52 protein-coding genes and 4 tRNA genes are annotated in these 53,505 nt (G+C 74.1%); 41 read left to right on the top strand and 15 right to left on the bottom strand.

All coding sequences use genetic code 11. The annotated features are described in order from the left end of the window. Positions 1 to 412: 412 nt before the first annotated feature. The 5 genes from ACI783_RS14440 to ACI783_RS14420 form a co-directional block, all read right to left on the bottom strand. Positions 413 to 1,315, bottom strand: coding sequence for an ABC transporter ATP-binding protein (locus tag ACI783_RS14440; RefSeq protein ID WP_457141083.1), 903 nt, complete (start codon positions 1,313 to 1,315; stop codon positions 413 to 415). Continuing rightward, positions 1,312 to 2,355 (bottom strand): ABC transporter ATP-binding protein, encoded by a 1,044-nt coding sequence (locus ACI783_RS14435; RefSeq protein ID WP_457141082.1) that lies wholly within the window; start codon positions 2,353 to 2,355, stop codon positions 1,312 to 1,314. Before ACI783_RS14435 ends, ACI783_RS14440 begins: the two co-directional genes overlap by 4 nt. Beyond that, positions 2,345 to 3,343: a branched-chain amino acid ABC transporter permease gene (locus ACI783_RS14430; RefSeq protein ID WP_457141081.1), complete on the bottom strand. Its 999-nt coding sequence runs from the start codon at positions 3,341 to 3,343 to the stop codon at positions 2,345 to 2,347. Before ACI783_RS14430 ends, ACI783_RS14435 begins: the two co-directional genes overlap by 11 nt. A gap of 3 nt (positions 3,344 to 3,346) precedes the next feature. Continuing rightward, the gene (locus ACI783_RS14425; RefSeq protein WP_457141080.1) at positions 3,347 to 4,579 is read right to left on the bottom strand and encodes a branched-chain amino acid ABC transporter permease; all 1,233 of its coding nucleotides are present in this window, start codon (positions 4,577 to 4,579) and stop codon (positions 3,347 to 3,349) included. Between the two features lie 276 nt (positions 4,580 to 4,855). Continuing rightward, a complete protein-coding gene (locus ACI783_RS14420; RefSeq protein ID WP_457141079.1) occupies positions 4,856 to 5,278 on the bottom strand; it encodes a PaaI family thioesterase in 423 nt (140 codons plus the stop codon). Between the two features lie 67 nt (positions 5,279 to 5,345). On the opposite strand from ACI783_RS14420, the gene polA reads away from it, so the two are divergent. Beyond that, positions 5,346 to 8,102 (top strand): DNA polymerase I, encoded by a 2,757-nt coding sequence (gene polA / locus ACI783_RS14415; RefSeq protein WP_457141078.1) that lies wholly within the window; start codon positions 5,346 to 5,348, stop codon positions 8,100 to 8,102. Between the two features lie 64 nt (positions 8,103 to 8,166). On the opposite strand, the gene ACI783_RS14410 is transcribed toward polA, so the two are convergent. Both ACI783_RS14410 and ACI783_RS14405 read right to left on the bottom strand, forming a co-directional pair. Further along, positions 8,167 to 8,802, bottom strand: a complete 636-nt coding sequence (locus tag ACI783_RS14410; protein ID WP_457141077.1) for a 2'-5' RNA ligase family protein — start codon at positions 8,800 to 8,802, stop codon at positions 8,167 to 8,169. Continuing rightward, positions 8,790 to 9,674, bottom strand: a complete 885-nt coding sequence (locus tag ACI783_RS14405; protein WP_457141076.1) for a class I SAM-dependent methyltransferase — start codon at positions 9,672 to 9,674, stop codon at positions 8,790 to 8,792. Before ACI783_RS14405 ends, ACI783_RS14410 begins: the two co-directional genes overlap by 13 nt. A gap of 221 nt (positions 9,675 to 9,895) precedes the next feature. Between ACI783_RS14405 and rpsA the strand changes: the two genes are divergently transcribed. After that, complete coding sequence (gene rpsA, locus ACI783_RS14400; protein WP_457141075.1) at positions 9,896 to 11,371, top strand: 30S ribosomal protein S1; 1,476 nt, start codon at positions 9,896 to 9,898, stop codon at positions 11,369 to 11,371. A gap of 396 nt (positions 11,372 to 11,767) precedes the next feature. Here rpsA and ACI783_RS14395 read toward each other — a convergent pair whose 3' ends face one another. Further along, on the bottom strand, positions 11,768 to 12,022 hold the full coding sequence (locus tag ACI783_RS14395) for a hypothetical protein (RefSeq protein WP_457141074.1): 255 nt from the start codon (positions 12,020 to 12,022) through the stop codon (positions 11,768 to 11,770). A gap of 152 nt (positions 12,023 to 12,174) precedes the next feature. Between ACI783_RS14395 and coaE the strand changes: the two genes are divergently transcribed. Both coaE and ACI783_RS14385 read left to right on the top strand, forming a co-directional pair. After that, positions 12,175 to 12,771, top strand: coding sequence for a dephospho-CoA kinase (gene coaE / locus ACI783_RS14390; protein WP_457141073.1), 597 nt, complete (start codon positions 12,175 to 12,177; stop codon positions 12,769 to 12,771). Between the two features lie 98 nt (positions 12,772 to 12,869). Further along, positions 12,870 to 13,358 (top strand): VOC family protein, encoded by a 489-nt coding sequence (locus ACI783_RS14385; protein ID WP_457141072.1) that lies wholly within the window; start codon positions 12,870 to 12,872, stop codon positions 13,356 to 13,358. 127 nt (positions 13,359 to 13,485) lie between these two features. Here ACI783_RS14385 and ACI783_RS14380 read toward each other — a convergent pair. From ACI783_RS14380 to ACI783_RS14365, 4 genes are all read right to left on the bottom strand, one after another. Beyond that, positions 13,486 to 13,560, bottom strand: a tRNA-Val gene (locus ACI783_RS14380). Positions 13,561 to 13,617: 57 nt separating this feature from the next. Then, positions 13,618 to 13,688, bottom strand: a tRNA-Cys gene (locus ACI783_RS14375). Positions 13,689 to 13,730: 42 nt separating this feature from the next. Further along, a tRNA-Gly gene (locus ACI783_RS14370) sits at positions 13,731 to 13,802 on the bottom strand. Between the two features lie 136 nt (positions 13,803 to 13,938). Next, positions 13,939 to 14,469 (bottom strand): SsgA family sporulation/cell division regulator, encoded by a 531-nt coding sequence (locus ACI783_RS14365; protein WP_457141084.1) that lies wholly within the window; start codon positions 14,467 to 14,469, stop codon positions 13,939 to 13,941. A gap of 171 nt (positions 14,470 to 14,640) precedes the next feature. Between ACI783_RS14365 and ACI783_RS14360 the strand changes: the two genes are divergently transcribed. From ACI783_RS14360 to ACI783_RS14230, 27 genes are all read left to right on the top strand, one after another. After that, positions 14,641 to 15,246 (top strand): sigma-70 family RNA polymerase sigma factor, encoded by a 606-nt coding sequence (locus tag ACI783_RS14360; protein ID WP_457141071.1) that lies wholly within the window; start codon positions 14,641 to 14,643, stop codon positions 15,244 to 15,246. Then, the gene (locus ACI783_RS14355) at positions 15,243 to 16,151 is read left to right on the top strand and encodes an anti-sigma factor domain-containing protein (protein ID WP_457141070.1); all 909 of its coding nucleotides are present in this window, start codon (positions 15,243 to 15,245) and stop codon (positions 16,149 to 16,151) included. Before ACI783_RS14360 ends, ACI783_RS14355 begins: the two co-directional genes overlap by 4 nt. A gap of 74 nt (positions 16,152 to 16,225) precedes the next feature. Continuing rightward, a complete protein-coding gene (locus ACI783_RS14350) occupies positions 16,226 to 16,687 on the top strand; it encodes a TIGR02611 family protein (RefSeq protein ID WP_457141069.1) in 462 nt (153 codons plus the stop codon). Positions 16,688 to 16,712: 25 nt separating this feature from the next. Then, positions 16,713 to 16,784 (top strand) — tRNA-Val (locus ACI783_RS14345). A gap of 72 nt (positions 16,785 to 16,856) precedes the next feature. Further along, positions 16,857 to 17,339: a hypothetical protein gene (locus ACI783_RS14340; protein WP_457141068.1), complete on the top strand. Its 483-nt coding sequence runs from the start codon at positions 16,857 to 16,859 to the stop codon at positions 17,337 to 17,339. 27 nt (positions 17,340 to 17,366) lie between these two features. Beyond that, on the top strand, positions 17,367 to 17,753 hold the full coding sequence (locus tag ACI783_RS14335) for an HNH endonuclease (protein WP_457141067.1): 387 nt from the start codon (positions 17,367 to 17,369) through the stop codon (positions 17,751 to 17,753). A 10-nt stretch (positions 17,754 to 17,763) separates the two neighbouring features. Beyond that, complete coding sequence (locus ACI783_RS14330) at positions 17,764 to 18,318, top strand: MOSC N-terminal beta barrel domain-containing protein (RefSeq protein ID WP_457141066.1); 555 nt, start codon at positions 17,764 to 17,766, stop codon at positions 18,316 to 18,318. An 80-nt stretch (positions 18,319 to 18,398) separates the two neighbouring features. Beyond that, complete coding sequence (locus tag ACI783_RS14325; RefSeq protein ID WP_457141065.1) at positions 18,399 to 19,496, top strand: CapA family protein; 1,098 nt, start codon at positions 18,399 to 18,401, stop codon at positions 19,494 to 19,496. Between the two features lie 77 nt (positions 19,497 to 19,573). Further along, complete coding sequence (gene thrS, locus ACI783_RS14320; RefSeq protein WP_457141064.1) at positions 19,574 to 21,616, top strand: threonine--tRNA ligase; 2,043 nt, start codon at positions 19,574 to 19,576, stop codon at positions 21,614 to 21,616. Further along, positions 21,613 to 22,197, top strand: coding sequence for an HIT family protein (locus ACI783_RS14315; protein ID WP_457141063.1), 585 nt, complete (start codon positions 21,613 to 21,615; stop codon positions 22,195 to 22,197). Before thrS ends, ACI783_RS14315 begins: the two co-directional genes overlap by 4 nt. After that, positions 22,198 to 22,863, top strand: a complete 666-nt coding sequence (gene pgsA, locus ACI783_RS14310; protein WP_457141062.1) for a phosphatidylinositol phosphate synthase — start codon at positions 22,198 to 22,200, stop codon at positions 22,861 to 22,863. Positions 22,864 to 22,901: 38 nt separating this feature from the next. After that, positions 22,902 to 23,819 carry a phosphatidylinositol mannoside acyltransferase gene (locus ACI783_RS14305; RefSeq protein ID WP_457141061.1) on the top strand — a complete coding sequence of 306 codons (918 nt, stop codon included), beginning with the start codon at positions 22,902 to 22,904 and terminating at the stop codon, positions 23,817 to 23,819. Next, complete coding sequence (locus tag ACI783_RS14300) at positions 23,819 to 25,048, top strand: glycosyltransferase family 4 protein (protein ID WP_457141060.1); 1,230 nt, start codon at positions 23,819 to 23,821, stop codon at positions 25,046 to 25,048. The genes ACI783_RS14305 and ACI783_RS14300 overlap by 1 nt, the downstream gene beginning before the upstream one ends. Positions 25,049 to 25,059: 11 nt before the next feature. After that, positions 25,060 to 25,608: a hypothetical protein gene (locus ACI783_RS14295; protein WP_457141059.1), complete on the top strand. Its 549-nt coding sequence runs from the start codon at positions 25,060 to 25,062 to the stop codon at positions 25,606 to 25,608. Between the two features lie 49 nt (positions 25,609 to 25,657). Beyond that, positions 25,658 to 26,566, top strand: a complete 909-nt coding sequence (pdxS, locus tag ACI783_RS14290; RefSeq protein ID WP_457141058.1) for a pyridoxal 5'-phosphate synthase lyase subunit PdxS — start codon at positions 25,658 to 25,660, stop codon at positions 26,564 to 26,566. Further along, positions 26,563 to 27,228 carry a pyridoxal 5'-phosphate synthase glutaminase subunit PdxT gene (pdxT, locus tag ACI783_RS14285; RefSeq protein ID WP_457141057.1) on the top strand — a complete coding sequence of 222 codons (666 nt, stop codon included), beginning with the start codon at positions 26,563 to 26,565 and terminating at the stop codon, positions 27,226 to 27,228. The genes pdxS and pdxT overlap by 4 nt, the downstream gene beginning before the upstream one ends. Continuing rightward, positions 27,225 to 27,983, top strand: coding sequence for a YebC/PmpR family DNA-binding transcriptional regulator (locus ACI783_RS14280; protein ID WP_457141056.1), 759 nt, complete (start codon positions 27,225 to 27,227; stop codon positions 27,981 to 27,983). Before pdxT ends, ACI783_RS14280 begins: the two co-directional genes overlap by 4 nt. A gap of 205 nt (positions 27,984 to 28,188) precedes the next feature. Further along, positions 28,189 to 28,761 carry a crossover junction endodeoxyribonuclease RuvC gene (gene ruvC / locus ACI783_RS14275; RefSeq protein ID WP_457141055.1) on the top strand — a complete coding sequence of 191 codons (573 nt, stop codon included), beginning with the start codon at positions 28,189 to 28,191 and terminating at the stop codon, positions 28,759 to 28,761. Then, a complete protein-coding gene (gene ruvA, locus ACI783_RS14270; protein ID WP_457141054.1) occupies positions 28,758 to 29,396 on the top strand; it encodes a Holliday junction branch migration protein RuvA in 639 nt (212 codons plus the stop codon). The genes ruvC and ruvA overlap by 4 nt, the downstream gene beginning before the upstream one ends. Beyond that, the gene (gene ruvB, locus ACI783_RS14265; RefSeq protein WP_457141053.1) at positions 29,393 to 30,535 is read left to right on the top strand and encodes a Holliday junction branch migration DNA helicase RuvB; all 1,143 of its coding nucleotides are present in this window, start codon (positions 29,393 to 29,395) and stop codon (positions 30,533 to 30,535) included. The genes ruvA and ruvB overlap by 4 nt, the downstream gene beginning before the upstream one ends. A 159-nt stretch (positions 30,536 to 30,694) precedes the next feature. Beyond that, on the top strand, positions 30,695 to 31,033 hold the full coding sequence (gene yajC / locus ACI783_RS14260; protein ID WP_457141052.1) for a preprotein translocase subunit YajC: 339 nt from the start codon (positions 30,695 to 30,697) through the stop codon (positions 31,031 to 31,033). Between the two features lie 9 nt (positions 31,034 to 31,042). Further along, on the top strand, positions 31,043 to 32,578 hold the full coding sequence (secD, locus tag ACI783_RS14255; protein ID WP_457141051.1) for a protein translocase subunit SecD: 1,536 nt from the start codon (positions 31,043 to 31,045) through the stop codon (positions 32,576 to 32,578). Further along, positions 32,575 to 33,990, top strand: a complete 1,416-nt coding sequence (gene secF / locus ACI783_RS14250; RefSeq protein WP_457141050.1) for a protein translocase subunit SecF — start codon at positions 32,575 to 32,577, stop codon at positions 33,988 to 33,990. Before secD ends, secF begins: the two co-directional genes overlap by 4 nt. Next, positions 33,987 to 34,601, top strand: coding sequence for an adenine phosphoribosyltransferase (locus ACI783_RS14245; protein WP_457141049.1), 615 nt, complete (start codon positions 33,987 to 33,989; stop codon positions 34,599 to 34,601). The genes secF and ACI783_RS14245 overlap by 4 nt, the downstream gene beginning before the upstream one ends. Positions 34,602 to 34,631: 30 nt before the next feature. Continuing rightward, positions 34,632 to 36,701 carry an NAD(+) synthase gene (locus tag ACI783_RS14240; RefSeq protein WP_457141048.1) on the top strand — a complete coding sequence of 690 codons (2,070 nt, stop codon included), beginning with the start codon at positions 34,632 to 34,634 and terminating at the stop codon, positions 36,699 to 36,701. A gap of 91 nt (positions 36,702 to 36,792) precedes the next feature. Beyond that, entirely contained in the window at positions 36,793 to 39,198 is a 2,406-nt protein-coding gene (locus ACI783_RS14235; RefSeq protein ID WP_457084403.1) for a RelA/SpoT family protein, read from the top strand. 228 nt (positions 39,199 to 39,426) lie between these two features. After that, positions 39,427 to 39,696, top strand: a complete 270-nt coding sequence (locus ACI783_RS14230; protein ID WP_457141047.1) for a hypothetical protein — start codon at positions 39,427 to 39,429, stop codon at positions 39,694 to 39,696. A gap of 21 nt (positions 39,697 to 39,717) precedes the next feature. On the opposite strand, the gene ACI783_RS14225 is transcribed toward ACI783_RS14230, so the two are convergent. Beyond that, positions 39,718 to 39,891: a hypothetical protein gene (locus ACI783_RS14225; RefSeq protein ID WP_457141046.1), complete on the bottom strand. Its 174-nt coding sequence runs from the start codon at positions 39,889 to 39,891 to the stop codon at positions 39,718 to 39,720. Between the two features lie 83 nt (positions 39,892 to 39,974). Further along, a complete protein-coding gene (locus ACI783_RS14220; protein ID WP_457141045.1) occupies positions 39,975 to 40,778 on the bottom strand; it encodes a peptidylprolyl isomerase in 804 nt (267 codons plus the stop codon). A 151-nt stretch (positions 40,779 to 40,929) separates the two neighbouring features. Here ACI783_RS14220 and ACI783_RS14215 point away from each other — a divergent pair, with 151 nt between their 5' ends. The 6 genes from ACI783_RS14215 to ACI783_RS14190 all read left to right on the top strand — a co-directional run bounded on the left by ACI783_RS14215 (position 40,930) and on the right by ACI783_RS14190 (position 47,126). Continuing rightward, on the top strand, positions 40,930 to 41,628 hold the full coding sequence (locus tag ACI783_RS14215) for an MBL fold metallo-hydrolase (protein WP_457141044.1): 699 nt from the start codon (positions 40,930 to 40,932) through the stop codon (positions 41,626 to 41,628). Beyond that, a complete protein-coding gene (gene hisS, locus ACI783_RS14210; protein WP_457141043.1) occupies positions 41,625 to 42,890 on the top strand; it encodes a histidine--tRNA ligase in 1,266 nt (421 codons plus the stop codon). Before ACI783_RS14215 ends, hisS begins: the two co-directional genes overlap by 4 nt. A 2-nt stretch (positions 42,891 to 42,892) precedes the next feature. Further along, a complete protein-coding gene (locus ACI783_RS14205; RefSeq protein ID WP_457141042.1) occupies positions 42,893 to 43,894 on the top strand; it encodes an aldo/keto reductase in 1,002 nt (333 codons plus the stop codon). A 32-nt stretch (positions 43,895 to 43,926) separates the two neighbouring features. Beyond that, positions 43,927 to 45,708, top strand: coding sequence for an aspartate--tRNA ligase (gene aspS / locus ACI783_RS14200; RefSeq protein ID WP_457141041.1), 1,782 nt, complete (start codon positions 43,927 to 43,929; stop codon positions 45,706 to 45,708). 120 nt (positions 45,709 to 45,828) lie between these two features. Further along, a complete protein-coding gene (locus ACI783_RS14195; RefSeq protein WP_457141040.1) occupies positions 45,829 to 46,242 on the top strand; it encodes a hypothetical protein in 414 nt (137 codons plus the stop codon). Beyond that, on the top strand, positions 46,209 to 47,126 hold the full coding sequence (locus ACI783_RS14190; RefSeq protein WP_457141039.1) for a glycosyltransferase: 918 nt from the start codon (positions 46,209 to 46,211) through the stop codon (positions 47,124 to 47,126). Before ACI783_RS14195 ends, ACI783_RS14190 begins: the two co-directional genes overlap by 34 nt. Positions 47,127 to 47,378: 252 nt before the next feature. Here the strand turns inward: ACI783_RS14190 and ACI783_RS14185 are convergent, their stop codons facing one another. Further along, positions 47,379 to 48,239 (bottom strand): aldo/keto reductase, encoded by an 861-nt coding sequence (locus ACI783_RS14185; protein WP_457141038.1) that lies wholly within the window; start codon positions 48,237 to 48,239, stop codon positions 47,379 to 47,381. A 35-nt stretch (positions 48,240 to 48,274) separates the two neighbouring features. Here ACI783_RS14185 and ACI783_RS14180 point away from each other — a divergent pair, with 35 nt between their 5' ends. From ACI783_RS14180 to alaS, 4 genes are all read left to right on the top strand, one after another. Then, positions 48,275 to 49,663 carry a replication-associated recombination protein A gene (locus ACI783_RS14180; protein ID WP_457141037.1) on the top strand — a complete coding sequence of 463 codons (1,389 nt, stop codon included), beginning with the start codon at positions 48,275 to 48,277 and terminating at the stop codon, positions 49,661 to 49,663. A gap of 110 nt (positions 49,664 to 49,773) precedes the next feature. After that, complete coding sequence (locus ACI783_RS14175; protein WP_457084378.1) at positions 49,774 to 50,199, top strand: DUF948 domain-containing protein; 426 nt, start codon at positions 49,774 to 49,776, stop codon at positions 50,197 to 50,199. Next, positions 50,199 to 50,486, top strand: a complete 288-nt coding sequence (locus ACI783_RS14170) for a hypothetical protein (protein ID WP_457084376.1) — start codon at positions 50,199 to 50,201, stop codon at positions 50,484 to 50,486. Before ACI783_RS14175 ends, ACI783_RS14170 begins: the two co-directional genes overlap by 1 nt. A gap of 63 nt (positions 50,487 to 50,549) precedes the next feature. Next, complete coding sequence (alaS, locus tag ACI783_RS14165; RefSeq protein WP_457141036.1) at positions 50,550 to 53,237, top strand: alanine--tRNA ligase; 2,688 nt, start codon at positions 50,550 to 50,552, stop codon at positions 53,235 to 53,237. The last annotated feature ends 268 nt before the right edge of the window (positions 53,238 to 53,505 follow it).

Genomic DNA, 53,505 nt, shown 5'->3' with positions numbered 1-53,505 from the left:
CCCCCCCCCCCCCCCCCCCCCCCCCCCCCCCCCCCCCCCCCCCCCCCCCCCCCCCCCCCCCCCCCCCCCCCCCCCCCCCCCCCCCCCCCCCCCCCCCCAGTGCCGTGCGGGGCCGGCCCAGCGCGACCGACCCGGCCCCCAGCACGTCCGCCGGTGGCCGGGTCGGCCGTGCTGGGCCGCCCGGGCGGTGCCCAGCACGGACCAGCCGGTCGTGCACGGCGGGCGGGAGTCCCGGTCCGGGCGGCGGTGCTGCGGCACCGCACCGCGGTCGGTCGGCAGCAGGACCGCGACCAGTGCGCCGGCCGTCACCGGCACCGGGGCCACCGGCGTCCTCGCCGGCGGAGCAGGGCTCCCGGACGCACGACGGCGCCGTTCCCGCACGGGGGAACGGCGCCGTCGTGCTGCGTGCGGGCTACTGGGCCTTGGCGAGGGTTCCCAGGTAGAGCTCGATCACCTTCGGGTCGTGCATTAGTGACGTGCCGGTGTCGGTGTAGGCGTTGCGCCCCTGGTCGAGCACGTAGCCACGGTGGCAGATCTGCAGGCAGCGGCGGGCGTTCTGCTCGACCATGATGATCGAGACGCCGGTGGCGTTGATCCGCCGGCAGCGGATGAAGACCTCGTCCTGCAGTGCCGGGGACAGCCCGGCGGACGGCTCGTCCAGCAGCAGCACCGAGGGGTCCATCATCAGTGCGCGGCCCATCGCCACCATCTGCCGCTCGCCGCCGGAGAGCGCCCCGGCCTTGCCCTTGCGCCGTTCGCCGAGCAGCGGGAACAGGTCGACGACATAGTCGAAGCGCTCCTTGAACGTCTTCGGCCGCAAGTAGACGCCCATCTGCATGTTCTCCTCGATGGTGAGCGAGGGGAACACGTTGTTGTTCTGCGGCACGTAGCCGACGCCCATGGACACCAGCCGGTGCGCCGGCGCCGAGGTGATCTCCTCACCGCGCAGCGTGACCGAGCCCGAGCGGACCGGGATCAGCCCGAACAGCGTCTTGAGCAGGGTCGACTTGCCGGCGCCGTTGGGGCCGATGATCCCGACCAGTTCGCCGTCCTGCAGGTAGAAGTCGCACCCGTTGAGGATGTTGACCCCGGGGACGTAGCCGGCGACGAGTTCGTCGGCGCGCACCAGCGCGCTTTCGGCCAGGCGCTGGTGCTCCTCCCGGGTGGCTGCCTTCTCCGCCGGGGAGAGCTCCGCCGCGGTGCCTGCGCCGGGCTCCTCGGCGACGGACTTCTCGGCGAGGGGACGGTCCTGCTCGGACTCCGGAACCGTGAACCTGCGGTCCTCCGGCGGGCCTGGTACGTCCGCGGTGCTCATCGTCCCGCCCTTCCCTTGCGGCCCCGGTCGGAGCTGGAGATGTCCTCGTGCTGCGCGCCGGCGAGGGCCTCGTCCTCGGCGAGGAAGCGGTCCTCCTCCTCGGCGGTCAGGGGGGCGTCGTGGTGCGCGCCGAGGTAGGCGTCGACGACGGCCTTGTTCTGGCTGATGGACTCCGGCGCGCCCTCGGCGATGACCTTGCCGGCGGCCATGACCACCACCCAGTCGCTGATGTCCCGCACGACGTCCATGTCGTGCTCCACGAAGATGACCGTCATCCCCTCCTCGCGGAGGTCCTTGACGTGGCCCAGCAGGCTCTGGGTCAGGGCGGGGTTCACCCCGGCCATCGGCTCGTCGAGCATCACCACCTGCGGTTCGCTCATCAGGGCGCGGGCCATCTCCAGCAGCTTGCGCTGGCCCCCGGACAGGCTGCCGGCGAAGTCGTCCTTCTTGGCGTCGAGCTTGAACCGCCGGAGCAGGTCCATGGCCCGCTCGGTGTTCGCCTTCTCCTGCGCCCGCCAGGTGCCGGGCACCAGGGCACGCAGGAAGCTCTCCCCGCGCTGGGCCTGGGCGCCGAGCAGCATGTTCTGCAGGACGGTGAGCCGGGAGAGCGCCTTCGTCAGCTGGAAGGTCCGGACCACCCCGAGCCGGGCGACCTGGTGCGGGCTGAGCCTGCCCAGGTCGCGGCCGTTGAACGACCAGGTGCCGGTGTTGGGCTGGTCGAACCCGGTGAGCAGGTTGAACAGCGTGGTCTTGCCGGCACCGTTGGGCCCGATGAGCCCGGTGATGCCGCCCCGCTGGACCTCCAGGTGGTCGACCGACACCGCGGTCAGGCCGCCGAACGTGCGGGTCACGTGGTCGACCACGATCGCCGGGTCGGGCTTGGCGACCCCGACCTCCCAGGGGACGTCGCGCAGCGCGGCCTGGGCCAGCCGCTGGGGTGCTGCCCGGTGCGCGCCGCCGCCCGGCGGGGCGAGCTCCTCGGGCCGGGCAGCGTGGGCGCCGTGGGGCTGGCCCTCGTGGGGCAGGGGGTCAGCGGGCATCGAGCATCACCTCTCGTCGGTCACCGAAGATGCCCTGGGGCCGGAAGACCAGCAACAACATGAGCCCGATCCCGACCAGCACGTAGCGCAGCTGCGCGACGTCGGTGGAGGAGAGCAGCTCCGTGGGGATGACCCCGTTGGAGATCAGCGAACGGAGCCCGGTGTCGGCGAACTGCAGGATGAACAGCAGCAGCATCGAGCCGATGACCGGCCCGAGCACCCGGGCGGCGCCGCCCAGGATGAGCGCCGCGTAGGCCAGGAAGGTGTTGGCGTTCTGGTACTGGTCGGGGATGGCCGAGCCGGTGCCGACGGCGTAGACCATGCCGCCGAAGGCGCCGAACACCCCGCCGAGCACCAGCGCCTGCATCTTGTAGGCGTAGACGTTCTTGCCCAGCGAGCGGACGGCGTCCTCGTCCTCCCGGATGGCCTTCACCACCCGCCCCCACGGGGCGCGCATCAGCGCCCACACCAGGAGCGAGCACAGCGCCACGAGGGTCCAGCCGACCGCGCAGACCCACAGCTCGCCGCCGCTCCAGGTCGTGCCCAGGAGGTTGTACCGGCGGCCGGTGTCCCACGGGGCGAGCGCGATGAAGTCCCGGTTGAACGCCGACAGGCCTCGGGTGCCGCCGGTGACCGGGGTGGCGGAGACCGACCGGAAGACCAGCCGTAGGCCCTCGGCCGTGGCGATGGTGACGATGGCGAGGTAGTCGGCCCGCAGCCGCAGCGTGGGCAGGCCCAGCAGGAGGGCCAGGACCACCGCGGCGAGCACCCCGACGAGGACCCCGACCCAGAAGGGCAGCCCCCACTGGCTGACCGAGATGGCGATGCCGAACCCGCCGAGCATGGCGAAGGCGATCTGACCGAAGTTGAGCAGGCCCGTGTACCCGAAGTGCACGTTGATGCCGATGGCCAGCAGGGCGAAGAAGATCGCCTGGAACCCGAAGAACGCCTTGCCCGCGATGGCGAACGCGTTGATGAGGTCGGCCATCGGTCAGCCGATCCTGGCGCGGCTGCCCAGGATGCCCTGGGGACGGACGACGAGGATGACGATCAAGAGGAGCAGCCCTCCGACGTACTTCATGTCATTCGGGATGACGAGGGTGGACATCTGCACGAAGACGCCGACGATGAGGCTGCCGAGCAGGGCGCCGTAGGCGGTGCCCAGACCGCCGAGGGTGACCCCGGCGAACATCAGCAGCAGCAGCCGGAAGCCCATGTCCCACTGGACCTGGTCGGAGAGGCCGAGGAGCACCCCGCCGAGGGCGGCGAGCGCTCCACCGAGCACCCACACGAACAGGACGACCCGGTTGACGTCGATGCCGGAGGACGCGGCCAGGTCCCGGTTGTCCGACACCGCCCGCATCGCCTTGCCGATCTTCGTGCGCTGCAGCATCAGCGCGACCAGCACCAGCACCACGACGGCGATGACGATCGAGGCGACGTCCCGGTCCTGGAGGGTGAAGGGGCCGTAGCTCTTGGCCCGCTGGCCCTGGTAGTCGGCGTAGGGGTTGGAGAACCCGCCGTAGAAGATCTGGTAGCTGTACCGCAGCGCCAGGGACAGGCCGATGGAGACGACCAGCGCGGCGATGAGCCCGGTGCCGCGGCGCCGCAGCGGCCGCCAGATGGCCAGCTCGTTGAGGGCGCCGACGACCCCGCCGACCACCATGGCAAGCAGGGCCGCGGGGATGAGCGGCACTCCGCCCTGCACGTTGATGTACCAGGCGGCGATGGCGCCGATGGTGACCAGCTCGCCGTGTGCGAAGTTGGTCAGCCCGGTGGTGCCGTAGATCAGGGACAGGCCCACGGCGGCCATGGCGATCAGCAGCCCGAACCGGAGGCCGTCGACGAAGAGCTGGACGGCCCGGATGGTGCCACCGCCGTCGTTGCGGCTGCCGTCGTTGAGGCCGATGTTGACCGGTTGCTGCCGTCCGGGGTCGACGGTGACGGTGCGGCTGGGCTCGCCGTTGACCTCGACCCCGTCGGGCAGGTCGTCGGGGTCGATGCTGACGACGTACTGGCCGGCGGCCGGCAGGTCGACCGCCCACCGGCCGTCCTCGCCGGTCTGCACGGTGTCCACGGGGTCGCCGTCCGGCGTGGTGACCTCGATCGTGGCGCCCTCGATCGGGCCGCTCACGCTGGTCTGCAGGGTGCCGCGCACCTGCTCGCCCTCGGCGGAGGCGACCCCCGGGACGAGGGTGGCCAGGGCCATGGCGAAGGCGGCCACCAGCAGGGCGAGGGTCAGGGGACGGCGCCCGCTGCGCCACCGCGGGGACCGGGGGCCGCTCGCCGGTGGTGCACCTGAGCCGTACCGGGCGCTGCTGCGTTCCCCGCGCCGTGCGGCACGGTGGGGAGCGTGCGTCACTCGACCTCCCAGCCGTTGGATGTGAGGCGGGACAGTAACCCACGGCTGTTACGGGGAACGACCTGCTGGGACGCTTCGTGACCCATCTGCGACACGCCGCTGTGCTACCGGTCGGTCGCCCACCACCGGTCCGGGCGCTCAGCTGCCCGGTGCGGAGCGCGCACTCCGGATCATGCAGGTCAGCCGCGCACTGGCCGTCGGCCGCCCGGCGTCGTCGGAGATCGAGATGAGGAAGGTGGCCAGGGTGCGCCCGCGCCGTACCGGAGTGCACACCGCGGTGACGAGGCCGGAGCGGGCGGCGCTGAGGTAGCTCGCGTTGAGCTCGATGCCGACCACCGAACCCCCGGGACCGGCGTGCAGCACCGCCGCGTACGAGCCGATGCTCTCGGCCAGCGCGCAGGTCGCACCGCCGTGCAGCAGGCCGAAGGGCTGCTCGTTGCCGGCCACCGGCATGGTGGCGACCAGGCGGTCGGGGTCCCACTCGGTGATCCGGATGCCCAGCTTGTCGTCGAGCGGGCCCTGCGTGTCGGCCGGCAGCCAGTCGGGTCGGGTGTGCGTCACGCTGCTGCACGCTAGCCACCGCGCGCGGGGAGCCGGGTTGTCGGTGTGCGGACTTAGGATCGCGGCGATGTCCGCTCCGGTCTCCGCCCCCGCGCCCGCCACCCCCTCGACCACCGGGGGCGCCCGCCCGCGGCTGCTGCTGCTCGATGGCCACTCCCTGGCCTACCGGGCCTTCTTCGCGCTCCCGGTGGAGAACTTCTCCACGACCACGGGGCAGCCGACCAACGCGGTCTACGGCTTCACCTCGATGCTGATCAACGTGCTGCGCGACGAGCAGCCCTCGCACCTGGCGGTCGCCTTCGACGTCAGCCGGAAGACCTTCCGCAGCGAGATCTACGCCGACTACAAGGCCAACCGGGCCGAGAGCCCCACCGACTTCCGCGGCCAGGTCAGCCTGGTGCAGGAGGTCCTCGGTGCGCTGCGCGTCCCGGTGATCACCGCCGAGGGCTACGAGGCCGACGACGTCATCGCCACGCTCACCGTGCAGGCGGTCGAGCAGGGCATGGACGTGCTGATCTGCACCGGTGACCGCGACGCGCTGCAGCTGGTCAACGAGCACGTGACGGTGCTCTACCCCCGCAAGGGCGTCTCCGACCTGACCCGGTTCACCCCGGAGGAGGTCGAGGCCAAGTACGGGCTGAGCCCGGCGCAGTACCCGGACTTCGCCGCGCTGCGCGGCGACCCGAGCGACAACCTGCCCAACATCCCGAGCGTGGGGGAGAAGACCGCGGCCAAGTGGGTGCGTGAGTACGGCTCGCTGGACGCGCTGGTCGACCAGGTCGACACCGTCAAGGGCAAGGTCGGGGAGAAGCTGCGCGACCACCTCTCCCAGGTGCTGCAGAACCGGCGGCTCACCGAACTGGACCGGCAGGTGCCCCTGGAGCTCGGCCCGGTCGACCTGGCCGTCCAGCCCTGGGACCGCAACGAGGTGCACACCCTCTTCGACAACCTGCAGTTCCGGGTGCTGCGCGACCGGCTGTTCGCCACCCTCTCCAGCGCCGAGCCGGAGGTGGACGGCGGCTTCGAGGTCACGGCCGACGAGGTGGCCCCCGGTGGGCTCGGCGACTGGCTGGCCGCGCACGCCCGCACCGGGCACACCGGCATCGTCTTCCGGGGTACGTGGGGCCGCGGCACCGGTGAGCTCGCCGGCCTGGCGCTGGCCGCGGCCGACGACCACGCGACCTTCGTCGACCTCACCGACCACGAGCAGGGCCCCGGCCTGGACGCCGCCGACGAGCAGGCGCTGGCCGACTGGCTGGCCGACCCGGCCGCACCCAAGGTGGTGCACGAGGTGAAGGGCCCGCTGCTGGCCGTCTGGGCGCGCGGGTGGGAGCTGCGCGGCCTCGTCAGCGACACCGCGCTCGCGGCCTACCTGGCCAACCCCGGTCAGCGGTCGTTCGACCTCGGCGACCTGGCCGTCCGCTACCTGCGCCGGGAGCTCAAGGACGCCGCCGCCCCGGAGGAGCAGCTGACCCTCGACGGACTGGGTCCCACCGAGGCCGACGTCGCCGCGGAGGCCGCGCACGCCGACGTGCTCAAGGCGGTCGCGGTCAACGACCTGTCCGACGCGCTGGAGCAGGTGCTCGGCCAGCGCGGCGGTGACCACCTGCTGGGCGAGATCGAGCTGCCGCTGACCCGGGTGCTCGCCGCGATGGAGCGGCGCGGCATCGCCGCGGACCTGGATTTCCTGCACGAGCTGCAGAAGGAGTTCGCCGCCGAGGTCACCGAGGCCGCGCAGGAGGCGTACGCGGTCATCGGCAAGGAGATCAACCTCGGCTCGCCGAAGCAGCTGCAGGCGGTGCTCTTCGACGAGCTGGGCCTGCCGAAGACCAAGAAGAACAAGACCGGTTACACCACCGATGCCGAGGCGCTCACCTCGTTGCTGGCCTCCACCGGTCACCCGTTCCTGGAGCACCTGCTCCGGCACCGCGACGTCACCCGGCTCCGCACCGTCATCGACGGGCTGATCCCGATGGTCGACGACGTCGGGCGGATCCACACCACCTACCAGCAGACGATCGCCGCCACCGGCCGGCTGTCCTCGACCGACCCCAACCTGCAGAACATCCCGATCCGCAGCGCCGAGGGGCGCCGGATCCGGCAGGCGTTCGTGGTCGGCCCGGGCTACGAGTCGCTGATGACCGCCGACTACAGCCAGATCGAGATGCGGATCATGGCCCACCTGTCCGAGGACGCCGGCCTGATCGAGGCCTTCACCTCCGGGGAGGACCTGCACTCCTTCGTCGCCTCCCGGGCGTTCGGCATCCCGATCGAGCAGGTCGACCCGGAGATGCGCCGCCGGATCAAGGCGATGAGCTACGGCCTGGCCTACGGGCTGAGCGCGTACGGCCTGGCCCAGCAGCTGCGGATCACCCCGGAGGAGGCGCGCACGCAGATGCACGCCTACTTCGAGCGGTTCGGCGGCATCCGCGACTACCTCGACGGCGTGGTCGACGACGCCCGGCAGACCGGTTACACCGAGACCACGCTGGGCCGCCGGCGCTACCTGCCCGACCTGACCAGCGACAACCGGCAGCGCCGGGAGATGGCCGAGCGGATGGCGCTGAACGCGCCCATCCAGGGGTCCGCCGCCGACGTCATCAAGGTCGCCATGCTGGGCGTGGAGCGGGCGATCGAGGCCGAGGGGCTGCGCTCGCGGATGCTGCTGCAGGTCCACGACGAACTCGTGCTCGAGGTGGCCCCGGGGGAGCGGGAGCAGCTGGAGGCCTTGGTGCGCCGGGAGATGGCGGGCGCTGCACAGCTCTCGGTGGCGCTGGAGGTCTCCGTGGGCGTCGGCGCCAGCTGGGACGCCGCCGCCCACTGACGAAGGACCCCGATGCCCCCCACGACTCGCGAGCTCGCCGCGGGTCCCTGCATCGGGGCCGGTGTCAGGTGTCGGTCGCGGCGAGGGGGAACTCGGCGACCAGGTGCCAGGAGTCGGGTTCCCGGGCGCCGGCGAAGAGGCTCACCCTGGTGACCCGCGACCGGATCGGCAGGTGGTCCCCGATCGCCTCCTTGACGGTGCGCAGGCCGGCCTCGTCGCCGAGGCGCCGCTCGGCGATCGACAGGTGCGGGCTGGGGTTCTTCCCGTGCGCGCCCCGGTAGGGCGGGTGGTCGGGGAACGCCGTCACCACCGCGGCGGTGAGCCGGCGGAACGGCTCCTCGTCGGCCGGGGCCAGCCACAGCACCTCCTCGCCGAAGCAGTCGGTGTGGTCCAGCACGCAGTCGAAGGCCGGCACCCCGGCGACGGCCCGGCTCAGCCCGGTCAGCACGCCGTCGTCGACCTGGTTCGGCGGCATGAAGGGGTAGACGACCGTGACGTGCGCCGGCACCCCCCAGGACGCCGACACGTCGAACTGCCGCCGGTGGTCGCCGACCACCGGGTCGGCCTCGGGCACCAGCACCAGCAGGGCCGTCTCGGCGGCGCCGTCCAGCGCGCGGTGCGCGGCGGCGTCCAGCGTCGGTCCCGCGGTGCCGTCCGGGGTCTGCGCCTGGTCGGTCAACTGCTCGGTCAGCTCGTCCATGCCGTCTCCTCCGGTCGGTCGGGCAGCTCGCAGACCAGCACGAGCGTGCCCGGGACGAGCGCGCCGCGCGCTGGGGACCACTGGCCCCACGTCTGCGTGCGGCCCGGTGCCCACTCTGGTTCCACCAGGTCCCGCAGCACCAGCCCTGCGGCCACGACCGCCCGGACCCAGTCACCCACGGTGCGGTGGTGCTCCACGTACACGGTCCGCCCCGCGTCGTCGGTCTCCACGTAGGGAGTGCGGTCGAAGTAGGAGGAGACGACCCGCAGGTCCGCCGGGTCGGGGGAGTCCGGCATCGCCCAGCGCATCGGGTGGTTCACCGAGGCGACGAACCGCCCACCCGGGCGGAGCACCCGGGCGACCTCGGCGAGCACGGCCTGCGCGTCCGCGACGAACGGCAGCCCGCCGAACGCCGAGCAGGCCAGGTCGACGCTGTCGGTGGTCAGCGGCAGCGCCCCGGCGTCGGCCTGCAGGAGCGGCACCGGCAGCCCGGTGGCCCGGTTCAGCTCCGCGGCCCGGGCGAGCATGCCCCCGGAGACGTCCAGCGCGATCGGGGAGGCGCCGGCGCGGTGCAGCCAGCGGGAGCAGGGCGCCGAGCCGCAGCCGATCTCGAGCACCCGGCGGCCGGTGACGTCGCCCAGCAGGTGCGCGTCGGCCTCCCGGAGCCCCTCGGGGCACCACAGGAAGTCCGCGTCGCCCAGGTCGGTGCCGTGCTCGGCGAGGTACGCGGGCGCGGCGGCGTCCCACCACCCCCGGTTGGCCCGGGCGGACTCGGCCTGGCCGACCGGGCGGCGGGTGACGTCACCGGCCGCGGGGTAGCCGTCCGCGGCCAGCGGGACGGGGGCGGGGGCGGGGTCCGGGGCGGGGTCCATGGCGCGCCGATCGTGACACGCCGGAGCGCGGCGCACCGGCCGGACCCGTGGTGGACCTGCCCAGCCGCCGTCCGTACCATGGGGAATTGCGCCAGAGGTCTGTGGTGTTGTCCTCCTCACCGGGAGGGCGTCTCCGTCGTCCCTCTCTCGTGAACACGCCCGCGACCAGCAGGTCGCGGTTCCCTGTCCCTACGCACCCCCCGTCCGGAGCACTCGACCACATGACCTCCACCCAGGTCCGTCCCGACAGCACCCCCCAGATCGCGGTCAACGACATCGGCACCGCCGAGGACTTCCTCGCCGCGATCGACCAGACCATCAAGTACTTCAACGACGGCGACATCGTCGAAGGCGTGATCGTCAAGGTCGACCGGGACGAGGTGCTGCTGGACATCGGCTACAAGACCGAGGGCGTCATCCCCTCGCGCGAGCTGTCCATCAAGCACGACGTCGACCCGACCGAGGTCGTCAACGTCGGCGACGAGGTGGAAGCCCTCGTCCTCCAGAAGGAGGACAAGGAAGGCCGCCTCATCCTGTCCAAGAAGCGCGCCCAGTACGAGCGCGCCTGGGGCACGATCGAGGCGAAGAAGGAAGCCGACGAGGTCGTCACCGGCACCGTCATCGAGGTCGTCAAGGGCGGCCTGATCCTCGACATCGGCCTGCGCGGGTTCCTCCCCGCCTCGCTGGTCGAGATGCGTCGCGTCCGCGACCTGCAGCCCTACGTGGGCCGCGAGCTCGAGGCCAAGATCATCGAGCTGGACAAGAACCGCAACAACGTGGTCCTGTCCCGCCGCCAGTGGCTGGAGCAGACCCAGTCCGAGGTGCGCAGCGAGTTCCTCAACAAGCTCGCCAAGGGCCAGGTCCGCACCGGCGTCGTCTCCTCGATCGTCAACTTCGGCGCGTTCGTCGACCTGGGCGGCGTGGACGGTCTGGTGCACGTCTCCGAGCTGTCCTGGAAGCACATCGACCACCCGTCCGAGGTCGTCGAGGTCGGCCAGGAGGTCACCGTCGAGGTCCTCGACGTCGACCTGGACCGTGAGCGGGTCTCGCTGTCGCTGAAGGCGACGCAGGAGGACCCGTGGCGTCAGTTCGCCCGGACCCACCAGATCGGCCAGGTCGTGCCCGGCAAGGTCACCAAGCTGGTGCCGTTCGGTGCGTTCGTCCGGGTCGACGAGGGCATCGAGGGCCTGGTCCACATCTCCGAGCTGGCCGAGCGTCACGTGGAGATCCCGGAGCAGGTCGTCCAGGTGGGCGACGAGATCCTGGTCAAGGTCATCGACATCGACCTGGACCGCCGCCGCATCTCGCTGTCGCTGAAGCAGGCCAACGAGGGCGTCGTCGGTGACGAGGACCAGTTCGACCCGGCCGCCTACGGCATGGCCGCGTCCTACGACGAGCAGGGCAACTACATCTACCCGGAGGGCTTCGACCCCGAGACCGGGGAGTGGCTCGAGGGCTACGACGAGGCCCGCGAGACGTGGGAGAAGCAGTACGCCGAGGCCCAGGCCCGGTTCGAGGCGCACCGCAAGCAGATCGCCGCGGCGAAGGAGGCCGACGCCGAGGCCGCTGCCGGGGGCAGCTACTCCAGCGCCGCCGAGCCCGAGGGCGACGCCGTCTCCACCAGTGGTGGCGGTGGCACCCTCGCCTCCGACGAGGCCCTGGCCGCGCTGCGCGCCAAGCTCGCCGGCGGGGAGTGACCTCGCAGCTCCGCTGAGCAGCACCTGGACAGTGCGCCGTCCACCCTCCGGGGTGGGCGGCGCACTGTCGTCCGTGCCCGACGCGATCGTCGCGGTGCCGTGTGTCCTGGCGTGCGGAGCGGGGGCCGGCAGGTCCAGTGGGGCCCGGAGGATCCCGCGGTCGAGCGACGGAGCGGCTCGGCGGCAGTCGGGTGCGGCACCCGGCGGCGGTGCGACCCGGAAGATCGGGATGACACGACGGCCCCGTCGACCGAGGTGGTCGACGGGGCCGTCATCGGTGGGCGTGCGGGCCGGTGTCCGGTCGTCCGTGACCGGATCAGCGCAAGGTCTGCCGTGACCTGGCTGCCGTGGGCCGCACGCCGCGCGAGCGCGGTGCCGCTCGGACGGGCAGGGGCCTCAGAGGCTGAGGATGATCGCGAACGCGGTGCGGGGGCGGCCGCCGGCGTTGGCCAGGAAGTCCCAGGTGTGACGGCCGGACGTGACGGTGGGCAGCAGAGCGCGCAGGAAGGACGACGTCCGGCGCTGCGGCAGCCGCTCGCGGACCCCGGGCAGGTCGGAGCAACGCACCCCGCCGGGGACGTCCATCCGGTGACGACCGCGGCGGGAGGTGCGGCGGGCCGACTGCGGGCCGTCGAGCGTGCTGCGGGACATGATCACTGCCTTTCTGCTGTGGCGGGGGAAGTCCACCGGAACGAAAGGTAAGTCCTGTGACTGCTGTGACTCGTGCGACGCGCCGATCGTCCGGTGCCGTGATCTCCCTGTGACCTCACCGTCACACCGCGCCCGGGCCTAAGGTCGCCGGTGTGCTGAGGATCGGGCTGACCGGTGGCATCGGATCGGGCAAGAGCACGGTGGCCGCCTTGCTGGCCGAGCGCGGGGCGCTCGTGGTGGACGCCGACCGGCTGGCCCGGGAGGTGGTGGCGCCGGGGACGGCGGGGCTGGCCGAGGTGGTGGCCGCCTTCGGCGACCGCGTGCTGGCCGCCGATGGCTCCCTCGACCGGCCGGCTCTGGCGGCGATCGTGTTCAGCGACCCTGAGGCGCGAGGCCGGCTCGACGGGATCGTCCACCCGCGGGTGCGTTCCCGGGCCGCTGAGCTGGTCGCTGCCGCGCCGGCGGACGCCGTGGTGGTCCAGGACGTCCCCCTGCTGGTCGAGACCGGCCAGGCCGGCTCCTACGACGTCGTGCTCGTCGTCGAGGCGCCGCTGGAGACCCGCGTGTCCCGGTTGGTCGGCCGGGGGCTCGGTGAGGACGACGCCCGGGCGCGGATCGCCAGCCAGGCCACCGACGAGCAGCGGCGTGCGGTCGCGGACGTGGTGCTGGTCAACGACGGGGATCGGGCGGCACTGGCCGACCAGGTCGCGCGCTTCTGGGCGGAGCGGGTGGCGCCGTCGCTGCGGTGAGCGCTCGGGGCCGATGAGTTCCCGGTGTCGACCGGGTCTGTGCTGCGTCCGCCCCGCCCGGTGCGGGCGCCCGGCCCGGCGACCCGAGAGGAAGCACCATGCCGCAGAAGATCGTCCCCAACCTGTGGTTCGACACCCAGGCCGTGGAGGCGGCCCACTACTACATCGACGTGCTCGGCGATGGGCGCATCCTCAGCACCGCCCGGTACCCGGAGGGGGCGCCCGGGCCGGCCGGCGAGGTGATGGCCGTCGAGTTCGAGGCCGCCGGCATGCGGCTGGTCGGGATCAACGGGGGGCCGCAGTTCCCGTTCACCGAGGCGGTCTCCCTGCAGGTGGACTGCGCCGACCAGGCAGAGGTCGACCGGCTCTGGGACCGGTTCGTCGGGGACGGGGGAGTGGAGGGCCAGTGCGGCTGGCTGCGGGACCGCTACGGGCTCAGCTGGCAGATCGTCCCCGAGGGCATGACCGAGCTGTTGGCCGACCCGGACCCCGCGCGGGCCCAGCGGGCCGTGCAGGCGATGCTCGGCATGGCCAAGCTGGACGTGGCCGTGCTGCGCGCTGCGGCCGACGGGGTGCCGGTCGGCTGATCGCGCTCGGTCCGTCTCGCGGAAACGCTCGCAGCTCGCGCCATCGGACGCGGACTCGGCATCGGACGCGAGATCGGGGGTCGAGACGCGGAGAGGCCCCAGGTCGATGACCTGGGGCCTCTCCGGCTGGTGGGCGATACTGGGATCGAACCAGTGACCTCTTCCGTGTCAGGGAAGCGCTCTACCGCTGAGCCAATCGCCCGTTCCGGCCCGCTGGCCGGATCCGCCTCCCCCGTCGACACACCACAGGGTGGCGCCGAGGTGGAGACGGGATTTGAACCCGTGTAGACGGCTTTGCAGGCCGTTGCCTCGCCTCTCGGCCACTCCACCGCACGCCGGGCGCCGGTCTACGACCAGCGCCCGGGAGTTCCGAGCGGACGACGGGATTCGAACCCGCGACCCTCACCTTGGCAAGGTGATGCTCTACCACTGAGCCACGTCCGCTTGCTCGTTGCGTACTGCGCTGTGCAACGGGAAGAACTCTAACCGATGCCCTCCAGGGCTCCAAACCCGGGGGGTACCCCGGGTGTCGCGGAGGGTGTCCGCCCAGGTCAGCGGCTCGTCGATCGCCGTCGGGGGGTCACAGGGCGGTCGGGTTGTCGGTGCCGCCGCGGAGCAGCTCGGACAGCTCCTCGTCGACCGACGTCGCGTCGCTCTCCGTGCCGACGGGCACCAGCAGCTCGCTCTCCCGCAGGAAGTCGCCCACGACGGTGGCGGACAGCTCGAACAGCGCCTCGCCCGAGGGAGCCCGCAGCTGCAGGAAGAGCACGTCCAGTCCGCCCCGGGCCGGCCACAGCCGGACGTCGCCGTCGCCGGCGGGGGCGGTGAGGCCGGCGCGCAGCAGCTCGCGGCTCAGCAGCCACTCGACGCCGTCGTCCTCCGGCTCGTCCAGGGACTCGTCCTCGGCCAGGTCGCCGGCGGGCAGCTCCTCGGCGAGGGCGTCGGCGAGGGCGTCGGCCGGGTCGGCCCCGCCGTCGCCGAACCGGATCCGCACGGCGAAGGGGTCGGTGGCGTCGTAGACCAGCGCGGCAGGGACGGCCGTCCAGGACTGCGGGCCGACCAGGTGGAGGGTCGTTCGAGCCGTGCAGCCGGACCTCGGGAAGCGCGCCATGTCCTTCACAACGACCAACGGTGGGGGAGGTGACGCCCTGCCGCGGCGTGTCGTGCCCCATCCGTCCCACCAGTCACATGCGCCTCACCCGCCCACCCGGACGGGTGGGCGGTGCCGATCGGTGGCCCGAACGGGCAGTGCCGGGCGGAGCCCCCGTGTGACCATGGGCTCGTGAGCCGACCGCTGCGCCACCCGGACGACGGCGCGGTCGGCCGTCAGCTGGTCGCACGGGTCGCCGCGGGCGACCGGACGGCGATCGACGACCTCTACGAGCGGTTCCGGCGGCCGGCGTTCGCCCTCGCGCGCCGGGTGGTCGCCGACGACGCGCTCGCCGAGGACGTGCTGCAGGAGGTCTTCCTCTCCGTCTGGCGGGACCCGGGCGCCTTCGACGCGAGCCGGGGCACGGTGGCCTCCTGGCTGCTGTCGACGGTCCACCACAAGGCGGTCGACGCCGTGCGGCGCGAGGAGTCCCACCGGCGCCGGCAGGCCCGGGCCGTGGACGAGCTCGCCCTGGCTGCGTCGGTCCCCGTCCCCGGCGAGGCGGCCGACCGGGTCGCCGCGACGGTGCCCACCGCTCTGCAGGCGCTGCCCGACGCGCAGCGCGAGGTCCTGGTGCTCGTCTGCTACGGCGGCTACACCCAGCGCGAGGTGGCCGTGCTCACCGGCGCGCCGGTGAGCACGGTGAAGAGCCGCTTGCTCGCCGGCGTGCGCGGGCTCAGGGACGCGCTGGGCGCCGGCGTGCCCGGTTCGACCCCCGCGGACGGGGCCGCGCGATGACCGTCCAGGGTGCACCGGGCCACGCCCCCGGCGATGACCACCGGGCGTGGGACGAGCTGGCGGTCGGGTGGGCGCTGCACGCCCTGGAGCCGGAGGACGAGAACCGGTTCGACGCCCACCTGCCCGGATGTGGGCGCTGTGCCCGGACGGTCGCCGGCACCGGGCAGGTGGTGGGGGCGCTCGCTGCCGACCTGTCCGACGCCGGGCACGTGACCGCCGAGCCCTCCGACGCGCTGCGGGACCGGCTGCGGGCCGCCGTGGAGGTGACCGGGCAGGTGCGCCGCCCCGTTCCGGCATCCGCCGGGCAGGCGGCACCCCCGGCCGGCCGGCCGGGAGCACCGGCTGCCCGGGCCGGCGGCGACGAGCTGGAGCTCGAGCTGGAGGCGCCGCGGCGCGGTGGCGAGCCCGACCTCCGGCCGGCGTGGCGGCGGGTGCTGCCCACCGCTCTCGCCGCGGCGGCCGTGGCGGCGCTGCTGGCACTGGGGGCGTGGAACGTCGTGCTGGCCGAGGACCGGGCCGCCGCCCGGGCGGCGGCCACCCAGCGGGCGGAGGTGCTCGACGAGCTGCTGGTGCCGGGCCGGGCGGCCATCGTCCCGCTCACCGGGGAGGACGGCCGGCAGATCGCCACCGTGGTCGTCCGGGAGGGGCAGGTGCAGGTGCTCACCACCGGGCTCGCGCCCAACGACCGGACCGACAGCACGTACGTCGCCTGGGGGGTGGCGGAGGGTTCCGCGGTGGCCATCGGGGAGTTCGACGTCGTTTCCCCACAGATGGAGCTGCGGACCGTAGGCTCTGCGGCGACCGGGCTGGACGAGTACGGCGAGTACGCCATCAGCTTCGAGCCCGGCCGGCAGGCTCCGTCGGAACCCACGGAGATCGTCGCGAACGGGCAGGTGACGAGCTGAGCGGTCAGGAGACGGTCGCGGCGCCGGGAGGGCACCTCCCGCGCCGTGTCGGCACGCCCGGTGGCGGGGACACGGTGGTCGACCAGGAGCAGCGGGAGCGCGTGGCCGAGCGCCGGGACCGGTTCGCCGGCGACGGCGTGCACAGCCTGCGCGAGCGGGTCGCGGACAGCGCGTGGCGCCGGCGGATCGCCGCTCGGCGGGCGTTCGACGCGCCCTACCGGGTGGGCGTGGGGCTCGTCGGTGGCCTGGTGGTCGCCGTGGGGATCGTCACCATCCCGCTGCCGGGGCCCGGCTGGCTGACCGTCATCGCCGGGCTGTTCGTGCTCGCCTCGGAGTTCACCTGGGCCGAGCGGCTGCTGCAGTTCACCCGCCGCCACGTGGGCCGCTGGACCGACTGGCTGGGCCGGCAGTCGCTGTGGGTGCGCCTGGCCGTCGCCGCGCTGACGGCGGCGTTCGTGGTCGCGGTGCTGGTCGTGACCCTGCACGTGATGGGCGTGCCGGACTGGGTCCCGGGGTGGGTGCCACTCTGGCGCTGAGCGTCTGGCAGAATCATCGACGTCCGGGCGATTGGCTCAGTGGTAGAGCGCTTCGTTCACACCGAAGAGGTCACTGGTTCGAACCCAGTATCGCCCACCGGATGCGGCCCCCGACCTGACCAGGTCGGGGGCCGTCGTCGTCCGGGGGGACGGGTGCGACGATGCCCGGGTGGACCTCCAGGACGAGCAGTTCGGGCCGGACGACCTGTTCCTCGCCCCGCCGTGGCCCGGTCCCGACCGCTACACGCTGCGCGCGGTCGCGGAGCTGGACGGGGCGCTCGGGGCGGGCGTGGTCGTGGACGCCGCCCACGCCGTGGTGTCCGACGGGGCGGCACGGGCGTTCGGCCCCGGCTGGCAGGCCTGGCTCGCCGAGGCGCTGGCCGCCGAGGGCGCGGCGGACCTGCGCGAGCTCGTCGCGGACGAGGAGCTCCTCGGCCGGGTGCTCGGCCACCTGCACGAGCGCATGCGGTCGGCCGCGGCGGAGGACGACGACGCGCCGCCGGCACCGGACCCCGACCTGGTCTGGACGGCGCACTCGCCCCGGCACACCCGGCAGCGGTTCCGCCGGGCCGGGCAGGTGCGCCGGAGGGCCGTGGCCATGGTCCAGCCGCGCCGTCGGGACGTCGCAGGGGAGCGGGCCCGCCGCAGCTGACGGCGCCGGCCGTCGATCGCGGGGACCATGGGAGCCGTGCAACCCGATCGCGCGGCCCGGCTGGCCGGGGCGCTGGTGCGCGACGGCGCCACCTGCATCTGGTGCGGGCGCGCCTTCGCCGGGCTGGTCCGCCCGACCACCGAGCACCTGGTGCCCCGGGTGAAGGGCGGCCCGTCGTGGGCGGAGAACGAGGTCGCCGCCTGCGGCCGGTGCAACGGCGCCCGCGGGCACGCCGGGCCGGTCGACTGGCTGGCGGAGTGCCGCCGGCGCGGCTGGGAGCCGGACGAGGAGCGGCTGGTCCGGGTCCTCAGCTCGCTCGCCGCAGCGATCGCCCGACGGGGCGGGCAGCGCCGGGCGCGCCCCTACCTGGACGCCCAGCTGCGCCGGCTGCGTCGCCAGGGGAGCGCCGCGTAGCGTCCCGGGCATGGGGAACGTCGTGGGCAGCGTGGGTCAGGTGTCGGTGTACCCGGTGAAGTCGCTGGCCGGCCGGACCGTCGCCGAGGCGGAGGTCGACGCGGCGGGGCTGCGGGGTGACCGCGCCTGGTCGGTGGTCGACGCCGACACCGGCGAGCGCGTCACGGTGAAGACCACGCCGCAGCTGCACGAGGTCGTCCCCACCGGGGACGCCGAGGCCGACACGATCACGCTGACCGAGGTGCTGGGTCGCCCCGTCCGCCTGGCGGCCTCGGCGGCCGGCCCGCAGGTCGACGCCGCCGCCGTGCACCTGGTGTCCCGGGAGGCGATCGACCGGGCCGAGGTCGGGGACGTCCCGGAGGGCTGCTCGGCCGACGACCCGCGGGCCAACCTGCTGCTGCACCTGCCCGCCGCCGACGAGCGGAGCTGGGTGGGTCGGCGCGTGCGCGTCGGTGAGGCGGTGCTCGACGTCGTCCGCACCCCGAAGCACTGCCTGGGCGTGTACGCCGAGGTGGTCACGCCCGGCCGGGTCGCCGCCGGCGACCCGGTGGAGCTGGTGGACTGACCTGCGCGTCGGTCCCGCGGGCGGGCCGGCCGTCGCTAGGGTCACGACCCGTGCGGAGCGGTCGTGGGGCGGTGGGGGCCGTGCTCGCCGTCCTGCTGGCCGGCTGCGGCGCGGACGACGCCGGGTCCCCGGCCGCCGGGTCCCCGGTGCCCAGCTCCCCGGCCCCGGTCGGCTCCTCCCCGGCACCCGAGCCGCCGGAGACGTTCACCCTGGTCGCCACCGGCGACGTGCTGGTGCACCAGGGGCGTGCCCTCACCCGCGGTGCGCAGCAGCCGGACGGCTCCTGGGACTTCTCCGCGGTCTTCGCGCCGGTGGCCCCGGTGCTGCAGGCCGCTGACCTGGCGATCTGCCACCTGGAGACCCCGGTCGCGCCGGCCGGGGGGCCGTACTCGGGCTACCCGTCGTTCGCGGTGCAACCGGAGATCGTCGACGCCCTGGCCGGCGCCGGGTACGACCTGTGCTCCACCGCCTCGAACCACTCGCTGGACGCCGGGTTCGCCGGGCTGGTCCGCACCCTGGACACCCTGGACGCCGCCGGCATCGCGCACACCGGCACGCACCGCACGGCGGGGGAGCCACCGACGATCGTGGACGCCGGGGGTGTCCGGGTCGGGCACGTGGCCACCACGTTCTCGCTGAACGGGGTGCCGCTGCCGGCCGACGCGCCCTTCGCCATCGACACCTTCGACCTGCCCGACGTCAGCGGGGTGCTCGCCGACGCGGCCGCCGCGCGGGCGGCGGGCGCGGAGGTCGTGGTGGCCAGCGTGCACTGCTGCGCGGAGTACGACTCCGCGCCGCTCCCGGCCCAGGAGGAGGCGGTGCGCACCCTGCTCGCCTCGCCCGACGTCGACCTGGTGCTCGGCCACCACGCGCACGTCGTCCAGCCCTTCGAGCGGATCGACGGGGAGTGGGTGGCCTACGGGCTGGGCAACCACCTCGCCGAGCACGCCACCCGCGGGCACGACACTGAGGACTCGGTGATCGCCCGGTTCACCTTCACCCGCGGCGACGACGGCCGGTTCACCGTCTCGCAGGCCGAGGCGGTGCCGGTGCGCATCGAGCTGGGCGCCGACGCGGTCACCCTGGTGCCGGCCGACCCGGTGAGCACCGCCCGGATCACCGCGGTCCTCGACGCCCGCGGCGCCGTCGCCGACGGCCTCCGGGTCGTCCCCGGGTGACCCGGCCGGGGCCGGTGGCGCACTAGTCTCAGGGTCCCGGCCGCCCGGCCGGACCGCGCCGACCCCCAGGAGCTCGAGTGTCCGCCCCGCCCTCCCCGACCGCCGCCACCCCGATCCGGGTCCCGGCCGGGACGACGGCGCTGCAGGCGCTCAAGGACGCCGGGGTCGCGCTGAAGGGTGCCGAGGCCGCCGTCGTCGTCCGGGACGTGGCCACCGGTGACCTCAAGGACCTGGCCTGGGCCCCGGAGACCGACGCCGAGGTGCAGCCGGTGGTGGCCGCCAGCCCCGAGGGGCGGGCGGTGATCCGGCACTCCGCCGCGCACGTGCTCGCGCAGGCGGTGCAGGACCTCTTCCCGGGCACCCGGCTGGGCATCGGCCCGCCGGTGGAGAACGGCTTCTACTACGACTTCGACCCCGAGCGGCCCTTCACCCCCGAGGACCTGCAGGCGCTGGAGAAGCGGATGCAGGCGATCGTCAAGCAGGGGCAGCACTTCAGCCGCCGGGAGATCGGTGACGACGAGGCCCGGGCCGAGCTGGCGCACGAGCCGTACAAGCTGGAGCTGATCGGCCTCAAGGGGGGCGCCGGCGACGAGGCCGCCGAGGGCGCGGACGTCGAGGTCGGCGGCGCGCAGCTGACCATGTACGACAACCTCGACCCGCGCACCGGCGAGCGGGTCTGGACCGACCTGTGCCGGGGCCCGCACCTGCCGCGCACCAGCAGCATCCCGGCGTTCTCCCTGACCCGCAGCGCCGCCGCCTACTGGCGGGGGAGCGAGCAGAACCCGCAGCTGCAGCGGGTCTACGGCACCGCCTGGGAGAGCAAGGACGCGCACAAGGCGTACCTGGAGCAGCTGGCCGAGGCCGAGCGCCGCGACCACCGGCGCCTGGGCGTCGAGCTCGACCTGTTCAGCTTCCCCGACGAGATCGGCTCCGGGCTCGTGGTCTTCCACCCCAAGGGCGGGGTGGTGAAGCGGGAGATGGAGGACTACGTCCGCCGTCGGCACATCGAGGAGGGGTTCGACTACGTCGGCACCCCGCACATCAGCAAGGGCGGGCTGTTCGAGACCTCCGGCCACCTGCCGTACTACGAGGACACCATGTTCCCGGCGATGGACCTGGAGAACTCGAAGTACTACCTCAAGGCCATGAACTGCCCGATGCACAACCTGATCTTCCGGTCGCGCGGGCGGTCCTACCGGGAGCTCCCGCTGCGCTTCTTCGAGTTCGGCTCGGTGTACCGCTACGAGAAGTCCGGCGTCGTGCACGGCCTGACCCGGGTGCGCGGGCTCACCCAGGACGACTCGCACAGCTACGTCACCCCCGAGCAGGCGCCGGGCGAGATCCGGCACCTGCTGGCCTTCGTGCTGGGGCTGCTGCGCGACTTCGGCCTGGACGACTACTACCTGGAGCTGTCCACCCGCGGGGAGTCCGACAAGTTCATCGGCTCCGACGAGGAGTGGGCCGTCGCCACCGCGGTGCTCGAGGACGCGGCGCGGGAGACCGGGCTGGAGCTGGTGCCCGACCCGGGCGGCGCGGCTTTCTACGGGCCGAAGATCTCGGTGCAGGCCCGGGACGCCATCGGCCGCACCTGGCAGATGTCGACCATCCAGTACGACTTCAACCAGCCCGCCCGGTTCGGCCTGGAGTTCAGCGCCGCCGACGGCACCCGGCAGCAGCCGGTGATGATCCACTCGGCGAAGTTCGGCTCGATCGAGCGGTTCTTCGGTGTGCTCACCGAGCACTACGCGGGCGCGTTCCCCGCCTGGCTGGCGCCGGTCCAGGTGGTCGGCATCCCGATCACCGACGAGCAGGTGCCCTACCTGACCGACGTGGCGCGGCAGCTGCGCGCCCGCGGCATCCGGGTGGAGGTCGACGACTCCGACGACCGGATGCAGAAGAAGATCCGCACCGCCAGCAAGCAGAAGGTGCCGTTCGTCCTCATCGCGGGCGCCACCGACGCGGAGGCGGGAGCGGTCTCCTTCCGCTACCGCGACGGCTCGCAGCGCAACGGGGTGCCGGTCGCCGAGGCCGTCGAGCAGGTGGTGGCCTGGGTCGCCGCCCGGGACAACAGCGACCCGTCGGCGGCCGAGCCTGCCGCCGAGCCGGCGGCTGCGGGATGAGCGACGCGCAGGAGGAGCTGAGGATCCCCGTCGTCAACGACGACGGAGGTCCCTCGGCCGGCTTCGAGCACCTCTGGACGCCGTACCGGATGGCCTACATCCGCGGGGAGAACAAGCCGGTCAGCGACGCGGCCGGCGACTGCCCGTTCGACCGGATCCCCGGCCTCCCCGACGAGGACGGCCTCGTCGTCGCCCGGGGGGAGACCGTCTACGCGGTGCTCAACCTGTACCCGTACAACGCCGGGCACCTGATGGTCGTCCCGTACCGGCACGTGCCCGACTACACCGACCTGACCGACGCCGAGGTCGCCGAGCTGGGCGCCTTCACCCAGACGGCGATGCGGGTGGTCCGGTCGGTCAGCGGCGCCCACGGGTTCAACGTGGGGATGAACCAGGGGGCGATCGCCGGCGCCGGCATCGCCGACCACCTGCACCAGCACGTCGTCCCGCGCTGGGGCGGGGACACCAACTTCATGCCGGTGATCGGGCTCACCCGCGTGCTGCCGCAGGTGCTCACCGAGACCCGCCGGCTGCTCGCCGAGGCCTGGCCCGCGGCCGGTCGTGCCGGAACGGGGGCCTGAGTGCTCGGGGTCAACCTGCGCCCGGCCGTCGCCCGGTTCTGGGCACCGGTGGTGCGCGGGCTGCTGCGGGCCGGGGTCACCGCCGACGCGGTCACCGCCACCGGCACGCTCGGCGCGGTCGCCGCCGCGGTCTTCCTCATCGGCAACGGCTGGCTGTTCTGGGGCGCGGCCACCGTCACCGTCTTCGTCCTGCTCGACATGCTCGACGGGGCGCTGGCCCGCGCCCGCGGCGGCGGGTCGGTGTTCGGCGCGGTGCTGGACTCCACCGGCGACCGCGCCGCCGACGCGGCCATCTTCGCCGGCCTGGCCTGGTGGTTCTCCGGCGCCGGGGACAACCGGCTGCTGGTGCTGCTCGCACTGGTCTGCCTGGTGCTCGGCATCCTCACCTCCTACGTCAAGGCGCGGGCCGAGGGGGTGGGCCTGAGCTGCGACGTCGGCGTCGTCGAGCGCACCGAGCGGCTGATCCTGGTGCTGGTCGGCACCGGCTTCACCGGTCTGGGGATCCCGTACGCGGTGCACGTGGCGCTCTGGGTCCTGCTCGTCGGCAGTGCGGTCACCGTGGCCCAGCGGTTCGCCGAGGTGCACCGCCAGTCCCGCGGTCGGCCCCTGCCGGCGGCTCCCCGCCCGGCGCAGGGCCCGACGTCGGCCGCCGACCCCGCGCCGTGAGCCCCGGTCGCCGACCGGGTGCCCTGCGCCCCGACCGCGTGGCCACCCTGCGCGAACGGCTGACCGACGGCGGGTACGCGGCGGGCTGGCGCGCCGTCCGGCTGCTGCCCGCGCCGGTGGCCTCGGCGGCGTTCGGCGCCGGCGGGTCCTGGGCCGCCGCCCGGAACGGGCGGGGGGTGCGCCAGCTGCGCGCCAACCTGCGGGTCGTCACCGGGCTGGACGGAGCCGAGCTAGACGAACTCACCCGCCGGGCGATGCGCTCGTACGCCCGGTACTGGCAGGAGGCCTTCCGGTTGCCGGCCATGGGCACCACGCAGGTGCTCGCCGGGGCCACCATGGTCGGGCGGGAACACCTGGAGCGGGTGGGCGCCGACGGCCGGGGTGTGGTCGTCGCCCTGCCGCACAGCGGCAACTGGGACGTGGCCGGCGTGTGGCTGATCGACTGGCTGGGCGGCCCCTTCGTCACGGTGGCCGAGCGGCTGCGGCCGGAGTCGCTCTACCGGCGGTTCGTCGACTACCGGGAGGGGCTGGGCATGCGGATCCTGCCGCTCACCGGCGGCGAGCGGCCGGCGTCGGCGGTGCTGCGCGAGTGGCTGTCCGCCGGCGGCACCACCTGCCTGCTGGTCGATCGCGACCTCTCCGGCGACGGCGTGCCGGTCGACTTCTTCGGCCGGCCCACCACCATGCCCGGCGGTCCGGCGCTGCTCGCGGCGCAGACGGGTGCCGCCCTGCTCCCGGCCGTCTGCCAGTTCGACGGCGCCGGCTGGCGCTTCGTGGTCCACCCCGAGGTGCCGGTCGCGGGCCCGGGCCGACTGCGCGACCGGGTGGGCGCCGCCATGCAGCAGGTCGCCACCGCGTTCGCCACCACGATCGCCGAACGGCCCGAGGACTGGCACGTGCTCGGACGAATCTGGCCCGACGTCGGTCCCGACCCGGTCGCCCCCGGGGGTCGCTGATGCGCGTCGGCCTCGTGTGCCCCTACTCGTGGGACGTCCCGGGCGGCGTCCAGTACCACGTGCGCGACCTCGCCGAGACGCTGCGCCGGTTGGGGCACCACGTCGAGGTGCTCACCCCCGCCGAGCACGAGGAGAACCTGCCGGCCGAGCACGTGACCTGGGCCGGACGGGCGGTGCCGGTGCCGTACAACGGCTCGATGGCCAGCGTGTCCTTCGGGCTCGTCTCCGCGGCCCGGGCCCGCCGCTGGCTGCGCGAGGGGCACTTCGACGTCGTCCACGTGCACGAGCCGGCCTCGGTCTCGTTGTCGCTGCTCGTGTGCATCATCGCCCAGGGGCCGATCGTGGCGACGTTCCACGCGGCGACCACGCGGTCCAAGGTGCTGGCGGCGCTCGGGCCGTGGGCCCGGCCCTGGCTGGAGAAGGTCGACGGCCGGATCGCGGTGTCCGACTTCGCCCGCCGCGTCCAGGTCGAGCACCTGGGCGGCGATGCCGTGGTCATCCCCAACGGCGTGCACGTGCCGGCCTTCGCCGAGGGGCCCTCGCTGCCCGGTCACCGGCGAGGGGAGGACGGCCCCACGATCGGCTTCCTGGGGCGCTACGACGAGCCCCGCAAGGGGCTGCCGGTGCTGCTGGCGGCGATGCGGACGGTGGTGGCGACCCATCCCGGCGCCCGGCTGCTGATCGCCGGCCGCGGCGACCCCGACGAGCTCACCGAGCTGGTGGGGGACGACCTCCGCCCGCACGTCACGCTGCTCGGGGAGGTCGACGAGCCGGCCAAGGCGGCGTTCCTCCGGTCGATCGACGTCTACTGCGCGCCGAACCTCATGGGCGAGTCCTTCGGCGTCATCCTGCTCGAGGCCATGGCCGCCGGGGCCCCGGTCGTCGCCAGCGACCTGGACGCCTTCGCCCGGGTGCTCGGCGACGGGGCCGCCGGGGTGCTGGTCCGCCGCGGCGACTCCGCCGCGCTGGCCGCGGCGCTGAGCGGGCTGCTGGCCGACCCGGTGCGCCGCGACGCCCTGGTCGAGGCCGGCCGGCAGGTCGTCGCCGGCTACGACTGGTCGGTCGTCGCCCGCCGGATCCTCGCCGTCTACGAGACGGTCGCACCCCCCGGCGGGGCCGCGGTCACCGCCTCCACCGAGGACGACGCCGCCCTGCTCGGGCACGTCGCCGGCGACCTGGGTGAGCGCGTCGCGCCGCCGTGGCCCTTCCGCCGCCGGGTCCGCCGCTAGCCTGAGGTCCCATGACCACCGCCACCGAGCTCCTGCTCGCCGTCGCCGTGCTGGCGGTGCTCGCGCTGGCCTGGGCGGCCTGGACGCTGACCCGGCTGCGGCGGCTGGCCGGGCGGGTCCGCCGGGCGCGCGAGGTGCTCGACGCCGCGCTGCTGCGGCGGGCGGAGCTGGCCGCGGCGCTGGCCCGCGAGCGGGCCGACGAGCTCGGACCCGAACTGGCCGCCGCGCTGGCCAGGGCGGCGGCCGGGGCACGTGCCCCCACGGCGGGTGACCGCGAGGCCGCGGAGAACCGGCTGGGCGCGCTGCTCCGCCGGGTGCCGCCGGCGCTCCGCCCACCGGAGCTGCAGGACACCGGGATGCGGGTCGGGCTGGCCCGCCGCTTCTACAACGACGCCGTGCGCGACACCCTGGTGCTGCGCCGCGGCCGGCCGGCCCGGGTGATGCGGCTGCACGCCGGCCGGCCGCTGCCGCGGTACTTCGACATCGACGACGGCCTGGACGCGGTGCTCACCGGTCCCCCCGCCGGGGTGGCCTCCGGTGCCGGGCGGGCCTCCGGCTGACCCGCCGTACGCTGGGCCGTCCGCGCGCGACGACCTGGAAGGCCACACCGTGTCCCTGACCGACCCCCAGCACCAGCCCGGCACCGGCACCGACCGGGTCAAGCGCGGCATGGCCGAGCAGCTCAAGGGCGGCGTCATCATGGACGTCGTCACCCCCGACCAGGCGAGGATCGCCGAGGACGCCGGCGCCGTCGCCGTCATGGCGCTCGAGCGGGTGCCCGCCGACATCCGCGCCCAGGGCGGCATCGCGCGGATGAGCGACCCGGACATGGTCCAGGGGATCATCGACGCGGTCTCCATCCCGGTGATGGCCAAGGCGCGGATCGGGCACTTCGTGGAGGCGCAGGTGCTGCAGAGCCTCGGCGTCGACTACATCGACGAGTCCGAGGTGCTCACACCCGCCGACGAGGCGCACCACATCGACAAGCACGCGTTCACCGTGCCGTTCGTGTGCGGCGCCACCGACCTCGGTGAGGCGCTGCGCCGCATCGCCGAGGGCGCGGCGATGATCCGCTCGAAGGGCGAGGCCGGCACCGGCAACGTCGTGGAGGCCACCCGGCACATGCGTGCGCTGCGCGCCGGGATCAAGCGGCTGGGCACGCTGGACGACACCGAGCTGTTCGTCGCGGCCAAGGAGCTGCGCGCCCCCCACGACCTCGTCGTCGAGGTCGCCCGCACCGGGAAGCTGCCGGTCGTCCTGTTCACCGCCGGCGGCATCGCCACCCCCGCCGACGCGGCGATGATGATGCAGCTGGGCGCCGAGGGCGTCTTCGTCGGCTCGGGCATCTTCAAGTCCGGCGACCCGGCGCAGCGCGCGGCAGCGATCGTCCAGGCCACCACGTTCGCCGACGACCCCGACGTCATCGCCAAGGTCTCCCGCGGGCTGGGCGAGCCGATGGTCGGCATCAACGTGAGCACGCTGCCGGAGTCCGAGCGGTACTCCACCCGCGGCTGGTGAGCGCGCCGGTCATCGGTGTGCTCGCCCTGCAGGGCGACGTCCGGGAGCACCTGGTGGCGCTGACCGCCGCCGGCGCCCGGGCGGTGACGGTCCGCCGCCCCGAGGAGCTGGCCGCGGTCGACGGGCTGGTGCTGCCCGGCGGCGAGTCGACCACGATGGCGAACCTCGCCCAGCGGTTCGGGCTGCTCCAGCCGCTGCGGGACGCCGTCCGGGCCGGGCTGCCCGCCTACGGCTCCTGCGCCGGGATGATCCTCCTCGCCGACCGGGTGCTGGACGCCCCGGCGGGCCAGCAGACCATCGGCGGGCTGGACGTCACGGTCCGGCGCAACGCCTTCGGCCGGCAGGTCGACTCCTTCGAGGACGAGGTGCAGATCGCCGGCGTCGACGGGGGCCCCGTGCACGCCGTCTTCATCCGCGCGCCGTGGGTCGAGCAGGCCGCCGACGGCGTCGAGGTCCTCGGCCGGGTCGTGGGCGGCCCGGCCGACGGTAAGATCGTCGCCGTCCGCCAGGGATCCCTGGTGGCCACCAGCTTCCACCCCGAGCTCACCGGTGACATCCGGGTGCACGCGTCCTTCGTGGAACTGGTGCGGGCAGCCCGTGCCCGGGACCAGCGTTCCGACGGCGCCATCGCAGGCGTCGGCAGTGGAGGGGGTAAGTCGTGAGCGGCCATTCCAAGTGGGCGACGACCAAGCACAAGAAGGCCGGGATCGACGCCAAGCGCGGCAAGCTCTTCGCCAAGCTGATCAAGAACATCGAGGTGGCCGCCCGAACCGGCGGCGGTGACCCGGCGGGCAACCCGACGCTGTTCGACGCCATCCAGAAGGCGAAGAAGAGCTCGGTGCCCAACGACAACATCGACCGCGCGGTCAAGCGCGGTTCGGGTGCCGAGGCCGGCGGCGTCGACTACCAGGGCATCACCTACGAGGGCTACGCGGCGGCCGGGGTCGCCGTCCTGATCGAGTGCCTCACCGACAACAAGAACCGGTCGGCGATGGAGGTGCGCACCGCGATGACCCGCAACGGCGGCACCATGGCCGACCCGGGCTCGGTGTCCTACCTGTTCTCCCGCAAGGGCGTGGTCGTGGTGCCGGCCGCCGGCCACACCGAGGACGACGTGCTGCTGGCCGTGCTGGACGCCGGGGCCGAGGAGGTCCGCGACCTGGGCGACACCTTCGAGGTGGTCAGCGAGCCCGGTGACATGGTCGCCGTCCGCACCGCGCTGCAGGAGGCCGGCATCGAGTACGACTCCGCCGACATGGGTTTCGTGCCCAGCGTCCAGGTGGAGCTCGACGTCGAGGGCGCGGCCAAGGTGTTCAAGCTGATCGACGCCCTCGAGGACCTCGACGACGTGCAGAACGTCTACGCGAACTACGCCGTCTCCGACGAGGTCATGGAGCAGGTCACCGCCGACGCTTAGGCCCCTGCGCAGGATCCGGCCGCGAGCTCGCGAGGGGCTGGGGGCGCGGGGGTCCTTCCGCCCGCTGCCCCCCGCCACTCGCAGGCTCGCGGCGGGGCCCTGCAGCGGGGCCGACGGCTGGGTGCGTGTCGTGCCCGGGTCGCGTCCGGTTCCCCGGTTAGCGTTCCCATCGAACAGGTGTTCGTGCGATGGTGGGGGAGTGGGCATGCGCGTGCTCGGCATCGACCCGGGGCTCACCCGCTGCGGGTGGGGCGTGGTCGAGGGGCGGCCCGGTGCACGGCCGGTCTCCCTGGGGGTCGGCGTCGTGCGCACGTCCCCCGACCTGGACCTGGAACTCCGGCTGCTGGAGGTGCACACCGCCGTGACCGCGCTGCTGCGTGAGTACCGGCCCACGGCCGTGGCCATCGAGCGGGTCTTCACCCAGAACAACAAGGGGACGGCGACCGGAACCGCCCAGGCCGCCGGGGTCGCCGCCCTCGCCGCCGCCCAGGCCGACCTCCCCGTCGCCTGGCACACGCCCAGCGAGGTCAAGGCCGCCATCTCCGGCAACGGCCGCGCCGACAAGGAGCAGGTCACCCTCATGGTCACCCGGGTGCTCGGGCTGGCCAGCCCGCCCAAGCCGGCCGACGCCGCCGATGCGCTGGCGCTGGCGATCTGCCACACCTGGCGCGCCCCCGCTCAGCACCGGCTGCGCACCGCGGCGCTCGCCGGGGGCATCGGCGCGCCGCTGCCCGGCGCCCGCACCGTGCCGCGCTGGACGGGGGTGTCGGCCCGATGATCGCCTCGGTCAACGGCCGGGTGGCGGCCGTCTCGCCCGACGGCGCGGTCGTCGAGGTGGGCGGGGTCGGGCTCTCGGTGCAGTGCACCCCGGGCACGATCGCGCGGCTGCAGGTGGGGGAGCAGGCGCGGCTGTCGACCAGCCTCGTCGTCCGGGAGGACTCGCTCACCCTCTACGGCTTCGCCGACGACGACGAGCGCCAGCTGTTCGAGCTGCTGCAGACCGCCAACGGCGTCGGTCCCCGGCTGGCCCAGGCGGTGCTGGCCATCCACCCGCCCCGGGAGGTGCGCCGGGCCGTGTCGATGGGTGACCTCAAGGCGCTGATGCAGGTGCCGGGCATCGGCAAGAAGGGCGCCGAGCGGCTGGTGCTGGAGCTGCGCGACCGCCTGGGCGCGACCACCGTCGACACCCAGCTCGACGGTGGCCCGCTGCCCGCCGGGCTGGCCCCGGTCACGCCGGTCGCGCCGTGGCGCGACCAGCTCACCGCCGCGCTGGTGGGGCTGGGCTGGTCCAGCCGCGAGGCGGAGACGGCGCTGGCCGCGCTGGAGCCGGTCGCCGAGGAGCAGCAGGCCGCCGGCGGGGTGCAGGTGGCGGTGCTGCTGCGGCAGGCGCTGCAGCTCCTGGGCCGCTCGTGACCTCGCCGTTCGACCGGTCGCTGACCGGGGAGGCCGCCGAGGGGTACGGCCGGGACTTCTCGGTGGAAGCGTCCGCTGGTGACGAGGAACGCGTCGTCGAGTCGGCGCTGCGTCCGCACTCGCTGGCCGACTTCATCGGCCAGCCGAAGGTGGCCCGCCAGCTCGACCTGGTGCTGGAGGGCGCCAAGCGCCGCGGCCGCCCGCCGGACCACGTGCTGCTGTCCGGCCCGCCCGGACTGGGCAAGACCAGTCTCGCGCTCATCATCGGCTCAGAACTCGGCACGGCGGTGAAGATCACCAGCGGCCCGGCGATCGAGCGGTCGGGTGACCTGGCCGCGATGCTGTCCAACCTCGGCTCCGGTGACGTGCTGTTCATCGACGAGATCCACCGCATCGCCCGCCCGGCCGAGGAACTGCTGTACATGGCGATGGAGGACTTCCGGGTCGACGTCGTCGTCGGCAAGGGGCCCGGCGCGACCGCCATCCCGCTGGAGATCAACCCGTTCACCCTGGTGGGCGCCACCACCCGCGCCGGCCTGCTCACCGGCCCGCTGCGCGACCGGTTCGGCTTCGTCGGGCAGATGGAGTTCTACGAGACGGCCGACCTGCAGCGGGTCCTCGCCCGCAGCGCCGACCTGCTCGGGGTCGAGCTCACCGACGACGGCTCAGCGGAGATCGCCGGGCGCTCGCGGGGCACGCCGCGGATCGCCAACCGGCTGCTGCGCCGGGTCCGGGACTTCGCCGAGGTGCGCGCCGACGGCCGGATCACCCGCGACGTCGCCCGGTCGGCACTGGCCCTCTACGACGTCGACGAGCTCGGCCTGGACCGGCTGGACCGGGCGGTACTCGATGCGCTGGTGACCAAGTTCGGCGGCGGCCCCGTCGGGGTGGCCACCCTGGCGGTCGCCGTGGGGGAGGAGCCGCACACCGTCGAGGAGGTCTGCGAGCCCTTCCTGGTGCGTGCCGGACTGCTGGCCCGCACGCCCCGCGGACGGGTGGCCACCGAGGCGGCCTTCTCCCACCTGGGGCACCCGCTGCCGCGTGGGGGCCTTGCGCTGCACGGGGGTGCTGCGCCCGCTGGGGGCACAGGTGACCCGCCGCTGGACGGGGCGTCGTCACAGACCCTCTTCGACGCCTAGACTCCTCGGCGCTGGCGCGCAACCCGGACCAGCCGGGCGACGCGCCTCGCCCCGGGGCCACTCCGCGCGGGTGGGAGTGCGCCGGCGCCGATGTACCCGAGCGGCCCTCTCGGGCCGCACCGACCGCGCGACCTGCCGCGGTAGAGAGGCTCACCAGTCGTGGAACAGCTCTTCCCGTTCGTCCTGCTCGCCCTCGCGTTCGTCCTGCTGATCGTGCTGCCGGCCCGGCAGCGCAAGAAGATGCAGGCCAACGCGCAGGCCCTGCAGGAGTCGCTGACGGTCGGCACGCCGGTCATGCTGACCAGCGGCATCCACGGCACGGTCGCCGGCCTCGGTGAGGGGACCATCGACCTCGAGGTCGCCCCCGGCGTCGTCGTCACCGTCGCGCGCCCCGCGGTGATGGAGGTCCGCACGCCGGCCGCTCCGGCCGACGGTGCCCCGAACAGCTCCGGCGGGACGGTCGACGGCGACGGCGACCCCACCGACCGCACCCGCTGACCCCGGCCCATGGCTGCCCGCCAGCTCCCTGCGCGCCGCTACTTCGCGGCCTTCCTGCTGATCGTCGCGGGGCTGTACGCGCTGGTCTTCCTCACCGGTGACCAGCGCACGCCCCAGCTCGGCCTGGACCTCCAGGGCGGCACCACCGTCACCCTCACCGCGCGCACGCCCGGCGGCGAGGCCCCGGCCCGCGAGGACCTCGAGCTCGCCCGGCGCATCATCGAGCAGCGCGTCAACGGCCTGGGCGTCGCCGAGGCCGAGGTGGTGACCGAGGGCGACAGCAACATCGTCATCTCGGTGCCCGGTGACGACGGCGAGCGCGCCCGTGAACTGGGCACGACCGCGCAGCTGCGCTTCCGCCCGGTGCTGCAGGCCGAGCCGGTCATGCCGCCCGCCGAGGACGCCGCGCCGACGGAGGAACCGGCCGAGGAGCCGGCTCCCGAGGAGGGCGCCGCGCCGGTCACGCAGGAGGAGGCGGCCGCGGAGTTCGCCACCCTCACCTGCGACGAGCAGACCACCGACGTCAACCGGCCCGAGGACCACGTCGCCGCATGCGGCGAGGACGGCCAGGTCAAGTACCTGCTGGGCCCGTCGGTCCTCGAGGGCACCGACGTCACCGACGCCACGGCCGGCACCCGCGCGGGCACCGGGGAGTGGATCGTCGACCTGTCGCTGAACAACTCCGGCGCCGACGCGTGGGCCAGCTACACGACCGCCAACGTGGGCAACAGCGTCGCGATCACCCTGGACGGCCGGGTCGTCTCCGCGCCGACGATCAACAGCGCGATCGTCGGCGGCAGCACCGAGATCTCCGGCAACTTCACCCAGGCCGAGGCGACCGAGCTCGCCAACCAGCTGAAGTACGGCGCGCTGCCGCTGACCTTCGAGCAGGCGACCGCGCAGTCGATCTCCACCGAGCTGGGGGAGGAGCAGCTGCGCGCCGGCCTCATCGCCGGCGGCATCGGCGTCGCCCTGGTGTTCGTGTACGCGCTGCTCTACTACCGCCTGCTCGGGCTGGTAATGATCGCCAGCCTGGTGCTGTCGGCGGTCGTCGTCTACGGCTGCCTGGTGCTGCTCAGCCGCGAACTGGGCCTGGCGCTCAGCCTGGCCGGCATCGCCGGGTTCATCGTCTCGATCGGCATCACCGCCGACTCGTTCGTCGTGTACTTCGAGCGCCTCAAGGACGAGGTGCGCGAGGGGCGTTCCCTGCGCAGCGCCGTGCCCCGCGCCTGGGTGCGCGCCCGCCGCACCATCCTGTCCGCCGACGCGGTCAGCTTCCTGGCCGCGGCGATCCTCTACTGGCTGGCCATCGGTGACGTGAAGGGCTTCGCCTTCACCCTGGGCCTGTCGACCGTCCTCGACCTCGTCGTGGTCTTCCTCTTCACCCACCCGCTGATGGCGGTGCTGAGCCGGGTCAGGTCCTTCGGCTCCAACCGCTTCTCCGGTCTGGGCCAGGTCGACCGCGGACGCCGGACCGCGCCGGCGATGGCGCGCGAACCCGAGCTGGTCGGCGCCGGCAGCAGCACGAACGGGAGCACGCGATGACCACCCCACGGGACGACGCCGACCAGGCACCGGTGCCCGTCGGCTCCGCCGCCGACGAGTCCGTCGACGAGTCCGCGGTGGCCACCGAGGCGACCGAGGAGAGCGTCGGGGACCGGGCGCTCGCCGACGCCGGCCTGCCCGCGGAGGGCGGCGCCGCGGCCCGCCCGCACCGGGCGTCGCTGGCCCACCGGCTCTACAACGGCGAGGCCGGTCTGGCCGTCGTCGCCAAGCGCCGGTTCTGGTTCCGGGTCACCGCCGTCGTCGTGCTCCTGTGCGCGCTGGCCATGCTGGTCCGCGGCTTCAACTTCAGCATCGAGTTCGCCGGGGGCAGCAGCCTGCGGGTGCCGGCCACCAGCGAGCAGCTCGCGGACGTCCGCGAGGCCGCCGAGGGAGCCGGGGCCGAGGTGGCCAGCGCCCAGGTGGTGGGCGGTGACTCCGTCCTGCTCCGCACTAGCGAGCTGGACAACGACACCGAGCGCGCCGTCGTCGACGCCGTCGCCGAGGCTGCCGGCGTCGAACCGGCCGCGGTCAGCCCGCAGTCGGTGAGCGCCGACTGGGGCAGCGACGTCACCAACCAGGCGCTCATCGCGCTCGCGGTGTTCCTGGTCGCCGTCGTCGCCTTCCTCGCGGTGCGGTTCCAGCCCAAGATGGCCGTCGCGGCGATCGTCGCGCTGCTGCACGACATCCTCGTCACCGCGGGCGTCTACGCGTTGGTCGGCTTCGAGGTCTCGCCGTCCACGGTGATCGGTCTGCTCACCATCCTCGGGTTCTCCCTCTACGACACCGTCGTCGTCTTCGACAAGGTCGACGAGAACGTCAAGGACCTGAGCAAGAGCAGCCGGTCGACCTTCACCGAGGCCTCGGACCTGGCGGTCAACCAGACGCTGATGCGCTCGATCAACACCTCGGTCATCGCGCTGCTGCCGGTCGCCGGGCTGCTCTTCGTCGGCGCCGGGCTGCTCGGTGCCGGCACCCTCAAGGACCTCGCGCTGGTGCTGTTCGTCGGCCTGGCGGCCGGTACCTACAGCTCGATCTTCCTGGCCACCCCGGTGCTCGCCGAGCTCAAGGAACGGGAGCCCGAGCAGCAGGCGCTGCGCAAGCGGGTGCTCGCCCGCCGGGCGGCCGAGGCGCGCAGCGCTGGCCAGCCGGCCGGGCCGGTCGCCAGCGCCCGCCGTGGCGGGGCGACCCGGCGGTCGTCGGTGGCCGTCGCGGAGCGGCCGGGGACCGAGCGGCCGGGGACCGAGCGGTTGGGGACGGGGCGCACGGAGACCCTGCCGGGCCGGCCGGTGGCCGACGTGCAGGTGGAGTCGCCGTCCTCGGTGCAGGCCGCCCCGCGGCAGCCGGGTACCGGCCGCGGTGGCGCGACGGCCCCGCGTCCGGGGCAGCGCCCGGCGGGCAAGAAGCGCCGGTGACCGCCGGACCTGCCCAGACGCCCGCCGGGACGCAGCTGCCGATCGACGAGCTGGTCGCGTCGGTCGCGGTCACCATCCCGGACTTCCCCGAGCCCGGGGTGCTGTTCCGCGACCTGACGCCGGTGTTCGCCGATGCGGAGGCCTTCCGCAGGGTCGTCGACGCGCTGGCCGAGCCGGCCGGGGTGGACCCGCGGGCGGCGGCGCTCGGCGGCGACGGCTCCGAAGGGGCCCCGGACCCGGGCTTCGACGTCGTCGCCGGAGTCGAGGCGCGCGGCTTCCTGCTGGCCGCCGCCGTCGCGGTGCGCACCGGTACCGGGGTGGTCCCGATCCGCAAAGCCGGGAAGCTGCCGCGCGAGCGGGTGTCGGCCGACTACGCCCTGGAGTACGGCACCGCGACCCTCGAGTTGCACACCGACTCGATCCGCCCCGGCCAGCGTGTGCTGCTGGTGGACGACGTGCTGGCCACCGGCGGCACGCTGGGGGCGGCCGTCAGCCTGCTGGAGCAGCTGGGGGGTGTGGTCACCGCGGTCTCGGTGGTGATCGAGCTGGGGGTCCTGGGCGGGCGCCAGCGCATCGCGCCGCACCCGGTGCACTCGCTCTGGACGACCTGAGCCGTCGGCGGCGGATGACATGATCGGCGGGTGAGCCCAGCAGCTGAGGAGTCCGCGACCCGGTTCCGCTCCGTCTACCGGCACGGCTTCGCCCGGGTCGCGGCGGTCACCCTGCCGGTGACGATCGCCGACCCGGCGGCCAACGCCGTCGCCGTGCTGGCGCAGGCCCGGGAGTGCTCGGCCGAGGGCGTCGCCGTCGCGGTGTTCCCGGAGCTGTGCCTGTCCGGCTACTCGATCGAGGACCTGCTCCTGCAGGACCCGCTGCTGGACGCGGTGGAGGCGGCCATCGCCGACGTCGTCGCCGGATCGGCCGAGTTGACCCCGGTGCTGGTGGTCGGGGCTCCGCTGCGCCACCGCAACCGGGTCTACAACACCGCCGTCGTCGTCCACCGTGGCCGGGTGCTGGGCGTGGTGCCGAAGTCCTACCTCCCCACCTACCGGGAGTTCTACGAGGGCCGCCAGCTCGCTTCCGGGGTCGACGCCGCCGGTGAGGTGCACACGGTCGCCGGGCAGCCGGTGCCCTTCGGCCCGGACCTGCTGTTCGACGCCGTCGACGTGCCCGGCCTGGTGCTCGCGGTGGAGATCTGCGAGGACATGTGGGTCCCGGTCCAGCCCAGCGCCGAGGCGGCCCTGGCCGGGGCCACCGTGCTGGCCAACCTCTCCGGCAGCCCGATCACCGTCGGGCGGGCCGACCAGCGGGCCACCCTCGCGCAGGCGACGTCCATCCGCTGCCTGGCCGCCTACGTGTACGCGGCCGCCGGGCAGGGCGAGTCGACCACCGACCTGTCCTGGGACGGGCAGACCATGGTCTGGGAGAACGGTGTCCTGCTCGCCGAGTCCGACCGGTTCCCCGACGGGCCGCGCCGGTCGGTCGCCGACGTCGACCTGGACGTGCTGCGCGCCGAGCGGGCCCGGATGGGCACCTTCGACGACAACCGGCGGGCGCTGGCCGGGCGGCTGCACCACCGGCGGGTGGAGTTCCGGCTCCAGCCCCCGACGGGCGACCTGGGCCTGCGCCGCCGGCTGGACCGCTTCCCGTTCGTGCCGGCCGACCCCGAGCGGCTGGCCCAGGACTGCTACGAGGCCTACAACATCCAGGTCGTCGGCCTGGAGCGGCGGCTGGCGTCGATCGGCTGGCCGAAGGTGGTCATCGGCGTCTCCGGCGGGCTGGACTCCACGCACGCGCTGATCGTCGCCGCCCAGGCGATGGACCGGTCCGGCCGCCCGCGCAGCGACGTCCTGGCGTTCACCATGCCCGGCTTCGCGACCGGGGACGAGAGCAAGGCCAACGCCGTCGCCCTCGCCCGGGCGCTGGGGGTGACGTTCGAGGAGATCGACATCCGCCCGGCGGCCACCCGGCTGCTGACCGACATGGGCCACCCCGCCGGCCGCGGCGAGCCGGTCTACGACGTGACCTTCGAGAACGTCCAGGCCGGCCTGCGCACCGACTACCTGTTCCGGCTGGCCAACCAGCGCGGCGGGATCGTGCTGGGCACCGGTGACCTCTCGGAGATCGCGCTGGGCTGGTCGACCTACGGCGTCGGTGACCAGATGTCGCACTACAACGTCAACGGCGGGGTGCCCAAGACGCTCATCCAGCACCTGATCCGCTGGGTGGTCTCCTCCCGCCAGTTCGACGAGCCGGTGCTGCGCACGCTGGAGCGGATCCTCGCCGCGGAGATCAGCCCGGAGCTGGTCCCGGCCGGCGCGGGCGAGCCGGTGCAGAGCACCGAGGCGAAGGTGGGGCCCTACGCCCTGCAGGACTTCACCCTCTTCCACGTGCTGCGCTACGGCATGCGGCCCTCGAAGATCGCCTTCCTCGCGCTGCACGCCTGGGCCGACGCCGAGGCGGGGGAGTGGCCGGCCGGGTTCCCGGCCGACCGGCGGGTGTCCTACCAGCTGGGTGAGATCCGGCACTGGCTGGAGGTGTTCTGCCAGCGGTTCTTCGCCTTCAGTCAGTTCAAGCGCTCGGCGATGCCGAACGGCCCCAAGGTCTCGGCCGGGGGCTCGCTCTCACCGCGGGGCGACTGGCGCGCCCCGTCGGACGCGACGGCCCGGGTGTGGCTGGCGGAGCTGCAGCGCGAGGTCCCCGAGAGCTGAGCCACCCGCCCGAGGGGCACGACCGGCCGGGCCCGCCCGTGCGCGGCTAGCATGGGATGGGTCCCACCCTCCTCAGCAGGCAGGAGCACTCGTGGCCGGTGACGTCGCCGCACCGCAGACGTCCGACGCGCCCGCCGTCGAGGCGGAGCCGCCGCGCGCGGCACTGCCCGAGCGGCCGGTCGTCCGTCGTCCCGACGACGTCGCGCCCGAGCCCGGCGGGGACGCCGAGGCGGTACCCCGCCGGCGGGTCCGCGACCGGCTGGCCCGCCGCATCGTCGCCGGTCAGCGCTCCACCGGGATCCGGCCGGTGCTCGAGCCGTTGGCCGTGCTGCACCGGCAGAGCCACCCGAAGGCCGACCTGCTGCTGCTGCAGCGGGCCTACGACGTCGCCGAGGAGGCGCACGCCCCGCAGAAGCGGAAGAGCGGCGACCCCTACATCACCCACCCGCTGGCGGTCGCCACCGTGCTGGCCGGCCTCGGGATGGACACCACCACCCTGGTGGCCGCGCTGCTGCACGACACCGTCGAGGACACCGGCGTCACGCTGGACACCATCCGTGCCGACTTCGGCCCCGAGGTGGCCCACCTGGTCGACGGCGTCACCAAGATCGACCGGGTCAAGCTGGGCGACGCGGCGCAGGCCGAGACGATCCGCAAGATGATCGTCGCGATGTCCCGCGACCCGCGGGTGCTGGTGATCAAGCTCGCCGACCGGCTGCACAACATGCGCACCCTGCGGTTCCTCCCGCCGGAGAAGCAGGAGAAGAAGGCGCGCGAGACGCTGGAGATCCTCGCCCCGCTGGCGCACCGGCTGGGCATGAACACCATCAAGTGGGAGCTCGAGGACCTCGCGTTCGCCACGTTGTACCCCAAGCGCTACGACGAGATCGTCCGGCTGGTCGCCGAGCGGGCGCCGTCCCGGGACACCTTCATCGCCGAGGTGACCAGCCAGGTCACCGAGCAGCTCAAGGCGTCCAAGATCGAGGCGACCGTGACCGGCCGCCCCAAGCACTACTACTCGATCTACCAGAAGATGATCGTCCGCGGGCGCGACTTCACCGACATCTGGGACCTGGTCGGCATCCGCATCCTGGTCGAGTCGGTGCGTGACTGCTACGCCGCGCTGGGCATCATGCACGCGCACTGGCAGCCGGTGCCCGGCCGGTTCAAGGACTTCGTGGCGATGCCGAAGTTCAACATGTACCAGTCGCTGCACACCACGGTCATCGGCCCGCAGGGCAAACCGGTCGAGTTGCAGATCCGCACCCACGAGATGCACCGCACCGCGGAGTACGGCATCGCGGCGCACTGGAAGTACAAGGAGAAGGCACGCGCCGGCGGCGGCAAGGCCGACCTGGTGCCGACGCCCGGCGCGGCGGGCGACGACATGCTGTGGCTGCGCCAGCTGCTGGACTGGCAGCGCGAGGCCCAGGAGCCCGGTGAGTTCCTGGAGACCCTGCGGTACGACCTGGGGCCGCAGGAGGTCTTCGTCTTCACGCCCAAGGGCGACGTGATCAGCCTGCCCGGCGAGGCCACCCCGGTCGACTTCGCCTACGCGGTGCACACCGAGGTCGGCCACCGCTGCATCGGTGCCCGGGTCAACGGCAACCTCGTGTCCCTGGACAGCAAGCTGTCCAACGGTGACGTCGTCGAGGTCTTCACCTCCCGCTCGCCGACCGCCGGACCGTCCAAGGACTGGCTGTCGTTCGTCGGCTCGTCCCGGGCGCGCACCAAGATCCGGCAGTGGTTCACCAAGGAGCGGCGCGAGGACGCCGTCGAGGCCGGCAAGGACGCGCTCACCAAGGCCATGCGCAAGGCCGGCCTGCCGCTGCAGCGGCTGCTCGGCGGAGAGGCGCTGGCCACCCTCGCCGCGGACCTGCACTTCAGCGACGTCAGCGCGCTGTACGCGGCGGTCGGGGAGAACCAGGTCTCCGCGGCGTCGATCGTGGAGAAGCTGCTGACCGCGCTGGGCGGCTCGGAGGGCGCCACCGAGGACATCGCCGAGACGGCGATCCCCACCAAGCGCACGGTGGCGCGCACCGCCAGCGGCGACCCGGGCATCGTGGTGCACGGCATGACCGACGTCTGGGCCAAGCTCGCCAAGTGCTGCACGCCGGTGCCCGGCGACGACATCCTGGGCTTCGTCACCCGCGGTGGCGGCGTCAGCGTGCACCGCACCGACTGCACCAACGCCGCTGACCTGCAGAGCAAGCCCGAGCGGCTGGTGGAGGTCGACTGGGCCTCCCAGCCCGGCGCGGTCTTCCTGGTGGCGATCCAGGTCGAGGCGCTGGACCGGCACCGGCTGCTCTCCGACGTCACCCGGGCGCTGGCCGACGAGCGGGTCAACATCCTCTCCGCCTCGGTGCAGACCAGCCGGGACCGGGTGGCGATCAGCCGGTTCACCTTCGAGCTGGCCGACCCGGCGCACCTGGGCGCGGTGCTGCAGACGGTGCGCAACGTCGACGGCGTCTTCGACGTGGAACGCGTCACCGCGTGATGACGGACCCCCTCTCCCCCCGCCACTCGCACGCTCCTCGCAGCGAGCCCCTGGGAGGGGGCCCGACGGCGGGAGCATCGCAGGGAGCGCCAGCGACCGAGGAGCGGACGGCGGCGCGGAGTCGCGCCGTCGGCACCGCGTGAGGACAGCCGCGGGAGCATCGCAGGGAGCGCCAGCGACCGAGGAGCGGACGGCGGCGCGGAGTCGCGCCGTCGGCACCGCGTAGGGGTGGACGTCCGCGGCGTCGACCCACGGGACGTGCGCTGGGAGATCGACCACCCGCGGTACCGGGTCCACTTCTGGTGGGGCGCTCCCGGTTACGGGGGGCAGCCACCGGGGTCGGCGGCCGACGAGTACGAGATCTCCGGGGCGGACGTCCCCGCCGTGCTGGACTGGGCGGCGTCCCGCTGCAGCGAGCCGGGGGCCGACCGGTTCGAGCTGTTCGCAGTGGTCGACCACTCCGGTGACCGGGGCCTGGTGCGGCTGACCACCGCCTGACCCCCGGCTGAGCGGTCGCGGTCAGGCGGTGGGGCCCTGGCGGCGGCGGGGGCGACGGTCGGGGAGCAGCAGGACGACGGCGGCCGCGGTGCTCAGCAGCAGCGGGAGCCCCGGGCGCTCCCAGGACGCCAGCTGGACGACCGCCGCCCACACCAGGCAGACCACCGCCACGTCCCGCGCCACGTGCCGTCTCATGCCCGGACGGTATCGGCGTGGCCGGCCCCGGACGCGCGACGGCCCGGCCCCTCGGGGAGGGACCGGGCCGTCGGGTGCCGCGGCTACTGCTGGACGGTCATCGACTCGATGGTGACCGGCTCGGCGGGAGCGCCGTCGGACGCGCCGCCCTCGATCCCGGCGGCGGCGATCGAGTCGAGCACCGCGAGGCCTGCCTCGTCGATCGTGCCGATCACGGTGTAGTCCGGGGAGAGCTGGCTGTCGGCGTAGACGAGGAAGAACTGGCTCCCGTCGAAGCCGGAGCCGCTGTTCGCCATCGCGACCGTGCCGCGCGGGTAGGTCTCCTCGCCGGTGACCTGGGTCGGGAACTGGTAGCTGGGGCCCCCGGTGCCGGTGCCGCTGGGGTCACCGCACTGCAGCACGCTCAGCCCGCCGGAGGTCAGCCGGTGGCAGGGGCTGCCGTCGAAGAACCCCTGTTGGGCCAGGTACACCATGCTGGCCGAGGCGCAGGGTGCGTTCTCCTGGTCCAGGGTCAGCGGGATGTCGCCGACGTTCGTCGTCATGGTGACCGGGACCGTGCCGGTGGTCGGCACCTCGGCCGGCGGCGTGCCGGCGTCGGTGGTGGTCTCGCCGCGGCTGGCCTCGGTGAAGTCGCAGGTCCCGTCGCTGCCGTCGACGACCGGGGCGGTGGCGGCGTTGTCGCTGGCGGCGCCGGCGGTGTCCGCCGTGTCGTCCTCGCCGGTGATCCCGGTGATGATGAAGACGGCGGCCACCACGGCCAGCACGGCGATGACCGTCACACCGATGAGCACGTTCCGGCGCCGCTTCCGGGCCAGCTGCTCACGGCGCTCCAGCTGACGCTGCAGGTGGCGCTGGGCGGCCTCACGGCGCTGCTTGTTGGTCGGCACTCTTCTCGGGCTCCTCGGGCGGTGGTCGGCGGCGGGCCCGGGGCGGCGGCGGCCGGCGCCCGGGCGGCGTCAGGTGCGCAGTGTAGGGGCGCTCCCTGGCGGCTCCCTGGCAGCGCGGCTGGGTGTGATCACAGCCGCGTAACCTGCACGGGTGCTCATCCGCTCCTTCCCCGCCGGCGCGTTCGGCACGAACTGCTACGCGGTGGCCCCTCGCGCGGGGTCGTCGGCGCTGAAGCAGGAGTGCGTCGTCGTCGACCCGGGCATGGACGCCGTCGAGCCGCTGCGCGCGATGCTCGCCGACAACGGCCTGCAGCCGGTCGCCGTCGTGCTGACCCACGGGCACCTGGACCACACCTTCTCGGTCGTGCCGGTGTGCTCCGGCTACGACATCCCGGCCTACCTGCACGCCGCTGACCACCCGATGCTCGCCGACCCGGTGCGCTGGCACGGGCCGCAGCTGGCGCCGCTGATCGGGGCGGCCGACCTCCCCGAGCCCGACGACGTCCGGGTGCTGGCCGACGGCGCCACGCTCTCGCTGGCCGGCGTCGACCTGACCGTGCGGCACGCGCCCGGCCACACCCGGGGATCGGTGGTCTTCTCCCTGGACCTCCACGACTCCCCGGGTCTGCTCGCCGGCGACGTGCTGTTCGCCGGATCGGTGGGCCGGGTCGACCTGCCCGGCGGCTCGTGGCCGGACATGCTGCGCTCGCTGCGCGACGTCGTCCTGCCGCTGGAGGACGACACCGTCGTGCTCCCCGGGCACGGCCCGGCGACGACGATCGGGCGCGAGCGCGCCACCAACCCGTATCTCGCCGAGGCCGCCTCGGCACCGAAGGGACACCGACTGTGAGTGAGCCGATGCGGGCTCCCAAGGGCACGTTCGACACGCTGCCGCCGGCGTCGGCGCAGTTCCTCGCGGTGCGCGACACCCTGACCGCGCCGCTGCGCCGGGCGGGCTACGGGTACATCGAGACGCCGACGTTCGAGGACACCGCGGTGTTCTCCCGCGGGGTGGGGGAGTCCACCGACGTCGTCTCCAAGGAGATGTACACGTTCACCGACCGCGGTGGCCGGTCGCTGACCCTGCGCCCGGAGCTCACCGCGGGGCTGATGCGGTCGTTCATCGAGCACCGGCTGTACTCCGGCGCGCTGCCGGTGAAGCTGTGGGCGGTCGGCTCGGCGTTCCGCTACGAGCGACCCCAGGCCGGCCGCTACCGGCACTTCACCCAGGTCGACTGCGAGGCCCTCGGCGTCGACGACCCGGCGCTGGACGCCGAGATCGTCGCGCTGGCGGTACAGGGGTTCCGCGACCTGGGCCTGCGCGACTTCGAGCTCCAGCTGACCTCGCTGGGTGACGCGACCTGCCGGCCGCAGTACCGCGAGCTGCTCGTGGCGTACCTGGCGGAGCTGGACCTGGACGAGGAGACCCGGCGCCGGGCGGAGATCAACCCGCTGCGGGTGCTCGACGACAAGCGGCCCGAGGTGCAGGCCCAGCTCGACGATGCGCCGCTGATGGTCGACCACCTGTCCGACACCACGAAGGCGCACTACGACGCCGTCCGTCAGCACCTCACCGACCTGGGCGTGGAGTGGACCGAGGCGCCGCGGCTGGTGCGCGGGCTGGACTACTACACGAAGACCACCTTCGAGTTCGTCCACTCCGGCCTCGGCGCCCAGTCCGCGATCGGTGGCGGCGGGCGCTACGACGGGCTGTCCGCGGCGCTCGGCGGCCCGGACCTGTCCGGCATCGGCTACGCCGTCGGCGTCGACCGCACCCTGCTCGCGGTGCAGGCCGAGGGGCTGGACCTGGGAGCGAGCGCCGGAGTGCAGGCCTTCATCGTCCCGCTGGGGGCGGAGGCCAAGCGGCTCGCCGTCCGGCTGGTCGGGCAGCTGCGCGAGGCCGGCGTCGCCGCCGACACCGTGTACGGCGACCGCGGGCTCAAGGGCGCGATGAAGGCCGCCGACCGTTCCGGCGCCACGCACGCCGTCGTGCTGGGTGAACGGGACCTCGCCGATGGGGTGGCGCAGCTGAAGGACCTGCGCACCCAGGAGCAGGTCGCCGTCCCCCTGGGCGAGCTGTTCGAGCGCGTGCGTGCGACGGTTGGGAGGTGACTGTGACTTCCTCGACCCCGCTGGAGACCCGCCCGCTCGGCCGCACCGGTGCCGACGTATCCGTCGTCGGACTGGGCACCTGGCAGCTGGGCGGTGACTGGGGCGAGGTCACCGAGGCCGACGCCGCCGCCGTCCTGGACGCCGCGCTCGACGCGGGCGTGACCCTGCTGGACACCGCGGACGTCTACGGCGACGGCCGCTCCGAGCAGCGCATCCGCCAGGCCCTGGCCACCCGCGGCGAGCGCCCGTTCGTCGCCACCAAGGCCGGCCGGCGCGCCGACCCGTTCACCGCCGAGCAGTACACCCCGGAGAACCTGCGCGCCTGGATCGACCGGTCGCGGACCAACCTCGGCGTCGACACCCTCGACCTGGTGCAGCTGCACTGCCCGCCGCCGACCGTCTACTCCGACGAGCGGGTCTACGACACCCTCGACACCCTCGTCGAGGAGCAGGCGATCGCCGCCTACGGCGTCTCGGTGGAGACCGTGACCGAGGGCCTGACCGCGCTGCAGCACCCTGGCGTGCAGACCATCCAGGTCATCCTCAACATCTTCCGGCGCAAGCCGCTGGAGCAGCTGCTGCCCGCCGCCCAGCGCGCCGAGGTCGGCATCCTCGCCCGGGTTCCGCTGGCCAGCGGCCTGCTGTCGGGCAAGTACTCCACCGACACCACGTTCGCCGCCGACGACCACCGGAACTACAACCGCAACGGCGAGGCCTTCGACGTCGGCGAGACCTTCGCCGGCGTGCCGTTCGAGGTCGGCGTCGCCGCCGCGCGCGAGGTCGCCGAGATCGCCGGCCCGGACGTCTCCACCGCCGGCTTCGCGCTGCGCTGGGTCATCGACCAGCCCGGCGTCACCACCGTCATCCCGGGCGCCCGCAACGTCCAGCAGGCGCTGGACAACGTCGCGGCCGCCTCGCTCCCGCCGCTGTCCGACAGCCAGCTCGCCGACCTCGAGCGCGTGTACGACGAGCGCATCCGCGCACACGTGCACGACCGCTGGTGACCGTCCCCACCTCCCTCAGAAGGGCCTGAAACGTGCTCCGCACCCACGACGCCGGGACGCTCCGCGCCTCCGACGCCGGCTCCACGGTCACCCTCGCCGGCTGGGTCGCCCGCCGCCGCGACCACGGCGGGGTCGTCTTCCTCGACCTGCGCGATGCCTCGGGCTACGCCCAGGTCGTCGTCCGCGAGGAGGAGGCGCACGCCCTGCGCAACGAGTACTGCGTGCTCGTGACCGGGCAGGTGCAGCGACGCCCCGCCGGCAACGAGAACCCCGAGCTCTCCACCGGCGAGATCGAGGTCGTCGCCGCGGAGCTCACCGTGCTGTCGGCCGCCGCGCCCCTGCCGTTCCCGATCGAGACCGCCCAGGCCGCCGGGGACGACGTCCGTTACAAGTACCGCTACCTGGACCTGCGCCGGCAGGGCCCGGCGGCGACGCTGCGGCTGCGCAGCGAGGTCAACCGGATCGCCCGGGGGGTGATGGCCCAGCACGGGTTCACCGAGGTGGAGACCCCGTCGCTGACCCGCTCCACCCCCGAGGGTGCCCGCGACTTCGTCGTCCCGGTGCGGCTGCAGCCGGGCCACTGGTACGCCCTGCCGCAGTCGCCGCAGCTGTTCAAGCAGCTGCTGATGGTCGGTGGCCTGGAGCGCTACTACCAGATCGCCCGCTGCTTCCGGGACGAGGACTTCCGGGCCGACCGGCAGCCGGAGTTCACCCAGCTCGACTTCGAGATGAGCTTCGTCGACCGGGACGACGTGCTGGCCGTGGCCGAGCACGTCATCCGGGCGCTGTGGCGGGAGCTGGCCGGCTACGAGGTGCCGGAGATCCCGCGGATGACCTACCGCGAGGCGATGGACCGGTTCGGCTCCGACAAGCCCGACCTGCGCTTCGGCGTGGAGCTGACCGAGCTGACCTCCTACTTCGCCGAGACCCCCTTCCGGGTCTTCCAGGCGCCCTACGTCGGCGCGATCGTGATGCCCGGCGGCGGTTCGCAGCCGCGGCGGGCCTTCGACGCGTGGCAGGACTGGGCCCGGTCGCGGGGCTACAAGGGCCTGGCCTACGTCACCGTCGGCGAGGATGGCACGCTGGGCGGCCCGGTGGCCAAGAACATCTCCGAGGCCGAGCGGGCCGGGCTGGTCGAGGCCGTCGGCGCCGCACCCGGCGACTGCGTCTTCTTCGCCGCCGGCCCGCGCCGGCAGGCCCAGGAGCTGCTCGGCGCCGCCCGCAACGAGGTGGCCAAGCGGCTGGAGCTCATCGAGCCGGGGTCGTGGTCGTTCCTGTTCGTCGTCGACTTCCCGATGTTCGAGCAGACCGAGGACGGCGACTGGACGTTCATGCACCACCCGTTCACCTCGCCCACCCCGGAGTGGCGGGAGCGCTTCGCCGAGGACAAGGGTGCGGCGCTGTCGGACGCCTACGACCTGGTGTGCAACGGCAACGAGCTGATGAGCGGGTCGGTCCGCATCCACGACGCCCAGCTGCAGGAGCGGGTGTTCCAGACCCTCGGCATGACGCAGGAGGAGGCCCGGGCGCAGTTCGGCTGGTTCCTGGAGGCCTTCGACTACGGCCCGCCGCCGCACGCCGGTGCCGCGATCGGCTGGGACCGGCTCACCGCGCTGCTGGCCGGCGTCGACTCCATCCGCGAGGTCATCGCCTTCCCGAAGACCGGCGCGGGCTTCGACCCGTTGACCGGTGCGCCGACGCCGATCACCGCCGCGCAGCGGAAGGAGGCCGGCATCGACGTCGACCCGGACGCCGAGCCGGCCCCCGGTCAGCCCGGTGCGCCCGGCCCGACCGACCCCGCCAAGGGCGCCTGAGGGCGGAGTTTGTCCTCCCCGGCAGTCGATCATCGGCGGACGGCCGCGCGCACTGGCGTGTCGGGCAGTCGTTCGCCGATGATCAACGCGGGACCCGGTCGGGCGGGGGGAGCGGCGGGCATGCGGGTGCTGGTCGCGGCGATGCCCTTCGCGGGTCACGCCAGCCCGATGGCGGCCGTGGCCGCGGCCCTGGTCGCCCGTGGGCACGACGTCGTCGCCTACACCGGTCGCCGCTACGCCGAGCGGTTCACCGCCGCCGGTGCGACCTGGCTGCCCTGGCGGCGTGCCCCGGACTTCGACGACGCCGACCTGCGGGCCACCTTCCCGCAGGTGGGCGACGGGCGGGGACCACGCGCGGTCACCGCGAACGTGGAGCACGTGTTCCTGCGCACCGGCGTCGGCCAGGCGGCGGACCTGCTGGCGGCCGGGCCGTTCGACGTGCTGGTGTCCGATCAGCTCGCGATCGGGTCCGCGCTCGCCGCGGAGCGCACCGGCACGCCGTGGCCTCGGTCTCCCTGGTGCCCCTCGGCCTGACCAGCCGGGACCTGCCGCCGTTCGGCCTGGGTCTGCGGCCCGGCCGCGGCCGGGCCGGGCGGGCCAGGGACGCCGCGCTGCGACGAGCCACCCGGCTCGCGCTGGGCCGGCGGCTGGACCGCGTGGCCACCGAGGTACGGGCCGAGCTCGACTTGCCACCGGCGCCCTCCACCGCCCTGGACGCCTTCTACTCGCCGCAGTTGGTGCTGGTGCACGGAGTGCGGGAGCTGGAGTACCCGCGCAGTGACCTCCCCCGGCACGCGCACTTCGTCGGCCAGCTCGCCGCGCCTGCCGGAGGCGCCCCCCTGCCGCCGTGGTGGGCAGACCTGACCGCGGCCGACCGCCCCCTGGTGCACGTCACCCAGGGCACCTACGACGTCGACCCCGCCGACCTGCTGCTCCCCGCGTTGGCCGGCCTCGCGGACGCCGACGTGCTGGTGGCCGCATCGACCGGACCCGCCGGGCTGCCGGACGCGCAGGTGCCGGCCAACGCCCGGCAGGCACCGTTCCTGCCCTACGACCGGCTGCTCCCGCGGACCTCCGTCGTGGTCACCAACGGCGGGTGGGGCGGGGTGCTGGCCGCGCTGGCTGCCGGCGTCCCCCTCGTGGTCGCCGGCGGCACCCTCGACAAGCCGGAGATCGCCCGCCGGGTGGCCTGGTCCGGTGCGGGGATCGACCTGCGCACCGGCCGCCCGCGGTCCGCGCAGGTGGCCGACGCCGTCGGACGGGTGCTGGCCGACCCGGCCTTCGCGCGGCGGGCCGCGCAGCTGGCCCGCTCCCTGGCCGCTCGTGGCGGAGCCGGCGAGGTGGCCTCCCTCGTGGAGCGGCTGGCCACCGAGCGCCGCCCCGTGCTCCGGGAGTCGCCCGACCCGTGGGCCGCCTGACCGACCACCGGCCGTGCTCGGGGACTCCGGAGGTGCTGGCGGGCGAAGCGCAGCACCAGCCAGCCGTCGGCTGCCATCAGCGAGCACCGGTCGACGTCGCGGGCGAACTGGTCCACGTCCGCGTGCCGGCGGCGCTCGTACTCCAGCAGCACCTTCCAGTCGCTGTAGCGGAGGCCCCATGGGCCACCACGCGCCGGGCCGACCGTCGACCTCGACGTGAGGTCGAGGGTCGGGGAGACCGAGGGCGCTGGGTCAGGCGGCGTCGAGGCGGGCCAGCTGGTCGGGGGTCAGCCGGAGCTCCGCCGCGGCTGCCGAGTCGGTGATCGACTCCGCCCGGGACGCCCCCGGGATGGGGACGACGACGTCGGCCTGGGCCAGGTGCCAGGCCAGCGTCACCTGGTAGACGGAGACCCCGAGCTCGTCGGCCACCGCGGCGAACGCGTCGGCGGTCGACCCCAGCGACTTGGCCGAGGACACCCCGCCGAACGGGCTCCACGGGATGAACGCCAGCCCGAGCTCCGCGCAGTGGGCCAGTTCGCCGGCCGAGGAGCGCCAGCCGGGGGAGAACTGGTTCTGCACGCTCACCAGCGCCGGGCCCACGATCTGCCGGGCGCTGTCGATCTGGGCGACGTCGGCGTTGGAGATCCCGGCCAGCCGCACCAGCCCGTCGTCCACCAGTGACCTCAGGGCGCCCATCGACTCCTCCCACGGCGTCGCCGGGTCCGGCCGGTGGAACTGGTAGAGCCCGATCGCCTCGACGCCCAGCCGGCGCAGCGAGGCCTCGCAGGCCCGGCGCAGGTACGCCGGCGACCCGTCCAGCTCCCAGTCGCTGCCGCGGCGGGTGTGCCCGCCCTTGGTCGCCACCAGGACGTCGTCCGTGGTGCCGCCGTACGAGCGCAGCGCCCTGGCGACCAGCTCCTCGTTGTGCCCGAACTCCGCCTCGTCGCGGGCGTAGGCGTCGGCGGTGTCGACCAGCGTCACGCCGGCCTCGAGCGCGGCGTGCACCACCGCCTCGGCGTCGGCGGGCGTGGGACGGTCGTCCTTGGTCGACAGGGGCATGGCCCCCAGGCCGATGGCGCTGACGGTGCGGTCGCCGATGCGTCGCTGCTGCATGGGGACCGTCGTGCCCCGCGGGTAGCGTCGCAACCGTGAGCTCGCTGTTCGACCCCGCACCAGACGACGACGGTGGCGCGCCGGTCGACCCCGGTGTGCCGCTGGCGGTCCGGATGCGACCCCGCTCGCTGGACGAGGTCGTCGGGCAGACCCACCTGCTCGGGCCCCGCGCGCCGCTGCGCCGGCTGGTGGAGGCCGACGAGCCGATGTCCCTGGTGCTCTACGGGCCGCCGGGAACCGGCAAGACCACGTTGGCGCACGTGATCAGCCTGGCCACCAAACGGCAGTTCGTGCAGCTGTCCGCGCTGGACTCCGGGGTGAAGGAGGTCCGCGCGGTCATCAGCTCGGCCAAGCGCGAGCTGACCATGGCCGGCCGGCGCACGGTGCTGTTCATCGACGAGGTGCACCGCTTCTCCAAGACCCAGCAGGACTCCCTGCTGTCGGCGGTGGAGGACCGGATCGTCAGCCTGATCGCGGCCACCACCGAGAACCCCTTCTTCTCGGTGGTCAGCCCGCTGCTCTCGCGCAGCCTGGTCCTCGCGCTGCAGCCGCTGGACGACGACGACGTGCGCACGCTGCTGCGCCGCGCGCTGACCAGCGACCGGGGGCTGGACGGCGCGGTGACGTTGAGCGCCGAGGCCGAGGAGCACCTGGTCCGCATCGCCGGCGGCGACGGCCGCAAGGCGCTGACCGCGCTGGAGTCCGGCGCGGGCGCGGCGCTCGCCGCCGGCGGCACCGAGATCGACCTGCCCACCCTGGAGACCGCGGTGGCCCAGGCGGCGGTGCGCTACGACCGCGCCGGCGACCAGCACTACGACGTCGCCAGCGCGCTGATCAAGTCGATCCGCGGGTCCGACGTCGATGCGGCGATGCACTACCTGGCGCGGATGGTGGAGGCGGGGGAGGACCCGCGCTTCATCGCCCGCCGGCTGGTCATCTCCGCCAGCGAGGACATCGGCATGGCCGACCCCACCGCGCTGCAGACCGCGGTCGCCGCGGCCGAGGCCGTGGCCTTCATCGGGATGCCGGAGGGCCACTTCCCGCTCGCCCAGGCCGTCGCCCACCTGGCCACCGCACCGAAGTCGAACGCGCTGACCGTGGCGATCGGCGAGTCCGTCGCCGACGTCCGCGCCGGGCTGGCCGGCCCGGTGCCGCCCGGGCTGCGCGACGCCCACTACGCGGGGGCGAAGAAGCTGGGCCACGGGAAGACCTACTCCTACCCGCACGACCACCCCGACGGCGTGGTGCCGCAGCAGTACCCGCCCGACGCCCTCGTGGGCCGCGACTACTACCGGCCGACGGCGCGCGGGGTGGAGGCGCAGATCGGCGCCCGGCTGGTCAAGCTGCGGGCGATCGTCAGGCGACAGCTCCGGGAGCATCGCAGCGAGGGACGAGCGAGGAGCGGACCGGAGCGCGGAGCCTGACCGGCGTGCACAGCCGACGGCGGGGCTGACGGTGGCCGGGCACAGCTAGGGTTGCTCGACCGGTGGCCCGACCACCGCGCACGCAGAAGACGACGAAGGGGACCCACCACGTGTCCGCAGGAGAGATCGCCGGGCTGATCGCAGCCATCGCGGTGGCGTTGCTGGTGCTCATCGTGGCCGTGCCACTGATGAAGCTGGGGCGCACGCTCGACGAGACCACGCTGACCATCCGGCAGGTCCGGGAGCAGAGCCAGCCGATCCTCAGCCAGGCGTCGACGACGGTCACCCACGTCAACGCCAACCTCGAGCGGGTCGACGACATCACCGGCAACGCCGCCAACGTCTCGAGCAACGTGGCGGCGCTGACCAGCGTCTTCGCCGCGACCCTGGGCAGCCCGCTGATCAAGGTCGCCGCGTTCAGCTACGGCGTCCGCAGCGCCGCGCGGAAGAAGCGCGAGGGCCAGGCGCTCGCCGACGCCCAGCGCACCGCCAAGGACGAGCGGCGGGCCCGCCGCGCCGCCCGGAAGGCCGCCTGATGCGCCGGCTGTTCTGGCTCACGATGGGCGTGACGATCGGCGTCCTCGTCGTCCGCAAGCTGTCCCAGACGGCGGAGAAGCTCACCCCGCAGTCGATGGCCGGCAACCTCGCCGACGGGCTGCGCGAGCTGGCCGACGCGATCGGCGACTTCGGGGCCGACGTCCGGGCCGCGATGGCCGAGCGCGAGGAGGAGCTGCGCGCGGGCACCGGCCTGGACGCCCCGCTGCCCGACAGCTCCCAGGTCGAGCTGCCCACCCGCCGCGGCGCGCACGCCGCGGACAGCTGAGCCCCACCCTCCCCGCTGCCTGAGCAGGCAGCACCCGCTGGCTGGAGAACCGAGACCCACCGCATGCAGACCGCCGAGATCCGCCGCCGCTTCCTGGCGCACTTCGAGCAGCGGGGCCACACCGTCGTCCCGAGCGCCTCGCTGGTGTCGCCCGACCCCTCGTTGCTCTTCACCGTGGCCGGGATGGTGCCGTTCATCCCGTACCTGACCGGCCGTGAGCCCGCCCCCTACCCGCGGGCCACCAGCGTGCAGAAGTGCGTCCGCACCCTCGACATCGAGGAGGTGGGCAAGACCACCCGGCACGGCACGTTCTTCCAGATGAACGGCAACTTCTCCTTCGGTGACTACTTCAAGGAGGGGGCGATCCAGTACGCCTGGGAGCTGATCACCGGAGCGGTCGCCGACGGCGGGCTGGGCTTCGACCCGGAGAAGATCTGGGTGACGGTCTACCTGGACGACGACGAGGCCGCCGACGCGTGGCACCGCATCGCCGGGGTGCCGAAGGAGCGCATCCAGCGGCTGGGCATGGACGACAACTACTGGTCCACCGGGGCGCCCGGGCCGGCCGGTCCCTGCTCGGAGATCTACGTCGACCGCGGCAAGGAGTACGGCCCGGACGGCGGACCGGCCGTCGACCGCGCCGGCGACCGGTTCCTGGAGATCTGGAACCTGGTCTTCATGCAGTACGAGCGGGGCCCGGGGGAGGGCAAGGACTTCCCGATCCTGGGCGACCTGCCCAAGCAGAACATCGACACCGGCATGGGCCTGGAGCGGGTTGCCTACCTGCTGCAGGGCGTCGACAACATGTACGAGATCGACGAGGTCGCGCCGGTGCTGCGCCGGGCCGCCGACCTGGCGGGGGTGCGCTACGGCGCCGACCACGAGGCGGACGTCCGGCTGCGGGTCGTCGCCGACCACGTGCGCAGCGGGCTGATGCTCATCGGCGACGGCGTCACCCCGGGCAACGAGGGGCGCGGCTACATCCTCCGCCGGCTGCTGCGCCGCGCGGTCCGGTCGATGAAGCTGCTCGGCGTCGACGAGGCCACCCTGCCGGAGCTGCTCCCGGTCTCCCGCGACGCGATGAGCGCCAGCTACCCCGAGCTCGCCGCGGACTTCCCCCGGATCTCCGGCGTCGCCTACGCCGAGGAGGAGGCGTTCCGGCGCACCCTCACCGCCGGGACGGCGCTGTTCGACACCGCGGTCGGCCAGGCGAAGAAGGCCGGCACCCCGGCACTGTCGGGGGAGCAGGCGTTCTCGCTGCACGACACCTACGGCTTCCCGATCGACGTCACCCTGGAGATGGCCGCCGAGCAGGGCGTCACCGTCGACGAGGCCGGGTTCCGTGCCCTGATGAAGGAGCAGCGCGACCGGGCCCGCGCCGATGCCCGGGCCAAGCGCACCGGCTCGGTGGACGTGCTGGCCTACCGCCGGCTGCTCAGCGAGTTCGGCCCCACCGACTGGCGGGCCTACGACGCACTGCGCACGGACTCGCGCGTGCTGGGCGTGGTCGACGAGTCCGACGACGCGACCAGCGGCGACGCCGAGCCGGTCGTCGGTGCGGGGGGCATCACCCGGGTGGTGCTGGACCGCACCCCGTTCTACGCGGAGTCCGGCGGTCAGGTCGCCGACGCCGGCGAGCTGACCTGGGACGGCGGCCGCGCCGAGGTCATCGACGTGCAGCGCCCGGTCAAGGGTCTGGTGGCCCACCAGGTGCGGGTGCTCGAGGGTGAGCTGCGCGCCGGCACCGAGCTCACCGCCCAGGTCGACCGCGAGTGGCGGTTGTCGGCGTGCCAGGCGCACTCGGGCACGCACGTGCTGCACGCCGCGCTGCGCCAGGTACTCGGCCCGCAGGCCCTGCAGTCCGGCTCCTACAACCGTCCCGGGTACCTGCGCCTGGACTTCGCCTGGCAGGGCGCGCTCACCGCGCAGCAGCGCCGGGACATCGAGGACGTCGCCAACGCCGCCGTCCGCGCCGACCACGGGGTGCGCGCGCTGTACATGACGCTCCCGGAGGCGCGGGAGTTCGGCGCGCTGGCGTTGTTCGGGGAGACCTACGGCGAGCAGGTGCGCGTGGTCGAGATCGGCGGCGAGTGGTCCCGCGAGCTCTGCGGCGGCACCCACGTGCGCGGCAGTGCGCAGATCGGCACGCTGGCGCTGACCGGCGAGAGCTCGGTCGGGTCCGGTGCCCGCCGGGTCGAGGCGGCGGTCGGCCTGGAGGGCTTCCGCTACCTGGCCCGCGAGCGGGACCTGGTGCGCCAGCTCGCCGACCTGCTCAAGACCCCGCAGGACGGGCTCGCCGACCGGGTCAGCGGGATGCTGTCCCGGCTCCGGGACGCCGACAAGGAGCTCGCCGACCTGCGCGCCCAGCAGACCCTGGCCGCCGCCGGCGACCTGGCCGGTGCGGCGACCGACGTCGGCGGGGTCGCGGTCGTCACCGGGGCACCGGCCGGCCTCTCCGGCGGTGACCTGCGCAGCCTGGCCCTCGACGTCCGGGGCCGGCTCGGGGAGAAACCCGCCGCGGTGGTGCTCGCCTCCGCCGCCGACGGCAAGGTCGCCCTCATCGCCGCGGTGAACCCCGCCGCGCAGCAGCGGGGCCTGTCGGCCAACGACCTGCTCAAGGCCGCGGCCGGGCCGGTCGGTGGCCGCGGTGGTGGCAAGCCCGACGTCGCCCAGGGGGGTGGCACCGACCCCGCGGGCATCCCCGCGGCCCTGGCCGCCGCCCAGCAGGCGATCGGGGCGGCCACCTCGTGAGCGCGGCGTCCGACGGGTCCGGCACCGGGCCGGTGGAGGAGCCGGTCGCCCAGACCGGTGGGGGGGGGGGGGGGGGGGGGGGGGGGGGGGGGGGGGGGGGGGGGGGGGGGGGGGGGGGGGGGGGGCGGGGGGGGGGGGGTGGCGCGCCCCGCCCGCCCGCGCCCGCCCCCCGCCCCCCCCCCCCCCCCCCCCCCCCCCCCCCGGCCGGGACGCCCGGCAGGACGCCGAGCAGGGCGGGCAGGGGGAAGGGCACCACACCGAGCGGGTG

This window comes from Modestobacter sp. SYSU DS0511 (assembly GCF_054050755.1).
Note: the sequence above shows the minus strand (reverse complement) of the source record. Positions and strands in the feature narration are given on the sequence as shown.

What these genes read in the sequence shown, in the direction of transcription:
- ACI783_RS14440 (WP_457141083.1), bottom strand. Translation starts at nt 1,315, where the DNA reads ATGAGCACCGCGGACGTACCAGGCCCGCCGGAGGACCGCAGGTTCACG.
- ACI783_RS14435 (WP_457141082.1), bottom strand. Translation starts at nt 2,355, where the DNA reads ATGCCCGCTGACCCCCTGCCCCACGAGGGCCAGCCCCACGGCGCCCAC.
- ACI783_RS14430 (WP_457141081.1), bottom strand. Translation starts at nt 3,343, where the DNA reads ATGGCCGACCTCATCAACGCGTTCGCCATCGCGGGCAAGGCGTTCTTC.
- polA (WP_457141078.1), top strand. Translation starts at nt 5,346, where the DNA reads ATGTCCGCTCCGGTCTCCGCCCCCGCGCCCGCCACCCCCTCGACCACC.
- ACI783_RS14410 (WP_457141077.1), bottom strand. Translation starts at nt 8,802, where the DNA reads ATGGACGAGCTGACCGAGCAGTTGACCGACCAGGCGCAGACCCCGGAC.
- ACI783_RS14405 (WP_457141076.1), bottom strand. Translation starts at nt 9,674, where the DNA reads ATGGACCCCGCCCCGGACCCCGCCCCCGCCCCCGTCCCGCTGGCCGCG.
- rpsA (WP_457141075.1), top strand. Translation starts at nt 9,896, where the DNA reads ATGACCTCCACCCAGGTCCGTCCCGACAGCACCCCCCAGATCGCGGTC.
- ACI783_RS14395 (WP_457141074.1), bottom strand. Translation starts at nt 12,022, where the DNA reads ATGTCCCGCAGCACGCTCGACGGCCCGCAGTCGGCCCGCCGCACCTCC.
- ACI783_RS14385 (WP_457141072.1), top strand. Translation starts at nt 12,870, where the DNA reads ATGCCGCAGAAGATCGTCCCCAACCTGTGGTTCGACACCCAGGCCGTG.
- ACI783_RS14365 (WP_457141084.1), bottom strand. Translation starts at nt 14,469, where the DNA reads ATGGCGCGCTTCCCGAGGTCCGGCTGCACGGCTCGAACGACCCTCCAC.
- ACI783_RS14355 (WP_457141070.1), top strand. Translation starts at nt 15,243, where the DNA reads ATGACCGTCCAGGGTGCACCGGGCCACGCCCCCGGCGATGACCACCGG.
- ACI783_RS14335 (WP_457141067.1), top strand. Translation starts at nt 17,367, where the DNA reads ATGGGAGCCGTGCAACCCGATCGCGCGGCCCGGCTGGCCGGGGCGCTG.
- ACI783_RS14330 (WP_457141066.1), top strand. Translation starts at nt 17,764, where the DNA reads ATGGGGAACGTCGTGGGCAGCGTGGGTCAGGTGTCGGTGTACCCGGTG.
- ACI783_RS14315 (WP_457141063.1), top strand. Translation starts at nt 21,613, where the DNA reads ATGAGCGACGCGCAGGAGGAGCTGAGGATCCCCGTCGTCAACGACGAC.
- ACI783_RS14300 (WP_457141060.1), top strand. Translation starts at nt 23,819, where the DNA reads ATGCGCGTCGGCCTCGTGTGCCCCTACTCGTGGGACGTCCCGGGCGGC.
- ACI783_RS14295 (WP_457141059.1), top strand. Translation starts at nt 25,060, where the DNA reads ATGACCACCGCCACCGAGCTCCTGCTCGCCGTCGCCGTGCTGGCGGTG.
- ruvC (WP_457141055.1), top strand. Translation starts at nt 28,189, where the DNA reads ATGCGCGTGCTCGGCATCGACCCGGGGCTCACCCGCTGCGGGTGGGGC.
- ruvA (WP_457141054.1), top strand. Translation starts at nt 28,758, where the DNA reads ATGATCGCCTCGGTCAACGGCCGGGTGGCGGCCGTCTCGCCCGACGGC.
- secD (WP_457141051.1), top strand. Translation starts at nt 31,043, where the DNA reads ATGGCTGCCCGCCAGCTCCCTGCGCGCCGCTACTTCGCGGCCTTCCTG.
- secF (WP_457141050.1), top strand. Translation starts at nt 32,575, where the DNA reads ATGACCACCCCACGGGACGACGCCGACCAGGCACCGGTGCCCGTCGGC.
- ACI783_RS14225 (WP_457141046.1), bottom strand. Translation starts at nt 39,891, where the DNA reads ATGAGACGGCACGTGGCGCGGGACGTGGCGGTGGTCTGCCTGGTGTGG.
- ACI783_RS14195 (WP_457141040.1), top strand. Translation starts at nt 45,829, where the DNA reads ATGCGGGTGCTGGTCGCGGCGATGCCCTTCGCGGGTCACGCCAGCCCG.
- ACI783_RS14185 (WP_457141038.1), bottom strand. Translation starts at nt 48,239, where the DNA reads ATGCAGCAGCGACGCATCGGCGACCGCACCGTCAGCGCCATCGGCCTG.
- ACI783_RS14170 (WP_457084376.1), top strand. Translation starts at nt 50,199, where the DNA reads ATGCGCCGGCTGTTCTGGCTCACGATGGGCGTGACGATCGGCGTCCTC.
- alaS (WP_457141036.1), top strand. Translation starts at nt 50,550, where the DNA reads ATGCAGACCGCCGAGATCCGCCGCCGCTTCCTGGCGCACTTCGAGCAG.